The organism is Klebsiella sp. DY2415 (assembly GCF_026314315.1).
In the GTDB taxonomy this organism is placed as follows: domain Bacteria; phylum Pseudomonadota; class Gammaproteobacteria; order Enterobacterales; family Enterobacteriaceae; genus Klebsiella; species Klebsiella ornithinolytica.
Genome location: NZ_CP111115.1, coordinates 570,836 through 627,414, shown reverse-complemented (window position 1 = coordinate 627,414; position 56,579 = coordinate 570,836). Strand labels below are relative to the sequence as shown.

The window sequence follows — 56,579 nt, the reverse complement described above, 5'->3', positions numbered from 1 at the left end:
CGGTATTTATGCCGTCTGTTCCGCCCATCCACTGGTACTTGAGGCCGCCATTCGTTACGCCCGGGCGCAGCAAACCCCGTTACTGATTGAAGCCACATCCAATCAGGTCGATCAGTTCGGCGGTTATACCGGCATGACGCCGGCCGATTTCCGCGGTTTTGTCCACCAGCTCGCCGACTCGCTCGATTTTCCCCAATCACAGCTGATCCTCGGCGGCGATCACCTTGGGCCCAACCGCTGGCAAACCCTGCCTGCCGCCCAGGCGATGGCGAATGCCGATGATTTAATAAAAAGCTACGTCGCCGCCGGTTTTAAGAAGATCCACCTCGATTGCAGTATGTCCTGCGAAGGTGATCCGCTGCCGTTAACCGATGACATCGTCGCTGAACGCGCCGCGCGCCTGGCCGCGGTGGCGGAAGAGACCTGCCGTGAACGTTTCGGTGAATCTGACCTGGTCTACGTCATCGGCACCGAAGTCCCCGTCCCAGGCGGGGCTCATGAAACCCTGACCGAGCTACAGGTTACGACGCCTGATGCCGCGCGTGCGACGCTGGAAGCACATCGACATGCCTTTGAGCTACGCGGGCTGACCCACATCTGGCCACGTATCATCGGATTAGTGGTCCAGCCTGGCGTCGAATTCGATCACACGCATATTATCGACTATCAACCCCAGCAAGCCGAAGCGCTTAGCGCCATGGTTGAAGACTATGACGCGCTGGTCTTTGAAGCCCACTCGACCGATTACCAGACGCCGCAGGCGCTGCGGCAGCTGGTTAAAGATCATTTTGCTATTTTGAAGGTTGGCCCGGCGCTCACCTTCGCCCTGCGTGAAGCGCTGTTCTCACTGGCGGCAATAGAGGAGGAGCTGCTGCCTGCGAAGGCCTGCTCCGGGCTGCGTCAGGTGCTGGAAAACGTGATGCTCGATCGCCCGGAATACTGGCAAAACCACTATCACGGCGATGGTCATGCGCGACGTCTGGCGCGAGGCTATAGCTATTCAGACCGCGTGCGCTACTACTGGCCGGATCGGCAAATCGATGAGGCGTTTGCCCGCCTGGTGCGTAATCTCGCGGACTGGCCGCTCCCGCTGCCGCTCCTCAGTCAGTATATGCCGCTGCAGTACATCAAAGTTCGCGAGGGCGATCTCAAGGCGGAGCCGCGAGAACTCATCCTCGATCACATTCAGGACATACTGCAGCAGTACCACGCCGCCTGTGTGGGCGTTACGTCCCATAACGCATAACAACGAAGAGGAAAACGCGATGCCAAACATTGTCTTAAGCCGTATTGATGAACGTTTGATCCACGGTCAGGTAGGTGTCCAGTGGGTCGGATTTGCGGGAGCAAACCTGGTACTGGTGGCCAATGATGAGGTTGCTGAAGACCCGGTGCAGCAAAACCTGATGGAAATGGTCCTGGCAGAAGGGATCGCCGTACGCTTCTGGTCACTGCAAAAGGTTATCGACAATATCCACCGCGCCGCCGATCGACAAAAGATTCTACTGGTCTGCAAAACGCCAGCAGATTTCTTACGCCTGGTCGAAGGCGGCGTTCCCGTCACACGTATCAACGTAGGCAATATGCACTACGCCAATGGCAAACAACACATTGCCAAAACGGTTTCTGTAGACGCTGACGATATTGCGGCGTTTAACGGCCTGAAGGCCGCCGGGGTGGAATGCTTTGTTCAGGGCGTTCCGACAGAACCCGCTTTGGATCTCTTTAAACGACTCTGAGGGATTCATAATGGAAATCAGTCTGTTGCAGGCATTTGCGTTGGGCATTCTGGCCTTTATTGCGGGCCTGGATATGTTCAATGGTTTGACACATATGCACCGTCCGGTGGTGCTCGGCCCGCTGGTTGGCCTGATTCTGGGCGATATGCATACCGGCATTTTAACCGGCGGTACGCTGGAACTGGTCTGGATGGGGCTGGCCCCGCTGGCCGGCGCTCAGCCGCCAAACGTGATTATCGGTACCATCGTCGGCACCACCTTTGCCATTACTACCGGCGTGAAACCTGACGTTGCCGTCGGTGTCGCCGTGCCCTTCGCCGTCGCAGTACAAATGGGCATCACCTTCCTGTTCTCGGTGATGTCAGGGGTGATGTCTCGCTGCGACCGTATGGCAGCGAATGCTGATACCCGCGGTATTGAACGGGTTAACTATCTGGCGCTGCTGGCGCTGGGGATTTTCTATTTTCTCTGTGCTTTTCTGCCGATCTATTTCGGCGCGGAACATGCGAAAACGGCCATTGATGTTCTGCCTGAGCGCCTGATTGACGGTCTCGGCGTGGCTGGCGGCATTATGCCTGCTATCGGCTTCGCTGTTCTGCTGAAAATCATGATGAAAAACGTCTATATCCCCTATTTTATCATCGGTTTTGTCGCCGCTGCCTGGCTGAAGCTACCGGTGCTGGCCATTGCCGCCGCGGCGCTGGCAATGGCGTTAATAGACCTGCTGCGTAAATCTCCTGAACCGACTGCTTCTGCGGCACAGAAAGAGGAATTCGAAGATGGCATCTAATCAAACCACTCTGCCAGGCGTCTCCGCTCCTGAAGAGACGTTGCTTTCCGGCGTGAATGAAAACGTCTACGAAGACCAGAGTCTCGGTGCGGAGCTGACGAAAAAAGACATTAACCGCGTCGCCTGGCGGTCCATGCTTTTACAGGCCTCCTTCAACTATGAACGTATGCAGGCTTCAGGCTGGCTGTACGGTCTGCTGCCCGCGTTGAAAAAGATCCATACCAACCAACGCGACCTGGCACGAGCCATGAAAGGGCATATGGGGTTCTTCAACACCCATCCTTTTCTGGTGACTTTTGTTATCGGCATCATTCTCGCCATGGAACGTTCCAAGCAGGATGTCAACAGCATTCAGAGCACCAAAATTGCCGTGGGTGCCCCGCTCGGCGGGATTGGCGATGCAATGTTCTGGCTGACGCTACTGCCCATTTGCGGCGGGATTGGGGCCAGCCTCGCGCTACAAGGCTCTATCCTCGGCGCGGTGGTGTTTATTGTGCTGTTTAACGTGGTACATCTCGGATTGCGCTTTGGTCTTGCACACTACGCGTATCGTATGGGCGTGGCGGCGATCCCTTTGATTAAAGCCAATACCAAAAAAGTCGGACACGCGGCGTCTATTGTTGGCATGACGGTCATTGGCGCGCTGGTGGCCACCTATGTCCGTCTCAGCACTACGCTGGAGATCACCGCGGGTGATGCGGTGGTGAAACTGCAAACCGATGTCATCGATAAACTGATGCCGGCGTTTCTTCCACTGGTTTATACCCTGACCATGTTCTGGCTGGTGCGTCGCGGCTGGAGTCCGTTGCGCCTCATCGCGCTCACCGTTGTGCTGGGCGTTGTGGGTAAATTCTGCCACTTCCTGTAAAAACAAAGAGGTATTCGATGTTAGGCATTATTTTGACGGGGCATGGCGGCTTTGCCAGCGGTATGGAAATGGCGATGAAACAAATTCTGGGTGAACAATCGCAGTTTATTGCCATCGACTTTCCAGAAACCTCAACCACGGCCCTGCTGACTGCGCAGCTTGAGCAGGCAGTCAACGCACTGGATGCTCAGGACGATATCGTTTTTCTGACCGATCTCCTGGGGGGAACCCCCTTTCGCGTAGCCTCGACGCTGGCAATGCAAAAAACCGGGCGCGAGGTGATTACCGGCACGAATTTGCAGCTACTGCTTGAAATGGTGCTGGAACGCGAGGGGCTGAACAGCGAGGCGTTTCGCCTGCAGGCGCTGGAATGCGGGCATCGCGGGTTAACCAGCCTGGTCGATGAACTGGCGCGCTGTCGCGAAGAAAAACCGGTTGAGGAAGGAATATGACGCAAATTCTGCGTGCCAGACGCTTGCTAACCGAGCAGGGCTGGCTTGCCGATCATCAGCTTCGGATGGAAGCGGGCGTTATCACCGCCATCGAGCCCGTTCCGGTTGGCGTCACCGCGCGCGATGCCGATCTGCTTTGCCCGGCCTACATCGATACGCATGTCCACGGCGGCGCGGGTATTGATGTGATGGACGAGGCACCGGAAGCACTCGACAGGCTGGCGATGTATAAAACTCGCGAGGGAGTGGGGGCCTGGCTCCCGACTACCGTCACCGCGCCGTTGCAGGCCATCCACGGTGCGCTGGAACGTATCGCCCGACGCACGCTTTCCGGCGGCCCCGGCGCCCTGGTATTGGGGAGCTATCTTGAAGGCCCCTACTTTACGCCAGAGAATAAAGGCGCCCATCCACCCGAGTTGTTCCGTGAACTGGATATCGCCGAGCTGGATACGTTGATTGCTCGCTCCCGGCAAACGCTGCGGGTCGTGGCCCTGGCACCGGAAAAACCGGATGCCATACGGGCTATTCGCCATCTTAAACAGCAGGGTATCCGCGTCATGCTGGGCCATAGCGCTGCCACCTATGCACAGACCCGAGCGGCGTTTACCGCAGGCGCTGACGGGCTGGTGCATTGCTACAACGGCATGAGCGGATTACATCATCGGGAGCCTGGCATGGTCGGTGCCGGGTTAACCACCCGGCATGCATGGCTGGAACTTATCGCCGATGGTCATCATGTCCATCCTGCCGCCATGCAGCTGTGTTGCAGCTGTGCCAGAGAGAGGCTGGTCCTGATCACCGATGCGATGCAGGCAGCCGGCATGCCGGATGGCCACTATTCGTTGTGCGGCGAAGAGGTAGAAATGCGTAAGGGCATCGTACGTACCGCTTCCGGTGGCCTCGCGGGCAGCACGCTCTCTCTTGATGCCGCCGTTCGCAACATGGTTGAACAAGCAGGCGCCACGCCAGAACAGGCCATTCATATGGCATCGCTCCACCCTGCTCGTCTGTTGGGTATCGACGATCGGCTGGGATCGCTGCGGGCGGGAAAATACGCCAACGTTATTGCGCTGGATGACAGCCTGCAGCTGCAAAAAATCTGGATTCAGGGACAGGCTCTCTCCCTTTAATCCTTTCGTTATGTATCACATTGGCCTTCGGCGTTGTACCGAAAGGCCTTTTCCTTTCTTTCTGAAATAACGCCAGTCTGACAATAAAAACACGTAATTTATTGTTTATCAGTCACATAAAAACATCATAACTTCAAAGATCACAGTTTTCGTTTTATTTCTAATTTCTTCCATTGAACTTTCGATTTCTTTCATATAGATTTTATCTAACTGATTACATGAATAAGTGAAACGAAACGAAAGATAGCGACATTTTTGCCAGCGTCTGATGTGGAATTCACACGACTAAGGACTGAGTTATGCCTGAAACCTATACCGCCGCCTTTGCCTCGACTGGCACCTGGACTGAAGCAGAGATTCGTCAACAGCCCTCCTGCTGGCTTCGCTCACTCAACAACATCGACAATAATCGTGCAACGATCGACAGCTTCCTCGCCCCGCTGCTGCGCAAAAACGATCTGCGGATTGTCCTGACTGGTGCTGGCACCTCCGCCTTTATCGGCGAGATCATCGCGCCCTGGCTGTCGCGCCAGAGCGGAAAAAATATCAGCGCGATCCCAACGACGGACCTGGTCACCAACCCCATGGACTATTTTAACGCCGCACATCCGCTGCTGCTGGTCTCCTTTGCCCGCTCCGGCAATAGCCCGGAGAGCGTCGCCGCCGTTGAGCTGGCCAATCAGTTCGTACCGGAATGCTACCACCTGTCGATTACCTGTAATGAAGCCGGCAGCCTGTACCAAAATGCGGTGAACCGCGATAACGCCTTTGCGCTATTGATGCCGGCAGAAACACATGACCGCGGCTTCGCAATGACCAGCAGTATCACCACCATGATGGCAAGCTGCCTTGCGGTATTCGCGCCGGAGACGATCAACAGCAAAACCTTCCGTGACGTAGCGGATCGTTGCCAAACGATCCTCACGTCGCTGGGTGATTTTAGCGATGGGGTGTTTGGTTATGAGCCGTGGAAACGGATCGTCTATCTTGGCAGCGGCGGATTACAGGGCGCGGCTCGTGAATCGGCCCTCAAGGTCCTGGAGCTGACCGCCGGTAAGCTGGCGGCGTTTTATGACTCCCCAGTCGGCTTCCGCCACGGACCTAAATCGCTGGTGGATAATGAAACGCTGGTGGTGGTGATGGTGTCCAGCCATCCCTATACCCGCCAGTACGATCTCGATCTACTGGCCGAGCTGCGTCGCGACAACCAGGCCATGCGCGTGGTAGCAATAGCGGCCGAAAGCGACGCCGCCGTCGAAGCCGGCCCACACATCCTGTTACCGTCTTCTTCCCGCACCTTTAGCGATGTCGAGCAGGCGTTCTGCTTCCTGATGTATGCCCAGACGTTTGCGCTCGCACAATCTATCCGCGTTGGTAATACCCCGGATACCCCTTCCGCCAGCGGTACGGTTAACCGCGTGGTGCAAGGTGTTGTCATTCACCCCTGGAATGCTTGAGAGGAACGCATCATGAGTATTATTTCGACGAAATATCTCCTGCTGGATGCCCAGGCAAAAGGCTATGCGGTACCGGCATTCAACATTCATAACGCCGAGACGATCCAGGCGATCCTTGAAGTCTGCAGTGAAATGCGATCGCCGGTGATCCTCGCAGGAACGCCGGGCACGTTTAAGCACATCGCGCTGGAGGAGATCTATGCGCTATGCAGCGCTTACTCCACTACCTACGACATGCCGCTGGCGCTGCATCTCGATCATCACGAATCGCTGGAAGATATTACCCGTAAAGTAAATGCCGGCGTTCGTAGCGCCATGATCGATGGTAGCCATTTCCCGTTTGCAGAGAATGTCCGGCTGGTGAAATCGGTCGTGGATTTTTGCCATGCCCGTGATTGCAGCGTCGAAGCAGAACTCGGACGCCTGGGCGGCGTGGAAGACGATATGAGCGTTGATGCTGAAAGCGCTTTTCTGACCGATCCGCAGGAGGCAAAGCGTTTTGTTGAATTGACCGGAGTCGACAGTCTTGCGGTAGCAATCGGCACCGCCCACGGGCTCTACAGCAAAACGCCAAAAATTGACTTCCAGCGTCTGGCGGAAATCCGCGAGGTCGTGGACGTACCGCTGGTGCTGCACGGCGCAAGCGACGTACCTGACGATTACGTTCGCCGCACCATCGAACTGGGGGTATGTAAAGTCAACGTCGCCACCGAGCTAAAAATCGCCTTCGCCGCGGCGGTCAAAAAATGGTTCGCCGAAAATCCGCAGGGTAACGATCCTCGCTACTACATGCGCGTCGGTATGGATGCCATGAAAGAGGTGGTCAGACACAAAATCACCGTCTGCGGCTCAGCCAGCCGTCTACTGCTCCCCGCTGAAGCCTGATCGCTTTCGCAGGCGGTCATGATACGCCTCTGTCCCACAGCGTTATTCACGACAGGATAACGCTGATAAAACGAAAACAAAGGACCTCTGCCCCATGAAAAAAGCGCTCAATGTTTCGTTGCTCGCCCTGTTTATTTCACAAAGTGCCTTTGCGGCGAACTATGCACTGAATAACGACAATATGGCTTTCTCATTCGATGATGCCAGTTCGGCTGTGGTGGTTAAAGATACGCATTCCGGCCATCAGCTGTCGCCTCAGGAACCATTCTTTCTGACGCTACCGGATGAGACCGTTATCCATACGGCTGATTTTAAAATCAGCCACGTTGAGAAAAAAGAGAATACGCTGGTGGTGGAGTACGTCCATCCCGATTTCAACGTGACCATGACGCTGAACCTGCTGAAAGGCAAGTACGCCAGTATCGATTACACCATTGCCGCCGTTGGCAAAGCGCAGAATGTCGCGAAAATCACCTTCTTCCCGACCAAAAAACAGGCGCAGGCCCCTTATGTCGATGGCGCAATTAACAGTTCGCCGATTATTGCCGACACGTTTTTCATGTTGCCGAATAAGCCTGTCGTCAATACTTATGCCTATGAAGGCACCACCAATCTCAACGTCGAACTGAAAACGCCCGTCCAGCCGGAAACACCGGTGAGCTATACCACCTGGTTTGGCACCGTGGCGGAAACCAGCCAGCTGCGCCGCAGTGTTAACCAGTTTATCGATGCCGTTCGCCCACGCCCTTATAAACCCTACCTCCACTACAATAGCTGGATGGACATCGGCTTCTTTACCACCTACACCGAGCAGGACGTGCTGGGGCGTATGGATGAATGGAATAAGGCGTTTATTACCGGCCGCGGCGTACCTCTCGATGCTTTCCTGCTGGATGATGGCTGGGACGATCGTACCGGCAGATGGTTATTTGGCCCGGCATTCAGTCAGGGTTTCGGCAAGGTCAGGGAGAAAGCGGACAGCCTGCATAGTTCCGTCGGTTTATGGCTCTCACCGTGGGGCGGCTACAATAAACCGCGCGATATTCGCGTCTCTCATGCCAAAGAGTATGGTTTTGAAACGGTCGACGGTAAATTTGCGCTCTCAGGGCCTCGTTATTTCAAGAACTTCAATGAACAGATCGCCAGCCTGATTAAGAACGAACACATCACCTCCTTCAAACTGGACGGCATGGGCAATGCCAACTCACATATTGAGGGTAGCCCGTTTGCTTCCGATTTTGATGCCTCTATCGCCCTGCTACACAACATGCGTAGCGCAAACCCGAACCTGTTTATCAACCTGACGACCGGCACCGATGCCAGCCCGTCATGGCTGTTCTACGCTGATTCGATCTGGCGTCAGGGCGATGATATCAATCTGTACGGTCCCGGAACGCCGGTACAGCAGTGGATGACCTATCGCGACGCGGAAACCTGGCGCTCAATCGTAAGAAAGGGGCCATTATTCCCACTTAATTCCTTGATGTATCATGGTATTGTCAGTGCAGAGAATGCCTATTATGGACTGGAGAAAGTGCAGAGCGACGGCGATTTTGCCGATCAGGTGTGGAGCTATTTCGCGACGGGGACCCAGCTACAGGAGCTGTACATCACGCCGTCCATGTTGAACAAAGCCAAGTGGGACGTTCTGGCAGAGGCCGCAAAATGGTCGCGTGAAAATGCCCACGTGCTGGTGGATACACACTGGGTCGGCGGCGATCCGACGGCGCTTGAGGTGTATGGCTGGGCCTCCTGGAGCAAAGACAAGGCGATACTGGGACTGCGTAACCCTTCCGATAAACCGCAAAGTTACTACCTGAATCTGAAAAAAGAGTTTGAAATTCCTCAGGGCGAAGCAACCCGGTTTACTCTGACCGCTCGCTACGGCAATAACCCAACGGTTCCGGAGCATTATCAGGACGCCGTGGTTATTACGCTACAGCCGCTACAAACGCTGGTTTTTGAAGCCACGCCGATCAAATAAGATAAATGGCCCGGGGTTCCCGGGCCTGTCTCTTATCCCTGCTGCTCCAGCGCATATTTATACAGCGCATTTTTCTTCACGCCGTGAATTTCCGCGGCCAGCGCAGCGGCTTTTTTCAGCGGTAGCTCCGCCTGCAGCAGAGCCAGCGTACGCAGCGCGTCTGCGGGCAGGGCTTCTTCCTGCGCTTTAAACCCTTCGACGATCAGTACCATCTCGCCTTTACGTCGGTTCTCATCCTCTTTCACCCACGCCAGCAGTTCGCCAATTGGCGCGCCGTGAATGGATTCCCAGGTTTTGGTCAGCTCACGCGCCAGCACCACGTAGCGGGACTCTCCCAGCACCGTGCAGATATCTTCCAGGCTTTCCAGTAAACGGTGAGTTGATTCGTAAAAGATCAGCGTACGCGGCTCTTCTTCCAGCGCCTTCAGCGTATCGCGACGTCCTTTTGATTTTGCCGGCAGGAATCCTTCGTAGCAGAAACGATCGGAAGGCAGTCCTGCCGCGCTGAGCGCAGCAATGGCGGCACAGGGGCCCGGAAGCGGCACCACGCGGATATTGGCCTCGCGACAAGCCCGTACCAGGTGATAGCCCGGATCGTTGATCAGCGGAGTCCCGGCGTCAGACACCAGCGCAATGTTCTGCCCGTCTTTTAATTTCGCCAGAAGTGTTTCAGCTTTTTGCTGTTCATTATGGTCGTGCAGCGCAAATAAACGGGCGTTAATCGCAAAATGCTGGAGCAGCAAACCGGTGTGGCGGGTATCTTCCGCGGCAACTAAATCAACGGCTTGTAATACTTCCAGGGCACGCTGCGTGATATCAGACAGATTTCCGATCGGAGTGGGCACAATATAGAGCTGCCCCTGAGAATTATCTGCTGATTCGTGTTGTTTCATTGTCTCGTCCGTATTGCCGAATTAATATTGAGCATTGAGCCAAAAAAATATCACTGGATACATATGGTACCGTCAACATTTCTTCGTTCTAAACCCGCGCGTTGTCTGCCCGTACTGCTGGCTGCTTTGATCTTCGCTGGCTGCGGCACCCATACCCCGGATCAAAGCACGGCGTTTTTACAGGGTACGGCACAGGCAGATTCCAGTTACTACCTACAGCAAATGCAGCAAAGCTCGAATGATAGCAAGACCAACTGGCAATTACTCGCCATTCGTGCACTGTTACAGGAAGGCAAAAAGCAGCAGGCCATCGACCTGTTCAACCAGCTGCCCTCTAATCTCAACGGTACCCAGGCCCGCGAGCAATCTCTGCTGGCCGTCGAAGTGAAGCTGGCACAGAACGATTTCCAGGGCGCTCAGGCGCTGCTGAGCAAGCTCGATCCGGCAAACTTCGAGACGAATCAGCAGCCGCGATACTGGCAGGCGCAGATTGATGCCAGCCAGGGCCGTCCGTCAATTACGCTGCTACGTGCCCTGATCGCCCAGCAGCCGCTGCTGAGTCAGCCGAAACAACAGCAGCAGAATATCGACGCGACCTGGAAAGCGCTCACCTCAATGACCCAGGATCAGGCTAACGCGCTGATCATCAATGCCGATGAAAACGTCCTGCAGGGATGGCTGGATCTGCAACGCATGTGGTTTGACAACCGTAACGATCCCACCCTGCTCAAAGCCGGCGTGAAAGACTGGCAAACCCGCTATCCGCAGAACCCTGGCGCGAAAATGCTGCCAACGGCGCTGGTGAATATGCAAAATTATAAACCGGCCTCAACCAATAAGATCGCCCTCCTGCTGCCGCTCAACGGCCAGGCCGCCGTCTTCGGTCGTACCATCCAGCAGGGTTTTGAAGCGGCGAAAAATGGCGCGCCGACCGTCACCGGAAACGCCGTTCCTGCCCAGGTTGCGCAGGCCGCCAGTGTCGCCAGCAGCGACGTCGTGAGCCCTTCACAGGCCGAAGTGGGTGACCTGACCTCAACCAATACCGCGCCGGTCCCTGTACAGGCGCCAGAGGCCGATCGGGCGCCGGCTCCGGTCACTGCGCCGACCGCCACTCAGGCTGCCGCGGTGCCGGAGCAGTCAGCCACCAGCGACGCCACCGCCACAACCGCGCAACCTGCGGTCAGCGCACCGCAGACCCAGCCGGTTGCCACCACCCCGGCCAACCCTTCGGCTGAACTGAAAATTTACGACACCACCACGCAACCAATGAGTCAGCTGCTCGCGCAGGTACAGCAGGATGGCGCCACCCTCGTCGTCGGCCCGCTGCTCAAAGATAACGTCGAGGATGTCATCAAGAGCAATACCTCGCTCAACGTACTGGCGCTGAACCAGCCGGAGAAAGTCGAAAATCGCGCCAATATTTGCTATTTCGCCCTCTCCCCGGAAGATGAGGCCCGTGACGCGGCGCGCCATATTCACGATCAGGGCAAACAAACGCCGCTGCTGCTGGCTCCTCGCGGCGCGCTCGGCGATCGCGTGGTGAACGCCTTCGCCAACGAGTGGTTAAAACTGGGTGGCGGAACCGTCCTGCAGCAGCGCTTTGGTTCCGCTTCTGAGCTGAAATCCAGCGTCAACAGCGGTATCTCTCTGAGCGGTACGCCCGTTTCTACGCTGCCGTCAGCGTCTGACAGCAGCCTCGGCAACCCGGAAGATGTCCCGGTCAGCAGTAGCGGTGGCGTCGACGCCGCCTGGATCCTGGCGACGCCGGAACAGATTGCCTATATCAAACCGATGATCGCCCTGCGCAACGGCAGCCAGAGCAATGTCACCCTGTACGCCAGCTCCCGTAGCGCCCAGGGCACTGCCGGTCCGGATTTCCGCCTGGAGATGGAAGGTTTGCAGTATAGTGAGATCCCGATGCTGGCCGGCAGCAACCCGGCGCTGATGCAGCAGGCGCTCTCCGCCGTGCGCAACGATTACTCACTGGCTCGCCTGTATGCAATGGGCGCGGATGCCTGGTCTCTGGCTAACCATTTCGCCCAGATGCGCCAGACGCCGGGCTTCGAGCTGAACGGTAACACCGGCGATCTGACGGCCACGCAGGACTGCGTGATCAACAGGAAATTGTCATGGCTCAAGTACCAACACGGACAGATCGTCGCAGCCAACTAACCAAACAGACCGGAGATGCCTGGGAAAACCAGGCTCGCCGGTGGCTGGAAAGCCGGGGGCTGCATTTTATCGCCGCCAACGCCCGCGAGCGGGGCGGTGAGATTGACCTCATCATGCGCGATGGCGCGGTAACCGTTTTTGTGGAAGTGCGCTATCGGCGCAGCGCAAGCTACGGGGATGCCGCCTCCAGCGTCACGCAAAAAAAACAACAAAGACTCCTCCAGGCTGCTCGCCTGTGGCTCTCCCGGCAGAATGGGAGCTTTGACACTGTGGATTGCCGTTTCGATGTGGTAGCCTTCACCGGAAACGACATCCAATGGCTGAGAAACGCCTTTGGCGAATAGCGTAAATGAATTAAGGGATCCCGTGCTCGATAGAATTAAAGCCTGCTTTACTGAAAGCATTCAAACCCAAATTGCAGCAGCGGAAGCTCTCCCGGATGCCATCTCCCGTGCGGCCTTGACCCTGGTACAGTCGCTGCTCAATGGCAACAAAATCCTCTGTTGTGGCAATGGCACATCTGCCGCCAACGCACAGCATTTTGCTGCCAGCATGATTAATCGTTTTGAAACAGAGCGTCCTGGTTTACCCGCCATTGCACTAAATACCGATAATGTGGTCTTAACCGCAATTGCCAACGATCGCCTGCATGACGAAATCTACGCCAAGCAGGTTCGCGCGTTAGGCCACGCAGGTGATGTTCTGCTGGCCATTTCCACGCGCGGCAATAGTCGGGACATCGTGAAAGCCGTTGAAGCTGCCGTCACCCGCGATATGACCATCGTCGCACTCACCGGCTACGACGGCGGTGAGCTGGCTGGTCTGCTGGGCCAGCAGGATGTCGAAATCCGCATTCCGTCTCATCGCAGCGCGCGAATTCAGGAAATGCATATGCTCACCGTTAACTGCCTGTGCGATTTGATTGATAACACGCTTTTTCCACACCAGGACGATTAAGGAGAACACATGAAGGCTCTCTCGCCCCTCGCCATCATTCTTTCTGCGCTACTGCTACAAGGATGCGTTGCCGCAGCGGTAGTCGGAACGGCAGCTGTCGGCACCAAAGCCGCCACGGACCCGCGTACGGTCGGTACTCAGGTTGATGACAGTACGCTGGAACTGCGCGTCAACAGCGCGCTGTCGAAAGACGAGCAAATTAAGAAACAGGCGCGGATTAACGTTACCGCCTATCAGGGCAAAGTCCTGCTGACCGGTCAGTCTCCGGTGGCGGATCTCTCCGCGCGCGCGAAACAAATCGCCATGGGCGTCGAAGGCACAACGGAAGTCTTTAACGAAGTGCGTCAGGGCCAGCCGATTGGTTTAGGTACCGCCTCTTCCGATACCTGGATTACGACCAAAGTGCGCTCTCAGCTGCTGGGCACCGATCAGGTCAAATCGTCAAACGTTAAAGTAACGACCGAGAATGGCGAAGTGTTCCTGATGGGTCTGGTCACGGAGCGTGAAGGTCGTGCGGCGGCAGATATCGCCAGTCGGGTAAGCGGCGTATCGCGTGTGACCACCGCCTTTACCTATATCAAGTAAGTCCCCCAAATAGTCCCGGCTCGCGCAATGCTGAACCGGGTGACGAACCGGGCAAGGCGTTAGCCGCAGCCCGGGATTTCCTCAGAGTAACGCCAGTCCGCCAACCACCGCGCCGCATAGGGCCACCAGCCCACCGGTCAGCCACAGCGCTTTCGCCGGAAAAGCCTTACGCAACATAATCAACGACGGCACGCTGACCGCAGGCAGCGTGATGAGCAGCGCCAGCGCCGGGGCAAACCCCATTCCCGCCAGCATCATGGTTTGGACGATAGGGATCTCCGCCGCGGTAGGGATGACAAACAGACAGCCGGCTATCGCCATCGCCACCACCCAGAACAGGGTATTCCCCACCACGCCATCGGCATGCGGGAACAGCCAGACACGTGCCGCCCCCAGCACCAGGACCGCCAGAATATAGACCGGGATAGTATTCCAGAACAGGGTCCAGAGTGCGCTCAGCCAGCGGGTGAAAAAAGGCCCCTGTGCGGTACCATCGACAGCCGGAAGAGCTGACGGTTGCGTTGCCGCCTCTTTGACCCATTTTTGCACCAGCGTCGCCACGATCAACACCGTTGCCAGCCCGGCAGCCAGGCGAATCAACGCAAACTGCCAGCCCAGCACAAAGCCCATAAACACCAGCGTTGCCGGATTCAGCAGCGGGTTGCCCATCCAGAACGCCAGCGCGCCGCCCATCGATACCTGCTGCTTACGCATCCCCGCCGCAACCGGTGCGGCGCAGCAAGTACACATCATACCAGGCAGAGAAAACAGCACCCCTGAGAGCGTACCGCGAAATCGCGATTGGCCCAGCGTACGCAGCAGCCAGTCGCGCGGGATCAGCACCTGAATCAGCGAACCGAGCAGGACGCCCAGCACCGCCGCTTTCCACACCGCCAGGAAGTAGACCACCGCGTAGTCCCATGCCGCTTTTAGCGGGTTGGCGTCGGCCTGGGCCAGGATCGATTTACCGATACTGTGCGTTTCTGCGGCCGTAAACGCCTTGCCATAGTAAGGCTGCCATTTGACGAACCACAGGCCAACGATAACAACGAGAAAAAAGAGTGCGGGCTTCCACCATTGAAACGGTGACGCCGCCTGAGATGAAGACTGACCAGCCATAGCATTCCCCAGGAAAGATGTGGTGATATGATGTGAAGCGCAGAATACTACGCTTCGCTGGCCGCAATTTCACGCAGTTTTGCCGATGGCAGAATCGTCACGCCTTCCCGGCCAGGGGTCAGCGCTTCGCTCAGCATCGCTTGCGCCACCTCATGGGCATGGATAGATTTCCAGTTTCCCGGCAGCAATCGGAATAATGGCGCCAGCACCGCTTCATTTGCCCTTTTTTGCTCTCGATCGCCCAGCAGCATCGACGGGCGCAAAATCGTCAGACGCGTCCACGGCTGCGCACGCAGCGCCTCTTCCATTTCGCCTTTAACGCGGTTGTAGAAGAACATCGAATGCGGATTGGCCCCCATCGCGCTGACCACCAGCATGTGCTTCGCGCCCAGCCGGAGCCCGGTGAGCGCCGTATCCACCACCAGCTGGTAGTCAGCCTGAATGAAGGCGGCTTTGCTGCCCGCGTCTCGCAGCGTGGTCCCGAGACAGCAAAACACGATATCAACAGGGTCAACAACCTGCGCCAGCGCATCGCTCAGCTCAGGCGCGTGAGGATTTAGCACTCCCTCTGCGTCCGCCAGCGGGCGGCGGGTCGCTGCGGTTATCGCCGCAATGTCCGGCGCCTCGATCAGCATTCGAAGTAAGTGCCCACCAACTAATCCGGTAGCCCCTGTTATTAGCACCTGACTCATTATGCCCCCTGAAAAATCAGCCCTTCAGCGGCGGATGCCGCGGTAACAAGAGTATGCGGGAAATGTGAGACTCTGCACGCCCGTGCGGGCTTTCACTCGCTATCCGGGTGACGTAGCCAGTGTAACTTGGTGCCAAACCCCAGCGTGTTATCGGTGAATTTGAGCTCATCCGGGCGGATTTCCCAGACCGGCGCACGCAGCATCCTGGCGATCGGAAAGCGGCTGACGTACCGCGCGCGCATCGTCTCTTCCTCGTGACCTGAAAGACGACGAATTTCACCTTTGAACTGGACGCCGCGAATACGGGCAACGGTTTTCGGCTGGCCATTGACGGTGCCGGCGACCTTTGCGCGCAGGCCGGTCATCTGCCCGTGGCGGGTACTGTCATCACTCAGGAGATAGAAGGCGACGTTTTGCGAGTCATACACATAGAACGCATTGGCGCACCACAGCTCTCCGTCGCTGGCAACGCACCAGCTAATCACATGCTGTTTGCCAAGCCAGCGGCTGATAGCAGCAAGCGTATCCATCTTTACTCTCCGGTATGTTATGGTGCAACTACCTTAACATACCGATCTTTCTACCGTGCGCTGGTTTCTCTATCTGATACGTACCGCCGATAATCGCCTTTACACCGGGATCACTACCGATGTTGCACGCCGTTTTTGTCAGCATCAGGATGGCAAGGGAGCAAAAGCATTGCGCGGAAAAGGCGAACTGCAGCTGGCGTTCAGCCAGGAAGTTGGTGAACACTCACTTGCGCTACGACTGGAGTATCGCATCAAGCAGCTAACGAAGCGCCAGAAAGAGCGCCTCGTTGCCGGAGATGGTTCTTTTGAGACTCTGCTGGAGAGCCTCAGAGGCGGTTAAAGCGATCGCAGTACTCTACCAGCCCATGCACCCCTTCCAGCGCGTCATCGGCCAACGGGCGCACCTGGAACGCCTCGCCGGTATCCGGCCAGCGGCAACGCAGATCGAAGCGGGCAGCCGGCTCAAAGCCGAGGCGGCCGTAGAAGGCCGGCTCGCCCAGCGTCACCACTGCGGCATAGCTAAACTCATTCAATGAATCCAGCCCTTCGTAGACCAGCTGGCTGCCGATTCCCTGGCCGCGATAGTTTTCATCTACCGCCAGCGGCGCCAGTCCGACCCACTGCAGCTCTTCGCCTTCAACGGAGACCGGGCTGAAGGCGACATAGCCAATAACCTGCCCTTCATCATCTGTCGCCACCACGCCCAGCGTGATCAGGCCGTCTTCACGTAAATCGTGCACCAGCTGCGCTTCGGCATCGCTGCCAAACGTACGGCGCAGTAACGCGTCGATTCCCGGTGCATCAATCCCAATTTCAACTCGAATCAGCATGCCTCACCTACCGATGTCTGTTCAGGTTTCCGCGGGCCGTTCAGCCCCGCTTCAACAAAGTCAGCCAGCTGCAGCAGCATCACGCGCAGCGCTTTTGGCATCTGCTCCAGCTCAATGGCATCCATCAGGTTTTTTACATACAGCCCCAGCTCAGTATCACCTTCGATGACCAGCCGACGCTGGAAGAACAATGTATCCGGATCCTGTTTACGCGCGGCGATCATCAGCAGATCGCTGGCATCGGCGCTGAAGCTCACATCCGCTTCGGCCGTAGCGCTGACCACCAGACGCCCTTCGCTCACCGAGGTATACCACAGCAAACCGATATCACGCACATTAATACTTAACCAGCGGCCTTCGAGAAAATCCAGTTCGCCCTCTTCCAGAGCCTGACGAAACTGCCAGCTTAATACCTGCTCCAGCACCTGGCGCTTGAGGGCAAAAGGCGCCAGCTTAACCGGCACGCTCATCAAAGACGGGCCAAAGTGGACCAGCCGGGAACGCAATTTATCCAACACAAGCCTTACTCCATGAAAGCAATAGTTCCGCTATTGTGCCATATCAAATAAACGACATAGCGGCGTAAATCAACAAAATCACCACAACGGGTACCAATTATTGGCGCCGCCAATACGCTTTTAACTGCCTCAAATCAAAAATTGTCACCAGAAGGTTAACTAAAATCCCTGCTCATTAACCCTATCAGCGTCCCTACGGGCCGCATTTTTCAGGAAAAATTATGGAGCTGCTCTGCCCAGCCGGCAACCTTCCGGCACTTAAGGCGGCCATCGAAAACGGTGCCGACGCCGTCTATATCGGGCTGAAAGATGACACCAACGCCCGCCACTTTGCCGGCCTTAATTTCACCGAAAAGAAACTGCAGGAGGCCGTTAGCTTTGTGCATCAGCACCGTCGTAAGCTGCATATAGCGATCAACACCTTTGCACATCCTGACGGTTATGCCCGCTGGCAGCGTGCGGTAGACATGGCGGCACAGCTGGGCGCGGATGCCTTAATCCTTGCCGATATCGCCATGCTGGAATACGCCGCAGAGCGTTATCCGCATATTGAACGCCACGTTTCGGTACAGGCGTCGGCAACCAACGAAGAGGCGGTGCGTTTCTATCATCGCAATTTCGATGTCGCCCGCGTTGTGCTACCGCGCGTGCTGTCGATTCATCAGGTAAAACAGCTCGCCCGCACGACGCCGGTTCCGCTGGAGGTCTTCGCCTTCGGCAGCCTGTGCATCATGGCAGAAGGCCGCTGCTACCTCTCTTCTTACCTGACCGGCGAATCGCCGAATACCGTCGGCGCCTGTTCACCTGCGCGCTTTGTCCGCTGGCAACAAACGCCGCAGGGTCTCGAGTCACGCCTCAACGAAGTGCTGATCGATCGCTATCAGGATGGTGAAAATGCGGGTTACCCGACGCTGTGCAAGGGTCGCTATCTGGTAGATGGCGAGCGCTATCATGCGCTGGAAGAGCCAACCAGCCTGAATACGCTGGAGCTCCTGCCGGAACTGATGGCGGCAAATATTGCGTCGGTGAAAATTGAAGGTCGCCAGCGCAGCCCCGCCTACGTCACCCAGGTGGCGAAAGTATGGCGCCAGGCGATCGATCGCTGCAAAGCCGATCCGCAAAACTTTATTCCGCAATCCGCATGGATGGAGACGCTCGGTGCCATGTCCGAAGGGACACAAACCACCCTTGGCGCCTACCACCGTAAATGGCAGTGAGAAAAGTAATGAAATATTCATTAGGGCCGGTGCTTTACTACTGGCCGAAAGAGACGCTGGAAGATTTTTACCAGCAGGCCGCACGATCCAGTGCTGATACGATCTATCTGGGCGAAGCCGTATGCAGCAAACGCCGCGCCACCAAAGTGGGCGACTGGCTGGAGATGGCGAAAGCGCTGGCGGGCAGCGGTAAGCAGGTGGTGCTCTCCACGCTTGCGCTGGTGCAGGCCTCTTCCGAACTCAACGAGCTGAAGCGCTATGTCGATAACGGTGAATTTCTGATCGAAGCCAGCGACCTTGGCGTCGTCAATATGTGCGCAGAGCGCAAACTGCCTTTCGTCGCCGGACATGCGCTCAACTGCTATAACGCCGTCACCCTGCGTCTGCTGCGTAAACAAGGAATGATACGCTGGTGCATGCCGGTTGAGCTGTCTCGCGACTGGCTGGTGAACCTGCTCGCCCAGTGCGAAGAGCTCGGTCTCCGCGACCAGTTCGAAGTGGAAGTCCTGAGCTACGGCCACCTGCCGTTGGCCTATTCCGCTCGCTGCTTTACCGCACGTTCCGAAGATCGCCCGAAAGATGAATGTGAGACCTGCTGCATCAAGTACCCGAACGGGCGCAGCGTGCTGTCCCAGGAAAATCAGCAGGTGTTTGTCCTGAACGGTATTCAGACCATGAGCGGCTATGTCTATAACCTCGGCAACGAACTGGCGTCGATGCAGGGGCTGGTCGATATGGTGCGCCTGTCACCGCTGGGTAACGATACCTTTGCTATGCTCGATGCCTTCCGCGCCAATGAAAACGGCGCCTCGCCGCTGCCGCTGATCGCCAACAGTGACTGCAACGGTTACTGGAAACGACTGGCCGGGCTGGAACTGCAGTCCTGAAAATAGCTCGCTTTGTTAACAACATGCTTCGTCTTTTCATGCAGTATGAAAGCTGCAGCTTTTCTGGCTGGCGCTCGCTGAATGCGCCAGGCTGGAAGAAGACCTTCAATCTGATGACGATGCTGTAACAAAGTGAGCCTTTATGACTGACAAATCTATTCCGTTCTCGGTGCTCGATCTGGCACCGATCCCCGAGGGTTCTTGCGCCAAAACGGCCTTCTCACACTCTCTGGATCTCGCTCGCCTGGCTGAAAAACGCGGCTATCATCGCTATTGGCTGGCGGAACATCACAACATGGTTGGCATTGCCAGCGCCGCAACATCGGTGCTTATCGGCTATCTGGCGGCGAATACCACGACGCTGCATCTGGGATCCGGTGGCGTGATGTTACCCAACCATTCACCGCTGGTGATCGCCGAACAGTTCGGTACGCTCAATACCTTGTATCCAGGACGTATTGACCTGGGGCTTGGCCGTGCGCCGGGCAGCGACCAGCGGACGATGATGGCGCTCCGCCGCCATATGGGCGGGGATGTTGATAACTTCCCGCGCGATGTCGCCGAACTGGTGGACTGGTTTGATGCCCGCGATCCCAATCCGCACGTGCGCCCGGTTCCCGGCTACGGAGAGCAGATCCCGGTGTGGCTGTTAGGCTCCAGTCTGTACAGCGCACAGCTGGCGGCACAGCTTGGGTTGCCCTTTGCCTTCGCGTCGCACTTTGCGCCGGATATGTTATTCCAGGCGCTGCATCTCTACCGCACCCAGTTCAAACCGTCCGAGCGCTTAGCGAAACCGTACGCCATGGTATGTATTAATATCATCGCCGCCGATAGCAACCGTGATGCCGAATTCCTGTTCACCTCGATGCAACAGGCATTCGTGAAGCTGCGTCGCGGCGAAACCGGTCAGCTCCCGCCGCCGGTGGAAAATATGCATCAACTGTGGTCCGCCTCAGAACAGTATGGAGTACAGCAGGCGCTCAGCATGTCGCTGGTAGGGGATAAAGCCAAAATCCGCCACGGGCTGGAGTCCATTTTGCGGGAAACCCAGGCCGATGAGCTGATGGTGAACGGCCAGATCTTCGATCATCAGGCGCGCCTGCATTCGTTTGATTTAGCGATGCAGGTGAAAGAGGAGTTGCTGGGGTAGTTTTTTGCCGGATGGCGACGGCGTCTTATCCGGCCTGCTCGCTTCGGTAGGCCCGGTCAGCGTCGCGCCACCGGGCGTTCTGTTTACTGGTAAACAGGCAACAGATTAAAGCTCGACAGGAAATGCACGATGATGTTACCGGCACCAAACAGCAGAATCAGCACAATCATCGGCGTTCCGCCCCAGACACGAAACTGTGGGCTACCGAAGCGCTTGCGCGATGCGCGGGCCAGCAGCGCCGGGACAATCGCCGCCCAGACGGTTGCGGCCAGACCGGCATAGCCGATGGCATACAGGAAACCATTGGGCTGCAGCAGACCGCCAATGATCGGTGGAACAAAGGTCAGAAGCGCGGTCTTAAAACGGCCGAGAGCAGAATCATCAAACCCAAACAGGTCCGCCAGGTAGTCAAACAGTCCCAGGGTGACCCCAAGGAAAGAGCTGGCAACGGCGAAGTTCGAGAACACCACCAGCAGCAGGTCCAGACTACGGCTGTTGAGCACCCCGCTCAATGCCTGTACCAGCACATCTATGTTACCGCCCTTCTGCGCGATGCCGATAAACTCAGGGCGTGGAATGTTGCCCATCGTCACCAGTAACCAGACGACATACAGCCCGAGGGCCAGCAGCGTACCGTACACCAGGCAGCGGATAATGGTCCGGGGATCTTTGCCATAATACTTCATCAGGCTCGGTACGTTACCGTGATAGCCAAAGGAAGCCAGGCAAAACGGCAGGGTCATCAACAGGTACGGCGTGTAGGATGCATTCTTTTCGGCGACGTTAAACAGTGTCGTCGGCTCAACGTGCCCCAGCAGACTTCCAAAGGTCAGGAAGAAGGTAATAACCTTCGCTCCCAGTACGATTGCCGTCATTCGGCTCACCGCTTTGGTACTCAACCAGACGATAAAAGCCACCAGCAGCGCAAAGCCAAAGCCCGCAGCCCGCGCCGGCACATTCAATGAAAGCTCCGCGAAGGTATGGTGCAGTATGGAGCCGCTGGCCGAGATATAGGCGTAGGTCAGGATATAGAGCACAAAAGCGATCGACAGGCCGTTGACCAGATTCCAGCCTTTACCCAGCAGATCTTTCGTGATGGTGTCGAAGCTGGAGCCAATGCGGTAGTTCAGGTTCGCTTCCAGAATCATCAGTCCGGAATGGAGCATGCAAAACCAGGTAAAGATCAGCGCAGCCAGCGACCAGAAGAACCACGCACCGGACATGACCACCGGCAGCGAAAACATGCCTGCGCCAATGATGGTCCCGCCGATTATCACCACGCCGCCAAACAAGGACGGTCGGGTTGCCGTAGTGGTAAGTGTCGCCATTTGCCGAAATCTCCAGTCATTCATGCTTTTCGTTGTTAACGTGCAGCACTGTACCAGTACACGAGTACAAAAGAAATAAAAAAAGCCCCAATCATTACGATCGGGGCTGTATTATTTACTTTACGCTAGCGGAGTGCGCTAATTACGCATCGCCACCAAAACGACGACGGCCAGCGGAATCATCACGGCGCGGAGCCGCAGCGGCATCATCACGACGCGGAGCACGAGCACCGTCACGACGTTCGCCGCTGAAACGACGACCATCACCACGGCCGCCTTCGCGACGCTCACCACCACCGAAGTTGCGGCCGCCTTCACGACGTTCGCCACCGAATGCGCGACCGCCTTCACGGCGCTCACCACCGCCACGACGTTCGCCGCCACGGTCCGGACGCGGCTGAGCATCGCCCAGCAGCTGCATGTTCATCGGCTTGTTCAGGATGCGAGTACGAGTGAAGTGCTGCAGAACTTCGCCCGGCATGCCTTTCGGCAGTTCGATTGTGGAGTGGGTACCGAACAGCTTGATGTTACCGATGTAACGGCTGCTGATGTCGCCTTCGTTAGCGATAGCGCCAACAATATGACGAACTTCAACGCCATCATCGCGGCCCACTTCAATGCGATACAGTTCCATATCGCCCACGTCACGACGTTCGCGCTTAGGACGATCTTCACCGCTACGCTCCGGACGGTCGCCACGCGGGCCACGGTCGTTGCGGTCGCCACGGCGCTCGAAACGATCGTCACGGTCGCGGAATTCACGCTTAGGACGCATCGGTGCATCCGGCGGCAGAATCAGCGGACGTTCGCCCTGAGCCATTTTCAGCAGAGCTGCGGCCAGAGTTTCGATATCCAGCTCTTCACCTTCAGCAGACGGCTGGATTTTCGCCAGCAGCGCACGGTACTGATCCAGATCGCTGCTTTCCAGCTGCTGCTGAACTTTAGCGGCAAATTTTTCCAGGCGGCGTTTGCCCAGCAGTTCTGCGTTCGGCAGTTCTACTTCCGGAATCGTCAGCTTCATGGTGCGTTCGATGTTACGCAGCAGGCGGCGTTCACGGTTCTCAACGAACAGCAGCGCGCGGCCAGCACGACCCGCACGACCGGTACGGCCGATACGGTGAACGTAAGACTCGGAGTCCATCGGGATATCATAGTTAACAACCAGGCTGATACGCTCAACGTCGAGGCCACGAGCCGCAACGTCGGTCGCAATCAGGATATCCAGACGACCATCTTTCAGACGCTCCAGAGTCTGCTCACGCAGCGCCTGGTTCATGTCGCCGTTCAGCGCGGCGCTGTTGTAGCCGCTACGCTCCAGCGCTTCAGCCACTTCCAGGGTCGCGTTTTTGGTACGAACGAAGATAATCGCCGCATCAAAATCTTCCGCTTCCAGGAAACGCACCAGCGCTTCATTTTTACGCATACCGTAAGCAGTCCAGTAGCTCTGGCTGATGTCCGGGCGAGTCGTGACGCTGGACTGGATGCGCACTTCCTGCGGCTCTTTCATAAAGCGGCGGGTAATGCGACGGATCGCTTCCGGCATGGTGGCAGAGAACAGAGCGGTCTGATGACCTTCCGGGATCTGCGCCATAATCGTTTCTACGTCTTCGATGAAGCCCATACGCAACATTTCGTCAGCTTCATCCAGTACCAGACCGCTCAGTTTAGAGAGATCAAGAGTACCGCGCTTCAGGTGGTCCAGCAGACGACCCGGGGTACCCACAACGATTTGTGGTCCCTGGCGCAGAGCGCGCAGCTGCACGTCATAACGCTGGCCGCCGTAAAGGGCTACCACGTTTACGCCGCGCATATGTTTAGAGAAGTCCGTCATTGCTTCAGCGACCTGTACCGCCAGTTCGCGGGTCGGCGCCAGCACCAGAATTTGCGGTGCTTTCAGCTCAGGATCAAGATTGTTCAGCAGCGGTAAAGAGAACGCTGCGGTTTTACCGCTACCCGTCTGGGCCATACCCAGAACGTCGCGGCCGCCCAGAAGATGCGGAATGCACTCAGCCTGGATCGGAGATGGTTTTTCGTAACCCAGATCGTTAAGCGCTTCAAGGATGGGAGCCTTCAGGCCCAGATCTGCAAAAGTGGTTTCGAATTCAGCCATGTAGTACGTGTGCCTCAAAATTAATGGCGGCCAGTCTACATAACTCAACGTGAAAATTTAGAGTAATTTTCATTGAAAAGTGTGAACCGGCTCAAAGTAGGTGTATTAACGAACAACAACGCCCTCACCCGTTAAGGTGATGGCAAACAAAAAAATGGGCTGATGTGTTCGTCAGCTATTGCTGGTCCGATTCTGCCAGGTCATCTTGCTCCTGGCCCAAGAGCGATAATTCCAACAATGCGTATCGGTGCTCAACGTAGTTGTGAACGTTGTTTGCGACCGCCAGTTTGAACAGTGCCGTAGCGCTGTCCTTGTCCCCCAGACTTAGGTAGTACTTACCTAAATAGAAGTTGGTTTCACTGAGATGCTCAGCGAGCGAGGTGTTATCCGTTGCGTCTGCCTTCAAACGGTCCATCAACGTTTTTTCGTTGATGTCGCTAAGGTAGAACTCGACAATGTTCCATCCCCATTGTTCTTTATCCGATTTGTCGAAGCGCTGTTTCAGTGCTTCAAGCGCCTGCTTCTCGTCGAGTTTACGCTCAGCGAGGTAAAGCCACAGGCTACGGAAAGGATCATTGGGATCGTCTTGATAAAACGCCAGCAGATCATCTTGCGCTAACTTAGCGCGACCGCCGTAATAAAGGGCGATACCGCGATTTAAGTGCGCGTAGTTGTAAGTTGGATCAAGCTCAAGTACAGAATCAAACGCTTCATAGGCAGCATCAAAATTGCCTGCCTGCGTTAAATAAATGCCTAAGTAATTGAATACTTCAGGCATATCAGGTCGGATTGCCAACGCTTGTGAAAAATCATTTCGCGCTAATGCCCTCAGACCGAGACTATCATACAACACTCCGCGCTCATATAAAAGCTGTGCGCGTTCGTCATCGGTTAAAGCCCGACTGGCAAGAATTTGTTCCATGCGCGCCAGAATCACTTCTTGCTGCAAAGTCGGTTGCAATGGCACCGCGAGGACTGCGTCCTTACGCCAGGCAGAGTTGCTGCATCCTGCCAGCGTGAGAGCTGTCGCCACGAAACACCAGCGCAAAAAAGGCTTCATTTCCCACTCCCGAAGACAACGATTGGATGAACGTCCAGTTCCCCGGCTGCAAACAGGGCGTCCTGCCCGTAATACGCCCTCCGCCAACGCGGAGGGCAAACGGCAACCTTACTCGCCTTGCTCAGCAACCGGAGCTTCCGGTGCAGCGGCAGGCTGAGTCTGTTCAGCTGCTTCTTTAATGCTCAGACGAACGCGGCCCTGACGGTCAACTTCCAGAACTTTAACCGGCACTTCCTGACCCATCTGCAGGTAATCGGTCACTTTCTCTACGCGCTTGTCAGCGATCTGAGAGATGTGGACCAGACCTTCTTTACCGCCGCCGATGGCAACAAATGCGCCAAAGTCAACGATACGGGTCACTTTACCATTGTAAACGCGGCCAACTTCGATCTCAGCCGTGATCTCTTCGATACGACGGATAGCGTGCTGCGCTTTATCGCCATCGGTTGCTGCGATCTTCACGGTACCGTCATCTTCGATTTCGATGGTAGTACCGGTCTCTTCAGTCAGCGCACGAATCACAGAGCCGCCTTTACCGATCACGTCTTTGATCTTGTCCGGGCTGATCTTGATGGTGTGGATACGCGGTGCGAATTCAGAGATATCGCCGCGCGGCGCGTTAATCGCCTGCTCCATGACGCCCAGGATGTGCAGACGTGCACCTTTCGCCTGGTTCAGTGCAACCTGCATGATCTCTTTGGTGATGCCTTCAATTTTGATATCCATCTGCAGCGCAGAGATACCGTCGCGGGAACCCGCCACTTTGAAGTCCATATCACCGAGGTGGTCTTCGTCACCCAGAATGTCAGACAGAACGACGTAGTTGTCGCCTTCTTTCACCAGACCCATCGCGATACCCGCAACGGCAGCCTTCACCGGCACACCAGCATCCATCAGCGCCAGAGAAGCACCGCACACGGAAGCCATGGAGGAAGAACCGTTAGATTCGGTGATTTCAGATACCACGCGAACGGTGTACGGGAATTCTTCGGTGGTCGGCATCACGGCCAGTACGCCGCGCTTAGCCAGACGACCGTGACCGATTTCACGACGCTTCGGTGAACCCACCATGCCAGTCTCACCGACAGAGTACGGAGGGAAGTTGTAGTGGAACAGGAAGGAGTCAGTACGCTCGCCCATCAGTTCGTCAATGTTCTGCGCATCACGTGCGGTACCCAGTGTCGCAGTCACCAGCGCCTGAGTTTCGCCACGGGTGAACAGTGCGGAACCGTGAGTACGCGGCAGTACGCCAGTACGAACATCCAGACCACGAATCATATCTTTTTCACGGCCATCGATACGCGGCTCGCCTGCCAGTACGCGGCTACGTACGGCATTTTTCTCGATAGCGTGCAGGATTTCACCCAGTTCGTTAGCGTCCAGGGTTTCGTCTTCAGCAATCAGAGTCGCGATAGTTTCCGCTTTGATCACGTCAATCTGAGCGTAACGCTCTTGTTTATCAGTGATACGGTAAGCATCGCTCAGACGCGCTTCGGCCAGGACAGCAACGCGCGCATTCAGCGCTTCGTTGACGGCTTCAGGCTGCCAGTCCCAGCGCGGTTTACCCGCTTCTTTAACCAGGTCGTTGATGTTCTGAATGACAATCTGCTGCTGCTCGTGGCCAAAGACCACCGCACCCAGCATCTGGTCTTCGCTCAGCAGTTCAGCTTCAGATTCAACCATCAGCACGGCCGCTTCGGTACCGGCAACCACCAGGTCCAGCTTACTTTCTTTCAGCTCATCCTGAGTCGGGTTCAGAACGTACTGGTCGTTGATATAACCAACGCGAGCAGAACCGATAGGACCGTTGAACGGAATACCTGACAGAGACAGCGCTGCGGAAGCACCAATCATCGCCACGATATCCGGGTTAACCTGCGGGTTAACGGAAACAACGGTGGCGATAACCTGAACTTCGTTGACGAAGCCTTCCGGGAACAGCGGACGAACCGGGCGGTCAATCAGACGCGCGATCAGGGTTTCGCCTTCGCTTGGACGGCCTTCACGACGGAAGAAACCACCCGGGATTTTACCTGCTGCGTAAGTACGCTCTTGATAGTTAACAGTCAGCGGGAAGAAGTCCTGACCTGGCTTCGCTTTTTTCTGACCAACAACGGTAACGAATACCGCAGTGTCATCCATGCTAACCATGACAGCAGCAGTGGCCTGACGAGCCATCATGCCGGTTTCCAGCGTTACGGTATGTTGGCCGTACTGGAATTTACGAACGATCGGATTTAGCAAAATTCTATCCTTTATATCAATAGGTGACGCGATATCCACGACATAGCGTCAGTTGACCCGATCTCCTGCATCCTCGCGACTAATGACAACCTTTACCCGCCCCTGCGGATCAAGCCTCTCATTAGCCGCGCGAACCTCTGCACGAAGATCATTAATAGCAACAATACATGAGTTTTTAGTGAATTGCTGCCGCCTGGTCGAAAAAAGGGGCCCTGAGGCCCCTTTTTCTGAAACTCGCAGAATTAGCGACGCAGACCCAGACGCTCGATCAGCGAAGAGTAACGTGCAACATCTTTACGTTTCAGGTAGTCGAGCAGTTTACGACGCTGGGAAACCATGCGCAGCAGACCACGACGGCTGTGGTGATCTTTTTTATGCTCGGAGAAGTGACCCTGCAGATGGTTAATCTGTGCAGTCAGCAGTGCAACCTGAACTTCGGTAGAACCGCTGTCGTTTTCGCCACGACCAAACTCAGAAACGATTTTTGCTTTAGCTTCAACGCTTAGAGACATTTTAAAACTCCAGATTTAAAAGAAAGAAAGGGTGCCGATCTCTAATTCAGCGACCCCTGATGCAACGCCCGAAAATGTTAAAACACTTTTGCGGACGTTAAGCGGCGATATTCTACCCGCAGCCGGCTTTTATCGCAAGAACAGCCCTCAAGCTGGGTATTCGACAACCAGACGACGCGGCGCCACGCGGCCTTCATCGTCAATCTCACCCATACCGAGAAACTTACCCTCTTCACCTTCAGTGACCCGCACCAGGCCCTGTAGCGGGGCGCCTGCAGTACGGACCGGGTTGCCATTCTTAAAGTAAACAGCCGATGTTTCGGGAATATTAACCAGAGGATAGTCCGACGCCGGGCTGTCCATCGGCATCAGCAGCGGATCGAGCAGCTGCGCGGCAGGAATATCCTGCGCCATGGCCTGTTCAACCAGCGCCTGCAGCTGCTCCAGCGTCACCATCCGCTCAACCGGATATTTGCTGACGGCCAGACGACGCAGATAAATAACGTGTGCGCCACAGCCCAGTTTCTCACCCAGATCGTCAATAATCGTCCGGATATAGGTGCCTTTGGAGCAGTGAATTTCCAGCTCCAGCTCATCCCCTTCGTGGCGGATAAACAGCAGCTCATAGACGTTAATCGGCCGGGCTTCACGCGGGACGTCAATCCCCTGACGGGCATATTCGTAGAGCTTTTTCCCCTGGTATTTCAGCGCCGAATACATCGACGGTACCTGTTGGGTTTCGCCGCGGAAACTGTCCAGCGCCGCCGCCAGCTGTTCGTCGCTGAAGGTCAGCGGGCGCTCTTCCACCACCAGGCCATCGGCATCAGAGGTGTCGGTACGCTGTCCGAGCTTCGCAATCACACGATAGCGCTTATCGGAATCCAGCAGATACTGGGAAAACTTCGTGGCTTCCCCGAGACAAATCGGCAGCATGCCGGTTGCCAGCGGATCCAGCGCACCGGTGTGCCCTGCGCGATTCGCGTTATAGATACGTTTGACTTTCTGCAGTACATCGTTGCTGGACGCGCCCTGAGGTTTATCCAGCAACAGCACGCCATGCACATCGCGACCGCGACGACGAGGACGACTCATCAGTCCTCCTTGCTGTCGTCCGGGTTCACACGACGCTCATCGTCATGCTTCACCACGCTGGTCACCAGGTTAGACATACGCATCCCTTCAACCAACGAGTTATCGTAGAAGAAGGTCAGTTCCGGCACGATACGCAGTCGCATCGCTTTCCCCAGCAGGGAACGGATAAAGCCGGATGCTTCCTGCAATGCTTTAATACCGGCTTTCACCGCGGCTTCGTCTTTGTCGTTCAGAAAGGTCACGAAGACTTTGGCATAAGCCAGATCGCGAGACATTTCAACACCAGAAACGGTGGTCATCATGCCCAGACGCGGGTCTTTAATTTCGCGCTGCAGGATGATAGCAATCTCTTTTTGCATCTCCTGAGCCACGCGCTGCGGGCGACCAAATTCTTTCGCCATAATAAATTCTCCAGATAAGGACAAAAAAGGGGCCATAAGCCCCTTTTTAGAATTATTGCCGGGTGGCGCTATGCTAACCCGGCCTACGCTAGTCAATCGTCTAAGGATGTTGGGTGGCAACAAGGCGGCAGGCTCGTGACAAATTCATCGGGGACGAATTTGAACAACCGAAGGCTGGCCTCCGGTGAGAGAGACAGAGGTCTCTCATCAATCCCCGGGAGCATAGATAACGATGCGACCGGGGCGAGCGAGCGCAGCCAACGCGTGGCGGCCCAAAAACCGACGAAGATTAGGCGATGGTACGCTGGATCTCGATGATTTCGAACACTTCGATCATATCGCCAACGCGAACGTCGTTGTAGTTCTTCACGCCGATACCACATTCCATACCGTTACGGACTTCGTTAACGTCATCTTTGAAGCGGCGCAGGGATTCCAGCTCGCCTTCATAGATAACCACGTTGTCGCGCAGAACGCGGATTGGGTTATGACGTTTGATCGTCCCTTCGGTAACCATACAGCCCGCGATAGCGCCAAATTTCGGCGATTTAAAGACATCACGGACTTCAGCCAGACCGATGATCTGCTGTTTCAGTTCCGGAGAGAGCATACCGCTCATCGCCGCTTTCACTTCGTCGATCAGGTTATAGATGACGGAGTAGTAGCGCAGATCCAGGCTTTCCGCTTCGATAACTTTACGTGCAGATGCATCGGCACGTACGTTGAAGCCGACCAGGATGGCGTTGGATGCCGCAGCCAGGGTCGCGTCGGTTTCGGTGATACCACCTACGCCAGAACCGATGATCTTCACTTTGACTTCGTCGGTAGACAGTTTCAGTAAAGAGTCGGAGATCGCTTCGACAGAACCCTGAACGTCCGCCTTCAGTACGACGTTCACTTCGTGAACTTCGCCTTCAGTCATGTTAGCGAACATGTTCTCGAGTTTAGATTTCTGCTGGCGCGCCAGTTTAACTTCACGGAATTTGCCCTGACGATACAGCGCAACTTCACGCGCTTTCTTCTCGTCACGAACAACGGTCACTTCATCACCCGCAGCCGGAACACCGGACAGACCGAGGATTTCCACCGGAATGGACGGACCCGCTTCCAGAACTTCCTGACCCAGTTCGTTACGCATCGCACGCACGCGACCGTATTCGAAGCCGCACAGAACGATGTCGCCCTTGTGCAGAGTACCTTCGCGAACCAGAACGGTTGCTACCGGACCACGACCTTTATCCAGGAAGGATTCGATAACCGCGCCGCTGGCCATACCGTTACGTACAGCTTTCAGCTCCAGAACTTCAGCCTGCAGCAGGATAGCATTCAACAGGTCATCAATACCGGTACCCGCTTTCGCAGAAACAGGGATGAACTGAGATTCGCCGCCCCACTCTTCCGGCATAACGCCGTACTGAGACAGTTCGTTTTTAACGCGATCCATATCCGCTTCAGGTTTGTCGATCTTGTTGACCGCAACCACTACCGGCACCTGAGCCGCTTTTGCGTGCTGGATAGCTTCGATAGTCTGTGGCATCACGCCATCGTCGGCAGCAACAACCAGAACAACGATATCCGTTGCCTGCGCGCCACGAGCACGCATTGAGGTAAACGCAGCGTGACCCGGAGTATCCAGGAAGGTGATCATCCCGTTTTCGGTTTCAACGTGGTATGCACCGATGTGCTGGGTAATACCACCCGCTTCGCCGGATGCCACTTTGGTTGAACGAATGTAGTCCAGCAGAGAGGTTTTACCGTGGTCAACGTGACCCATGATGGTCACAACCGGTGCACGGGCTTCTGCCGCCGCGCCGGTATCACGGTCGCTCATTACCGCTTCTTCCAGCTCGTTCTCACGACGCAGGATAACTTTGTGGCCCATCTCTTCGGCAACCAGCTGTGCGGTTTCCTGGTCGATGACCTGGTTGATGGTTGCCATCGCGCCCAGCTTCATCATCGCTTTGATGACCTGAGAGCCTTTGACCGCCATCTTGTTAGCCAGCTCGCCAACGGTGATGGTTTCACCGATGATAACGTCACGGTTTACAGCCTGCGCAGGCTTCTGGAAGCCCTGTTGCAGAGAAGAACCTTTACGCTTGCCGCCTTTACCGCCACGAACGGCTGCACGGGCTTCTTCACGATCGGCTTTTGATTCGGCGTGCTTGTTGCCTTTCTTCGGACGCGCAGCTTTGCTGTTGCGACCGCGGCCACGGCCGCCTTCTACTTCGCGATCGTTATCATCTTCAGCCTGACGAGCGTGCTGAGACGTCGTCACGTGATAATCGCTGGTTTCTTCTGGAGCTTCTGGCGTTTCGGTCCAGTTCTTTTCGTTTTCTGCAGCCATACGGCGTGCTTCGTCCGCTACGCGGCGCGCTTCTTCTTCAAGCTTGCGACGTGCTTCTTCTTCCGCTTTACGTTTCAGCTCTGCTGCTTCGTTTTCACGGCGGATCTTTTCAGCCTGGGCGCTTTTTGTCATGTCGTCGGTTTGTTGATTGCTCACTTTGTCTTTTTCCGCAGCTTCACGTTTCGCTTTCTCAGCGACTTCACGTTTAGCTTGTTCTGCGGCCTCACGTTCAGCTTTTAATTGCGCCTCTCGCTTGGCAGCTTCTTCTGCCTCGCGATGGGCTTGCTCTTCCGCTTCACGCTGCGCCTGCTCTTCCGCGGCAAGGCGTTCTGCCTCTTGCGGGTCGCGTTTCACAAAGGTGCGCTTCTTGCGGACTTCGATTTGTACCGATTTACTTTTACCACCGGTACCTGGAATATTTAACGTGCTGCGCGTTTTGCGCTGCAGCGTCAGCTTGTCGGGCGCCGAACCGTGTTCACGGTTCAGGTGCGTCAACAAGGTCTGCTTCTCTTGCGCCGTCACAGAATCATCAGCCGATTTGCGAATCCCTGCATCAGCAAATTGCTGTATCAGGCGATCCACAGAGGTCTGAATCTCTGAGGCCAGCGCTTTAATGGTCACATCTGTCATGCTGTTCCTTCCTGCTACAGTTTATTACGCTTCGTCGCCGAACCAACAAATATTACGGGCGGCCATGATGAGCTCTCCGGCTTTTTCGTCGGTCAACCCTTCGATATCAGCCAGATCATCAATGCCCTGCTCGGCGAGATCTTCCAGCGTACAAACACCACGGGCAGCCAGTTTGAAAGCCATCAAACGTTCTAAACCTTCCAGATTTAATAAATCATCGGCAGGTTTAGTATCTCCCAGGCTTTCTTCCTGAGCCAGCGCCAACGTGGTCAGCGCGTTTTTCGCACGCTCGCGAAGTGCTTCAACGGTGGCTTCATCCAGACCGTCGATTTCCAGCAGTTCTTTCACCGGCACATAGGCCAGTTCTTCCAGCGTCGCGAAACCTTCTTCAACCAGCAGCGTGGCGAAATCTTCATCAATATCAAGATATTTCGTGAAGGTATCGATAGCCGCGTGGGCTTCGGCCTGATGCTTCGCCTGCAGGTCGTCAACGGTCATCACGTTGAGTTCCCAGCCGCTCAGCTGTGAGGCCAGACGCACGTTTTGACCGTTACGGCCAATCGCCTGCGCCAGATTGCCCGCTTCAACCGCAATATCCATGGTGTGTTTATCTTCATCCACCACGATAGATGCGACGTCAGCCGGTGCCATCGCGTTAATCACGAATTGCGCCGGGTTATCATCCCACAGGACGATATCGATACGCTCGCCGCCCAGTTCGGTTGAAACCGCCTGAACGCGTGCGCCACGCATACCTACGCAAGCGCCAACCGGGTCGATACGCTTATCGTTGGTTTTCACCGCAATCTTGGCACGGGAGCCCGGATCGCGAGCGGCGGCTTTGATTTCGAGAACTTCTTCGCCGATTTCCGGTACTTCAATACGGAACAGTTCAACCAGCATTTCCGGCTTAGAACGGGTTACGAACAGCTGAGCGCCGCGCGCTTCCGGACGAACCGCATACAGGACACCGCGAATACGGTCACCTGGACGGAAGTTCTCACGCGGCAGCATATCTTCACGCAGGATCACGGCTTCAGCATTGCTGCCCAGATCCAGAGTGATGTTGTCGCGGTTTACTTTCTTCACTACGCCGGTGATGATTTCACCTTCGTGCTCGCGGAACTGATCGACAACCATGGCGCGTTCAGCTTCACGGACTTTCTGTACGATAACCTGTTTCGCGGTCTGCGTAGTGATACGGTCGAAGGTGACGGATTCAATCTGGTCCTCAACGTAGTCACCAGGATTCATGCTCTCGTCTTCGTAGCGCGCCGCTTCAAGCGTAATTTCGCGCGTCGGCTGAGTCACTTCTTCAACGACCAGCCAGCGACGGAAGGTATCAAAATCGCCGCTACGACGATCGATGCTTACACGCACATCGATCTCTTGTTCGTATTTTTTCTTGGTTGCCGTTGCCAGAGCACTTTCCAGCGCTTCGAAAATCTTTTCGCGCGGCAGCGCCTTTTCGTTGGAAACGGCTTCAACAACAGCCAAAATTTCTTTGTTCATCGGGGCCTTTCACCTCAATCCAGACTGTTAAAAGTGGGGAACCAGGTTCGCCTTCTGGATGTTACTCAGCGCGAACACTTCATCTTTGCCTTCGACGGTTACCGTGATCATTTCACCGTCTACCGCTTTGATAATGCCCTGCCATTTGCGACGGTTCTGTACCGCCATACGCAATACCAGCGCGACTTCCTCACCGGAAAAACGCTCATAGTGTTCGGCGGTAAACATCGGGCGATCGAGACCAGGTGAAGACACTTCCAGGTTGTAAGCTACGGTGATTGGATCTTCGACATCCATGACAGCGCTGACCTGGTGGCTCACATCAGCACAATCATCAACATTGATGCCATCATCACTATCAATATAGATGCGCAGTGTGGATGTGCGACCGCGAATGAATTCGATGCCGACCAGCTCAAAGCCAAGCGCTTCAACCGGCGCCGTGAGCATCTCTGTTAATTTTTGCTCTAATGTGGACAAACCCACCCCCAAGACATAAAAAAAGGGCGTATAGCCCAGTTATTCTGAAGTCAGATAACAAAAAACCCCGATAAATCGGGGTTTTAGATAACTGAACCCTGCGATCGCAACTGCGATCTGGAACACCTTCCAGGAGAATTCTTTCAAATTCGGATACGAAGGACCAGGTCCTCACAGTATATTTGAAAAAGTACTCAATGGGAAAGTGGTTGCGGGGGCCGGATTTGAACCGACGACCTTCGGGTTATGAGCCCGACGAGCTACCAGGCTGCTCCACCCCGCGCCTGAAACGTGGCATATTTTACTCTTATTGAGCAAAAGACGCAAATACTGCTGGGATTTGGTACCGAGGACGGGACATAAAATCGTGGTAAAGTTTATTGATAAACTCTATATTTTGTCAACATGTATTTCATCTCTCCCTGTTCGCGTTTGTGCTGCCATCTCGCTCTTTTTTAGCAAAAAAGCAATGAAGCACTTCCTGTCATCCGCAAAAGATGATTAAATGAAAACTCATAATTAATGCATAAAAATGCAATAAGAACTTGTTCCATTTGACGCCATTGCTACCGCCGCTTTGGGTACGGAAGCGCGCAGTCACCAGCGCAGCGTCAATGCTCGTGAAGATTATGCACTTTGTCCGGAGAAAAAACGGCAGGCAGAATAGTCAAATGGGACAGGTTCTACGACTTGATAAACCGAACTCACAACAGTCTATCTAGCAGGGTTTTATTTTATGACGACGATTCTTAAGCATCTCCCGGTTGGTCAACGTATTGGTATCGCTTTCTCTGGTGGTCTGGATACCAGCGCCGCACTGCTGTGGATGCGCAAAAAAGGTGCAGTTCCTTATGCCTATACCGCAAACCTGGGCCAGCCTGACGAAGAAGATTACGATGCAATCCCTCGTCGCGCCAAAGAGTACGGTGCAGAAGGCGCTCGTCTGATCGACTGCCGTAAGCAGCTGGTCGCCGAAGGGATCGCCGCGATTCAGTGCGGTGCTTTCCACAATACCACTGGCGGTCTGACCTACTTTAACACCACCCCGCTGGGCCGCGCGGTAACCGGCACAATGCTGGTTGCCGCGATGAAAGAAGATGGCGTCAATATCTGGGGTGACGGCAGCACTTACAAAGGCAACGATATCGAGCGTTTCTATCGCTATGGTCTGCTGACCAATGCCGAGCTGAAAATTTACAAACCGTGGCTGGATAGCGACTTTATCGATGAGCTGGGCGGTCGCCAGGAAATGTCTGAGTTCATGATTTCCTGCGGCTTTGACTACAAAATGTCCGTTGAAAAAGCCTACTCCACCGACTCCAATATGCTGGGCGCAACGCACGAAGCGAAAGATCTGGAATTCCTCAACTCCAGCGTGAAAATCGTTAACCCGATCATGGGCGTCAAGTTCTGGGACGAAAGCGTCAAAATCCCGGCCGAGGAAGTGACTGTCCGTTTTGAACAGGGTCATCCGGTGGCGTTGAACGGTAAAACCTTCAGCGATGACGTTGAGCTGATGCTGGAAGCGAACCGCATCGGCGGTCGTCACGGTCTGGGCATGAGCGATCAGATCGAGAACCGCATCATCGAAGCGAAGAGCCGCGGTATTTATGAAGCCCCGGGGATGGCACTGCTGCATATTGCTTATGAGCGCCTGCTGACCGGTATCCATAACGAAGATACCATCGAGCAGTACCATGCCCATGGTCGTCAGCTGGGCCGCCTGCTGTATCAGGGCCGTTGGTTCGATTCCCAGGCCCTGATGCTGCGCGATGCGCTGCAGCGTTGGGTGGCCAGCGCCATTACCGGCGAGGTGACGCTGGAGCTGCGTCGCGGAAACGACTACTCCATCCTGAATACCGTCTCCGATAATCTGACCTACAAAGCCGAACGTCTGACGATGGAAAAAGGCGACTCCATGTTCTCGGCGGAAGACCGTATTGGTCAACTGACGATGCGTAATCTGGATATTACCGATACCCGTGACAAGCTGTTTGGTTACGCGCAATCGGGCCTGCTGAGCGCCTCTTCGGCCACCGGCCTGCCGCAGGTAGAAAACCTGGAAAACAGAGACAAATAATCTGTTTTCAACTATGCTCTCAGCCGACGTTAATCCGTCGGCTTTTTTTATCTGATCAACACACGGCATCAGAAAAGTCTTAGTCTGGTAATTTTTACCTGTCGCAATTTTTTATAATTATTGTCTATAATCACCCGAATACATTTATCCTTGACCCCACGAGGATCGCGATGAATATTAATCCCCCGGTCAGGCCAAACCAGGCGATCAACCGTCTGCTGGAAACGCTCGAACCGTATGCTACACCTATGAATGTCGTTGCCAGAAAAAGGCTGACGCCGAACTATAAAGGTAAAGCGCAGCTCTATCTTTTAAAAAAAGGTGAGCTGTCCGTCATTCGTTCATCTGATAAATTATTGATCGTGACCGTCTATGAACCTCATCTGTTTGGCGTCGCCGAGATACTGCAGCCGAGCCATAGCCACGCTCTGCGTGCTGAGGTCGCCTCCGAAGTTCTGCGCATCGACAGCGAGCAAGCCATCAAACTGTTCCGTGAGCATAATCTGTGGGAAGAGGTGACCCGTCTGCTGGCATACCATACTTCCTATCTGGTGTACCGGGACGATCTGGTGCTGCAGCAACGTACCTACTCGGTGATTCGCAATCATCTGCTGGAGATGCTGCTGTTGCCGGAAGAGACGCGACTACGGGTCTCCATCCTCGAATATATTCAGGACCGCACCCATCTTTCACGCAGCAGTATTCTCAATGTCCTGTCGGCGTTAAAAAAAGGAGGATATATTGAGTTCGCCCGCGGTGGTTATTTACAAAGCGTAAGCTCGCTTCCTGAAAAATTCTAATCATCCATCGGCTATTTATCGCTTATCTATTGTTGTCGGCGCCGGGTCGACTGAAGAATTTAAATTTAAACAAACAAATGATAACGACAAGCGATAAATAATTTTATTCTGGGCTCATGTATTTATCACACTGATTGTGTGTTGAAAACTGAACAACAAGCTCAGGAATGAAGATGGTTCTCCTTATACCATTCACAGTCAATCCCTGTACCGTGCGAAGGTTAATATCCTTCTGTCCCGGTGCACGATACGACAACACCGGTTTCTGCAGCTGGCACTATGACGATCTTCTTCGACCGTACCTCATCGACCAGGTGGGCGATGCGTTGGGAAGAGTTGTCTGATGTGAGGATTAACCCTCATCCGGCTGCTGCAGGCATTTATGTCCCTTCAGGCGCGAGGATGGGTCGAGAAATCAGGTGCTTCAGCTGTCCCTGAAAACGCCTGATGGATGGTCCGTCAGCAGATGGCGCACTATCCGGATGTCATACCAGACTGGGCTGGTCGCGCGATCTTTTAGCGCGCCAGCGACGCTGCCAATAATCAGCAAAGCGTAAGTGTCGATACCCCTGGCGCAATCGTGACAAAGGTATCGCGCTTCAGTAAATAACGATTAAACCCAAAAACCCGTTAAATTTTTGCCCGAACGCCCGTATCGGGCATTTTTTTACCTGAAGGAATTCAACAATGAGCATGATCACTCCGAAATCAGTTCTGTTAGTTGCCGCTCTCGGCGCCAGCAGCGCCGCCTGCGCATCGGTAAACTTACACGGAGAGGCGGGGGAAGAATTCACTAACCTTTCCGCCAGCTTCGGTGCCGAAGAACCGGGTATGACCTTTAACGGCAACTGGGCGCACAGCGATAATGACGGCGACGTCGCCGGGTTAGGCATGGGCTATAACTTTAACCTCGGTCCGTTTCTCCTGACTCTGGGTGGCAAAGCGCTCTATCTGAATCCGCAAGACAGCGATGAAGGCTACGCCGTCGCACTGGGCGGCGGTGCACAGCTTCCGCTGGGCCAATACTTTACGCTTTTCGGTGAAACCTATTATTCTCCGGACTCCATGTCCAGCGGCGTCGATGACTACGTGGAAGCCAATGCCGGCGTGCGGATTAACGTGATTAAATCGCTGAATATTGAAGCCGGATATCGCTATATCGATATGGCGGGGAAAGACGCTCATCATGACAACACGTTGGCTGATGGCGCTTATGCAGGTTTCAACTTCCGTTTCTGATGCAAAAAGGGATTGCCGACGGCAATCCCTCATTCGTCTATGCCGCCACAGGAACGGCTTTCAGCAGGCGGTTAATCACCTGCAGTCCGGCAATGTTGTTCTCTTTACGATAAACCTCGTTCATCGCTGACATCTGTTCCAGTTTCGTCAGAGCGCTGTAGACGTGGAACGCCTCGCTGTCTTTATCAAAGATGTCTTTTTTAGAAGCATCCTGCAGGTAGTTATCTTTTAACGACCGGCTCAGGCTGCCGATAATTGCGCTATTATCCTGGAAACAACTGACCACCGCCTGAGCACTCTGCCCTGAAAGCTGCGCGTCACTATGCAATACCGGCACCGTTAAAGTGTTAATAGTGTCCACGGTATCCGCCGACGGCGTAGTACTGCATCCGGACAAACACAGGGCGCCGGCAATGATAAACGACCTGATTTTTTTCATGGCGTCACTTCACCTCTTCTGAATAGATGAGCGCGACTTTAGCGATTGCGGTGGGTTCAAGACCAGTGAAGAGTTATTTATAAATAAATAAGCGCCTGTCGAAGGCAAAAAAAAAAGACGCTTTTCAGCGTCTTTTTTTCGGAATATTGGTACCGAGGACGGGACTTGAACCCGTAAGCCCAATCGGGCACTACCACCTCAAGGTAGCGTGTCTACCAATTCCACCACCTCGGCACGGATATAACTATTAGTGCGGGATATCGCTGCTCGGCTGTGCCGGCGCTGTTGGCTGAGTCTGCTCGGTTTTCGGCGCGCTCAGATTATCCCACTCACTTCCTTTATTGGTCTTGTTGCTGTTGATATTGCCCAGCACCAGACTGATGATGAAGAACAACGCTGCCAGAATACCAGTCATGCGGGTCATGAAGTTACCAGAACCGCTGGATCCAAACAACGTGCCGGAAGCGCCTGCTCCGAAGGAGGCTCCCATATCAGCGCCTTTACCTTGCTGCAGCATAATCAGACCAACGAGGCCAATCGCTACAATAAGGAAAACAACTAAAAGAGCTTCTTGCATAATCAACCTGTTCCTTGCGGATTCGCCGCATACCAATTGCTTCAACCAATAAAGCGGGAGGTTTTAATGTTTCCCACTGAAGCGGGTGTGAATACTAACCAAAGCGAATGACCTTCGCAAGGGCAATTTCGGTGCATTGTATCAACTGCGGAAAAAAACAGCAAAAAACGATTTTTTGGCGAAGAAAAAGGCGGCAAGCGCCGCCTTTTTAAACACTTAGCACCCTGTCAGTCCGCATAATTATTTCACGTTGTCTGGCGCCGACGGCACCACTGCGCAGACGAGAAAATAAATCACCGGCTTAATCAGGCGTTTTTCACCGCATCGGCGATACGATGCGCGAACTCATGCACCTGCTCTTCGTGCTCGCCTTCGACCATGACGCGAATGAGCGGCTCGGTACCCGATTTGCGCAGCAGCACACGACCACGGTTGCCCAATGCCGCTTCCACTTCCGCCATCACCGCTTTCACGTTTTCATGTTCCAGCGGGTTGCCACTGCCTTCGGTGAAACGGACGTTGACCAGGATTTGCGGGAACATTTTCATGCCGCTACACAGGTCATGCAGACTCATGTGGTTACGCACCATCGCCGCCACAACCTGCAGACTCGCGACGATACCGTCACCGGTGGTGGTTTTATCCAGCAGGATAACGTGGCCGGAGTTTTCCGCGCCGATACGCCAGCCTTTCTCCTGCAGCTTCTCGAGGACATAGCGGTCACCCACTTTAGCCCGGACAAACGGAATGCCCAGCTGTTTGAGCGCCAGCTCCAGCCCCATATTACTCATTAACGTTCCCACCGCGCCGCCGCGCAGCTGGCCCTGCCGCAGACCTTCCCGGGCGATGATATACAGAATCTGATCGCCATCGACCTTGTTACCTTCATGGTCGACCATGATGACGCGGTCGCCATCGCCATCATAGGCGATACCCAGATCGGCTTTTTCGGCCAGTACGCGAGCCTGCAGGGCGCGTACGTCGGTTGCTCCGACCTCTTCGTTGATATTGAGCCCGTTCGGCTCACAACCCATCGCGATCACCTGAGCACCCAACTCGCGGAATACATTCGGCGCAATGTGATAGGTCGCGCCATGGGCGCAGTCGACAACCACTTTGAGCGCATTCAGGCTCAGTTCGTTCGGGAAGGTACCTTTGCAGAATTCAATATAACGGCCGGCGGCATCCACGATACGGCTGGCTTTGCCCAATTCGGCCGAATCAACGCAGGTGAGCTCTTTTTCCATTTCCGCTTCAATCGCCTCTTCTACGTTATCCGGCAGCTTTGTGCCTTCAATAGAGAAGAATTTGATCCCGTTGTCATAGAACGGGTTATGCGAAGCTGAAATGACAATCCCGGCTTCTGCACGGAAGGCTCGCGTCAGGTAAGCCACCGCCGGAGTAGGCATTGGACCGGTGAAAGAAGCGGAGAGCCCCGCCGCAGCCAGCCCTGCCTCCAGCGCCGATTCCAGCATATAGCCAGAGATACGGGTATCTTTACCAATAATGATTTTGCGTGAACCGTGGCGCGCCAGCACCTTGCCCGCAGCCCAGCCCAGCTTGAGCACGAATTCCGGGGTAATTGGCGCATCACCCACGCGGCCACGGATACCATCGGTGCCAAAATATTTGCGGTTACTCATAACGTTTATTTTCCTTTGTGCTCAGGGTGGCTTCCACCACGCGTAGCGCTTCTACCGTTTCTTTGACGTCATGGACGCGAATAATCTGCGCGCCCTGCATCGCTGCAATCACTGCACACGCCAGGCTGCCGCTGAGGCGTTCCGTCGGCCCGACGTTAAGCAGTTGGCCGACCATCGACTTGCGCGACATGCCAACCAGCAGCGGGAGACCGAACTGATGGAACTCGCCGAGTCGGGCAAGTAGCTCATAATTATGGGCAAGATTTTTACCGAAACCGAATCCCGGGTCGAGCAACAATTTCTCTTTTGCGATACCCGCCTGTTCACAGCGCACGATATGCTCGGTGAAGAAGCGGGCGACATCGGCAAAGACATCATCGTACTTCGGTGCTTCCTGCATCGTTTTTGGCTGCCCCTGCATATGCATCAGACACACCGGTAGCCCGGTTTGTGCCGCGGCTTCCAGCGCCCCAGGCTCGGTCAGCGAACGGATATCGTTAATAATATGCGCGCCTGCCCGAGCGGACTCACGGATCACTTCTGGCTTCGACGTGTCTACCGAGATCCAGACTTCAAAACGCTGAGCAACGGCTTCTACCACCGGGATCACGCGCGCCAGCTCCTCTTCGACGCTCACATCCAACGCTCCCGGACGGGTCGATTCGCCGCCGATATCAATGATAGTCGCTCCCGCATTTATCATCAGATTGGCATGCTTAACCGCCTCCACGAGCGAGTTATGTGTGCCGCCATCGGAGAATGAATCTGGCGTCACGTTAAGGATACCCATTACGTGAGGATGGGAGAGATCGAGGGTTGAGCCCTGGGCTACGAGTTTCATCGCGAAATCCATGAATCCGGAAGGTTAATAAAAAGAAAAACCCCGGAGCGGCAGGCGCCCCGGGGTTTCGATAGACATAACAACATCAATAGCGGCTAACTTATTTGTCGCCCAGTTGCTCTGACATGGTGTTACCCGGGTTTGGCGTACGCGGTTCATCGACCGGACGCGGCGCACTCGGGGTGCCATTGTTGCCAGAGTTATTGGTGCCGTTCGGATCTTCCCAGCCCGCAGGTGGGCGAACTTCGCGGCGAGCCATCAGGTCATCAATCTGCGGTGCGTCGATGGTCTCATATTTCATGAGCGCATCTTTCATCGAATGCAGGATGTCCATGTTGTCATTCAGAATCTGACGAGCACGGTTGTAGTTGCGTTCAACCAGCGATTTCACTTCCTGGTCGATGATACGTGCAGTCTCATCGGACATATGTTTCGCTTTCGCAACGCTACGCCCCAGGAAAACTTCGCCCTCTTCTTCCGCATACAGCAGCGGACCGAGTTTGTCGGAGAAGCCCCACTGCGTCACCATGTTACGTGCCAGGTTCGTCGCGACTTTAATGTCGTTCGACGCACCGGTAGAAACATGTTCCACACCGTAGATAATCTCTTCCGCCAGACGACCGCCGTACAGGGTCGAAATCTGGCTTTCCAGCTTCTGACGGCTGGCGCTGATAGCATCGCCTTCCGGCAGGAAGAAGGTCACACCCAGCGCACGACCGCGCGGAATAATCGTCACTTTGTGCACCGGATCGTGTTCCGGTACCAGGCGGCCGATAATCGCATGGCCCGCTTCGTGGTATGCGGTGGATTCTTTCTGCGCTTCCGTCATCACCATGGAGCGACGTTCCGCACCCATCATGATTTTGTCTTTCGCTTTTTCGAACTCGACCATCGATACCACGCGTTTGTTGCCACGGGCAGCAAACAGAGCGGCTTCGTTGACCAGGTTCGCCAGGTCAGCACCCGAGAAGCCCGGGGTACCGCGCGCAATGATTGCCGCGTCGATATCAGGCGACAACGGTACGCGACGCATGTGAACTTTCAGAATCTGTTCACGACCGCGGACATCCGGCAGCCCTACAACAACCTGACGGTCAAAACGGCCTGGACGCAGCAGCGCCGGGTCAAGTACGTCAGGACGGTTGGTCGCCGCGATAACGATAATGCCTTCGTTACCTTCGAAGCCATCCATCTCAACCAGCATCTGGTTAAGCGTCTGTTCACGTTCATCGTGACCACCGCCAAGACCAGCGCCACGCTGGCGACCGACTGCGTCGATTTCATCGATGAAGATAATGCACGGTGCCGCTTTTTTGGCCTGTTCGAACATGTCACGCACACGCGATGCGCCCACACCGACGAACATTTCAACGAAGTCAGAACCAGAAATGGTGAAGAATGGTACTTTCGCCTCACCGGCGATAGCTTTCGCCAGCAGCGTTTTACCGGTACCCGGAGGGCCGACCATCAGGACGCCTTTCGGGATTTTACCGCCCAGTTTCTGGAAGCGGCTCGGTTCACGCAGGTATTCAACCAGTTCACCGACTTCCTCTTTCGCTTCGTCGCAACCGGCGACATCGGCAAAAGTGGTTTTGATCTGGTCTTCCGTCAGCATACGGGCTTTGCTTTTGCCGAAGGACATCGCGCCCTTTCCGCCGCCGCCCTGCATTTGCCGCATGAAGAAGATCCAGACGCCGATCAGCAACAGCATCGGGAACCAGGAAATAAAGATGGAAGCCAACAGGCTCGGTTCTTCCGGCGGTTCGCCAACCACTTTGACGTTTTTCGTCAACAGGTTATCGAGCAGCTTCGGATCGTTGACCGGAATGTAAGTCGTGTAACGGTTACTATCTTTCTTGGTAACGTTGATCTCACGTCCGTTGATACGCGCTTCGCGAACCTGGTCCTGGTTGACCTCTTGCAGGAAGGTTGAATAATCCACCTTACGGCCATTAGACTCGCTGGGCCCAAAGCTCTGGAATACTGACATCAGCACAACGGCAATGACCAGCCAGAGTATTAGGTTTTTCGCCATGTCACTCAAGGGATTAACCTCTTATTACAACTGTGTTAAAAACAGCGTCAGGATACTCTATATCCAGCGTCTTTCAAACTTTCGTTTGAAATCTACCGGTTATGGTTTACGCCCGGTCGCTACAATGTACACTTCACGCGAACGTGCGCGAGAAGAGTCCGGCTTACGAACTTTGACCTTCGTAAACAGGGAGCGAATTTCTCTTAGATACTCATCGAAACCTTCGCCCTGGAACACCTTCACTACAAAACTACCACCCGGCGCTAATACATCACGAGCCATTCCAAGCGCCAGCTCCACCAAATACATGGCCCGGGGAATATCCACCGCCGGTGTTCCACACATGTTTGGTGCCATATCGGACATGACAACCTGCACTTTACTGTCACCTACGCGTTCAAGTAACGCTTTCAGAACTAATTCATCACGAAAGTCGCCCTGAAGGAAGTCCACACCAACGATTGGATCCATAGGTAAAAGATCGCAAGCGATGATGCGGCCGCTGTTTCCGATCTGCGTAACCGCATATTGCGACCAGCCACCGGGTGCAGCGCCGAGGTCAACAATGGTCATCCCCGGTTTAAAAATCTTGTCACTTTGCTGTATTTCATCAAGTTTAAACCAGGCACGGGAACGTAACCCCTTTTTCTGTGCCTGTTGAACATATTTATCGCTAAAGTGTTCCTGAAGCCAGCGGCTTGAGCTGGCAGAACGCTTTTTACCTGTCATTTAACATTCCCGTTTCGGGTTCATCATACTTTGCGACGTAAAAATCGACACGGTAGTTTGGCGATATATGGGAGATGGCGGTAGAATGAACCGTTTTCAATCCCAACGTAAGCAAAAAAATACGATGAATCTGAGTACTAAACAAAAACAGCACCTGAAAGGTCTGGCACATCCGCTCAAGCCGGTAGTTATGCTTGGCAACAATGGTTTGACCGAAGGGGTACTGGCCGAGATCGAACAAGCGTTAGAGCACCATGAGCTCATCAAGGTGAAAATCGCATCGGAAGACCGCGAAACTAAAACCTTGATCGTGGAAGCTATCGTGCGCGAAACCGGCGCCTGTAACGTACAGGTCATCGGTAAAACGCTGGTCCTGTATCGCCCAACTAAAGAGCGTAAAATCTCGCTGCCACGCTAAGAATATCCTGAATCTCGACACAACTTTGTGTAAAACGAGGGATTTCTACGGGTAGACGAGCAAAATGCCATGCTCCGGACGTTGATAAAAGGCCGCTATGCGGCCTTTTTCCTTTCTTTACAATCCATCAACATGGTAGCGGGAAATACGGATTAAAGGTACTCGACCTTGATAATTTCGTATTCTACTTCGCCGCCTGGTGTGCGGATTGTCACTACATCGTCCTGTTCTTTACCGATCAAACCACGGGCAATCGGTGAATTCACAGAGATCAGATTTTGCTTAAAATCAGCTTCATCATCACCCACGATGCGGTAAGTCTGTTCTTCATCGGTATCGAGGTTCAGGACCTTTACCGTTGCACCAAAAATCACCCGCCCGTTGTTCGGCATTTTGGTGATATCGATAACCTGTGCATTGGACAGCTTAGCTTCAATATCCTTAATACGGCCTTCGCAGAAACCTTGCTGCTCGCGGGCTGCGTGGTACTCAGCGTTCTCTTTCAGATCGCCATGTTCGCGCGCATCGGCAATAGCAGCGATGATTTCAGGACGACGAACGGACTTCAGAAAATCCAGTTCTTCGCGAAGTTTTTCAGCACCACGTAAGGTCATCGGAATAGCTTGCATTTGTTATACCTCTTTATCATTCCTTCATAGAACGGACGCCGCCGTTCCGCCACCAGTCAGGCCTTCAGCAGGACAGGAGCAAAAAGAAAACCAACCCGGAAAACATTCCCCAGGTCAGCAGCAATTTTCAATTTGATACGTATTTTACCCTGAAGTTCACTATGGGTCATCGTTTACTTTACAGGGTGTTGCACCGTAGTATGACGGCCTGGTTTCAGGTTGTTAGCGCGAGATTATGCGATTTCCCAGATTTATCATCGGATTGACCGCCGGTATAGCGTTTAGCGCTCAGGCGGCGAACATTGACGAATATATCACCCAGCTGCCTGCGGGTGCTAACCTCGCCTTCATGGCGCAGAAGGTTGGCTCCCCGACGCCGGAGATAGATTTCCACAGTCAGCAGATGGCGCTCCCCGCCAGTACCCAGAAGGTGATCACTGCGCTGGCTGCTCTGCTGCAGCTCGGGCCGAACTTTCGTTTTACCACCACGCTGGAAACCAAAGGCAGCCTTGATGGCGGCGTGCTAAAAGGCGACCTGATTGCCCGTTTTGGCGGCGATCCCACGCTGAAACGTCAGGATATTCGCAATATGGTGGCGACGCTAAAAAAAGCGGGCGTCCAGCGGATCGAGGGGAACGTGTTGATTGATACCTCGGTCTTCGCCAGTCATGACAAGGCCCCAGGCTGGCCGTGGAACGACATGACGCAATGCTTTAGCGCCCCGCCGGCGGCTGCTATCGTCGATCGTAACTGTTTTTCTATCTCACTTTATAGCGCGCAGAAACCTGGCGACCTGGCCTTTATTCGCGTCGCATCGTACTACCCGGTGACGATGTTTAGCCAGGTAAGAACGCTGGCCCGCGGCTCCGCGGAGGCCCAGTATTGCGAACTCGACGTGGTGACCGGCGACCTGAACCGCTACACCCTGACGGGTTGCCTGCCACAGCGTAGTGAGCCCTTACCGCTGGCTTTCGCCATTCAGGACGGCGCAAGCTATGCGGGGGTTATCCTGAAGTCCGAACTGACCCAGGCAGGGATTACCTATAGCGGGACGCTGCTGCGCCAGACTCTGGCGAACGATCCGGGAACCGTGCTGGCTACGACGCAATCAGCTCCGCTGCACGATCTCCTGCGAATCATGTTAAAAAAATCAGACAACATGATTGCGGACACCGTCTTTCGCACCATTGGTCACGCTCGTCTTGGCGTTCCAGGGACCTGGCGTGCCGGTTCGGATGCGGTGCGCCAGATCCTGCGTCAACAGGCCGGCATTGATCTAGGAAATACGATTATTGCCGACGGTTCCGGTCTGTCGCGGCATAACCTGATTGCTCCGGCGACCATGATGCAGGTGCTGCAATATATCGCCCAGCACGATAATGAACTCAACTTCATCTCCATGCTGCCGCTGGCTGGCCACGATGGCTCGCTGCAGTATCGTGCAGGCCTGAATCAGGCTGGGGTCGATGGAAAAGTGTCGGCCAAAACCGGTTCTCTGCAGGGCGTTTACAACCTCGCAGGTTTCATCACTGCCGCCAGCGGGCAAAAAATCGCCTTCGTACAATACTTATCAGGCTATGCGGTACCGCCTGCAGATCAGCGCAACCGCCGGATCCCGCTGGTACGCTTCGAGAGTCGCTTGTATAAGGATTTGTACCAGAACAACTAATACGAAAGGGCCGCATCAAATGCGGCCCTTTTTAGTGCGCTCTGAACCGCTTCCCGGCATATCCCGGGCAGCAGTCCTGCCGTCGCCCCGATCGGCAATGTACCGGGGCACTCCAGCAGCTTAACGCTTATAGATGAACTCAACGCCTTCTTCGTCGTCTTCGTCCCAGTCGTCATCCCAGTCTTCGTCGTCTTCGACTTCAACTTCGGCTTCTTCAAGCTGCTGACGGTGGTAGTCGTCCCACATAAACTCGACTTTTTCAGGCGCTTTCTCTTCCTGTGCATGAACGATTGGGTTTTCGATGATAAAGGTCATCACGTCCCAGCACAGATCTTTCACGCCCTGCTGACTTGCCGCGGAGATCAGGTAGAACTTCTCTTCCCAGCCCAGCGCATCGGCAATGGCTTTCGCCTTCGCTTCAGCTTCCGCTTTATCCATCAGGTCAATCTTATTGAAGACCAACCAGCGTGGTTTTTCAGCCAGCTTCTCGCTGTATTTTTCCAGCTCACCGATGATAATGCGCGCGTTCTCAACCGGATCGGAACCATCGATCGGTTCGATATCGATGAGGTGTAGCAGCACGCGACAGCGTTCAAGGTGTTTCAGGAAGCGAATACCGAGGCCTGCGCCTTCCGCTGCGCCTTCGATAAGCCCAGGAATATCCGCAACAACGAAGCTCTTCTCGTTATCCATACGCACAACGCCAAGGCTCGGCACCAGCGTGGTAAACGGATAATCAGCCACTTTCGGCTTCGCCGCAGAAACGGCGCGAATGAAGGTAGATTTACCGGCATTCGGCATACCCAGCATCCCGACGTCTGCCAGCAGCATCAGCTCCAGCTGCAGATCGCGCTTATCACCCGGCGTCCCCATCGTTTTCTGACGCGGGGTACGGTTGACGGACGATTTGAAACGGGTGTTGCCCAGACCGTGCCAGCCGCCTTTAGCGACCATCAGACGCTGACCATGCTTAGTCATATCGCCCATGACTTCGCCGGTGCCTTGATCGATAACACGGGTCCCTACAGGCACTTTGATCGACACGTCTTTACCACGTTTACCGGTACAGTCGCGACTCTGGCCATTCTGTCCACGCTCAGCGCGGAAGGATTTTTCAAAACGGTAATCGATCAGGGTGTTCAGGTTTTCGTCCGCTTCCAGCCAGACATCACCACCATCACCACCGTCGCCGCCGTCCGGGCCGCCTCTCGGGATATATTTTTCACGGCGGAAGCTAACGCAACCATTGCCGCCATCACCTGCTACGACCAGGATTGTTGCTTCATCAACAAACTTCATTTTACTCTCCGAAAATCATTCGCCTGAGCGGGGCAGCGGTACAACCGCTTCACGCTTACGTAAGCCACCCCAAAGACGGTGGCCTATGGCGGAATACATCGCGCCCGCAACCACGACAAACGCACCGAGATAACCTAACAGGTTTAACATCGGTCTGGCGAAAACATCGGGCCAGGCCAGTGATAATAAATCTGAAAAAAGCAGCGTAAACAATGGCGTTAAGGTAATCAACGCGCTCACCTGAGCTGCCTGCCAGCGCGCCATGGCTTCCGCCAGCGCACCGTAGCCTACCAGGGTATTTAACCCGCAGAAAATCAGGCACGCCAGTTGCCAGTTGCTTAACGCCAGAACTTGTGAGAGCGTCGCCAACGGCAGCAACGCTATCGTACATAAAGTGTACAGCAAAAAGAGGATCTGCTGTGACGCCAGGCGGCGTAATAACACCTTTTGCGCGACGCCGTAGCTGACCCAAACCGCAGCCGCTGCAACGCCAAAAATTACCCCCCACGTGTAATCCGTCAGGCGGGTAAAAATCTCAATCAGGCTGGTGTTAAAGAACATCACCAGCCCGCAAATCAACATCAGCGCCCCCACAACCTGGGTACCGCGCATTTTCTCCTTAAGGATGAATACGCTGGCCACCATCATGCCGACCGGAGATAGCTGTCCGATCACCTGAGAAGCCGTGGGGCTAAGATATTGCAGGGAAGAGCTGAACAGAATGAAGTTACCAAACAGGCCGCCCGTCGCAATGGCCAGTAGTACCAGCCAGCGCGGTTTGCGAAAGAGGCGCAGCGGCGGCAGTTTACCTCTGATAGCGAGGATTGTGCCAAGGCCGATACTTGCCATCAAAAAGCGATAAAACACCACCGTCGGCGGCGCCATCACTTCAAGAACCTGCTTCATTGCAATTGGCAACGCACCCCAGCACATCGCGGTGGTGAGGGCCAAAAGAATGCCAATGCCGGCCTGCTGCTTCATACCCGTTTTCCCTGCAGAAAAATATCCGGGATTCTAATGTAAAAAGCCCCGCAACACGTTGCGGGGCTTTAATCCGTTACCGGACCACGAAAAACTTACTCAGCAACGATGCTGATGTATTTACGGTTATTCGGGCCTTTAACTTCAAATTTCACTTTACCGTCTGCTTTAGCAAACAGAGTGTGGTCACGACCGCAACCTACGTTGGTGCCTGCGTGGAATTTGGTGCCACGCTGACGAACGATGATGCTACCCGCCAGAACGGATTCGCCACCGAAACGCTTAACGCCCAGGCGTTTAGCTTCTGAGTCGCGACCGTTACGAGTTGAGCCGCCAGCCTTTTTATGTGCCATTTAAATCTCTCCTCAGGTCTTAGGCGCTGATGCCAGTAATTTTCACATCAGTGAACCACTGACGATGGCCCTGCTGCTTACGGTAGTGTTTACGACGACGAAACTTAACGATTTTAACTTTCTCGCCACGACCGTGAGCAACAACTTCAGCTTTGATTACGCCGCCCTCAACGAAAGGAACGCCGATCTTGATTTCTTCACCGTTTGCGATCATCAGCACTTCAGCGAACTCAACAGCTTCGCCAGTTGCGATGTCCAGCTTTTCCAGGCGAATGGTCTGACCTTCGCTTACTCGGTGTTGTTTACCACCACTTTGGAAAACCGCGTACATATAAAACTCCGCTTCCGCGCACCTCTTTGTGTGATTCAGAGTGCGCTATAAATATTCACAATAGGGCGCGAATATTACGCAAAACGCGAGCCTTTGACAAGAGCGATTAGCGATCAACGCAGAAAAAAAACACAACTTTCACGCTAACGTTTATCTATGGCAATTTTTCAGTACAATCATAGCTTCGTTTAATTCTATCTTAATCCTTCTGTGAACCCACCTGGATTCGCGGTAACAGGACATGTGGCCCGGCTTTTGCGATGAATTTAGAAAAAATCAATGAGTTAACCGCGCAGGATATGGCGGGTGTCAATGCGACAATCCTTGAGCAACTTGACTCAGATGTTCAGCTTATCAATCAATTAGGCTATTACATCGTTAGCGGAGGCGGTAAACGTATTCGTCCGATGATTGCGGTTCTTGCCGCCCGGGCAGTGGGTTACCAGGGCGACGCGCACGTCACTATTGCCGCACTGATCGAATTTATTCATACCGCCACCTTGCTGCATGATGATGTCGTTGATGAATCCGATATGCGCCGCGGCAAGGCGACGGCAAACGCCGCTTTTGGCAACGCAGCCAGCGTGCTGGTTGGTGATTTTATCTATACCCGCTCTTTCCAGATGATGACCAGCCTCGGCTCGTTAAAAGTGCTGGAAGTGATGTCTAAAGCCGTTAACGTCATTGCCGAAGGCGAAGTGCTGCAGCTGATGAACGTCAACGACCCGGATATCACTGAAGAAAACTATATGCGGGTCATCTACAGCAAAACAGCCCGTCTGTTTGAAGCCGCCGCACAGTGCTCAGGCATCCTGGCCGGTTGTACCGCCGAACAGGAGCAAGCGCTTCAGGACTATGGTCGTTATCTCGGCACGGCATTCCAGCTGATCGACGATTTACTGGACTACAGCTCTGATGGCGAACGTCTCGGCAAAAACGTGGGTGATGACCTGAACGAAGGCAAACCGACTTTACCGTTATTGCATGCCATGCGTCATGGCACTCCAGAGCAGTCAGCGATGATTCGCGGAGCGATTGAACAAGGCAACGGGCGTCACCTTCTCGACGCGGTTCTCGAGACGATGGCGGCCTGCGGCTCACTGGAATGGACCCGTAAACGCGCGGAAGAAGAAGCGGACAAAGCCATTGCCGTGCTTCAGGTCTTACCGGATTCCCCGTGGCGTGAAGCGCTTATCGGTCTTGCCCATATTGCGGTTCAACGCGACCACTGATCTCCCCCTGCCCCGTTCCCGCGCCTGTCGCGGGAACGCCCCACAAAGTTCCAGTAAAATCCATATATCGCCTTGCATCCTGGTATATTCCGAATATAAAGACACCTTACAAGAACTTGTTAGAACTTAATTAAACCTGGGAGTATAGTCATTCCGTTGCTCATATATCAGGCAATTGGGATCATCACCACCAGGAGAATTTATGGAAAAGTTCATCGACTGGCATCCGGCAGATATCATTGCTGGATTGCGCAAAAAAGGGACGTCGCTGGCAGCGGAGTCGCGGCGTAACGGCTTGAGTTCTTCAACGCTGGCGAATGCATTGACCCGGCCGTGGCCAAAAGGTGAGCTGATTATTGCTCATGCTCTGGATACCAAACCGTGGATTATCTGGCCCTCACGCTATCATGACCCGGTGACGCATCAGTTTATCGACAGAACGCAAATGATACGTCAGAAGAAAGAGAGCCAATGAAAGCGGTTCGCTGAGTCAACAGAACGGAATAAAAAAACAGCCCCCTGACACACGTCAAGGGGCTGTTATCACGACAGAGTTACTCGCCTTTCACGCGTTCGATATTCGCGCCCAGCGCCTGCAGTTTATCTTCGATGCGCTCGTATCCACGATCGATGTGGTAGATGCGATCGACAATCGTGGTGCCTTCCGCGATACAGCCGGCCAGGACCAGGCTTGCTGACGCACGCAGGTCGGTTGCCATCACCTGCGCACCGGAGAGCTGCGCCACGCCGTGGCATATCGCCGTATTGCTTTCGATCTCCGCGTGTGCACCCATACGGATCAGTTCCGGAATATGCATGAAACGGTTTTCAAAGATCGTTTCGGTAATCACGCCGGTCCCTTCCGCAACCAGGTTCAACAGCGTGAACTGCGCCTGCATGTCGGTCGGGAAACCCGGGTGTGGCGCGGTACGCACATTGACGGCTTTCGGACGGTTGCCGTGCATATCCAGGCTAATCCAGTCTTCGCCGGTTTCGATATCGGCGCCCGCATCGCGCAGCTTGGCCAGTACGGCATCCAGGGTATCAGGCTGTGCGTTGCGGCAAACAATTTTACCGCCGGAGATTGCAGCAGCGACCAGGAAAGTACCGGTTTCGATACGGTCAGGCAGAACGCGATATACGCCGCCACCCAGACGCTCTACGCCTTCGATGGTGATGCGGTCAGTCCCCTGACCTTTAATTTTTGCGCCCAGCGCGTTGAGGAAGTTCGCCGTATCGACGATTTCCGGCTCGCGAGCGGCGTTTTCAATCACGGTGGTGCCTTCCGCCAGCGTCGCGGCACTCATAATGGTCACGGTCGCGCCGACGCTGACCTTATCCATCACAATATGCGCGCCTTTAAGACGTCCGTTAACCGACGCCTTCACATAGCCTTCTTCCAGTTTGATCTCTGCGCCCAGCTGCTCAAGGCCAATAATATGCAGATCGACCGGACGCGCACCGATAGCACAACCGCCCGGCAGTGAAACCTGTCCCTGACCAAAGCGCGCCACCAGCGGGCCCAGCGCCCAGATAGAAGCACGCATCGTTTTGACCAGATCGTACGGCGCGCAGAAGACGTCGACCGGACCCGCATCGATCCAGACTGACCCATTGCGCTTCACTTTGGCGCCGAGCTGGCTCAGCAGTTTCATCGTGGTATCGATGTCTTTCAGTTTTGGTACGTTCTGGATCTCAATCGGCTCATCTGCCAGCAGGGCGGCAAAGAGGATCGGCAGGGCGGCATTTTTCGCACCGGAGATGGTGACTTCCCCCTGGAGGCGTGTCGGCCCCTGAACACGGAATTTATCCATTGATTCTGTTCTCTGTTAAGAATTCACATACACTGCGGGGAACATCCCTGCAGCTTAAAAGCCGTTGAGTTTGCGGTCCCGGGCCCATTCTTGCGGGGTAAATGCTTTGATCGACAGAGCATGAATGCGGTTGTCGGCAATGTATTCCATCAGCGGAGCGTAGACAGCCTGCTGTTTCTTTACCCGGCTCATGCCGTCAAACATCTCACCCACAGCAATAACCTGAAAGTGACTGCCATCGCCAGAGACGTGGACTTCCTGAAGGGAGAGTGCGTTCATCAGCACGGTCTGAATTTCATGATTTTCCATGGGTTCAAATTTTATCTGGTAGTGAAAATAGCCCAACATCTTAGAGGAAAGTGGCGCGGTCTTAAATAAGCAAAAAGCCCCATCGAAGATATTGATGGGGCTTTCAGGATAACCTCAGCAGTAACGCACTGAAAAACTATGGGATCATATCGGCGGGAAGGTTGTAAAGACTGGCTAAAGTTTGCAGGTTGTCGCTCTTACCAATCAGTTTCGCCTCCCGGCCCTGGTGGCGAATTAACGCCACAAAGTGCATCAGCAGCGCCAGGCCGGCGGTATCCACCCGGGTTAGTGCGCTCAGGTCGATAGTCGACACGCCATCGGTCGCCTGCGCACGGGCTTCCCAGAGCGGGACCAGCAGATCCTGGTCCAGCTCCCCGTGCAGCGCCAGTCGCTCGCCGTCGCGAGTCCAGCTCAGCTGCCCGGTCATTATTTTTTCTGTTCCAGAGTGATCGGCTGCGCGGAGATCGCCTTCAGTTGCGCGGTCAGACCATCAACGCCTTTGGTGCGCAGCAGATCGCTCCACTCGTTTTGTTTGGTGGTGATCATGCTCACCCCTTCGGCAATCATATCGTAAGCCTGCCAGTTACCGGTCTGGGTGTTTTTACGCCACTGGAAATCCAGGCGTACCGGAGGGCGGCCATTGGGATCGACGATCGTCACGCGAATAGGGACGATCGTTGCATCGCCCAGCGGTTGTTCCGGAGCAATCTGGTAAGTTTGACCATGGTACATAGCCAGCGCCTGGCCGTAGGCCTGCTTCAGGTATTCACGGAAGGCGACAAAGTAGGCTTCGCGCTGCGCCGGGGTCGCATCTTTATAATACCGGCCCAGAACCAGCGCGCCGGCATACTTCACCTGGACATACGGCATCAGCTCCTGGTCAACGATATCACGCAGATAGTTCGGGTTAGCCTGAATCTTCGGCTGTTCATTTTTCAGACGATCGAAGGTCTTCTGCGCCGCTTCGTTCATCAGCTTATAGGGGTTGGACTGATCCGCCGCCGTAGCAGCCGTCAAGGGAGCAATCACCAGCATGGCGATCATCAATAAACGTTTAAACATAGGGTGTCTCTCCTGAAATTAATGCGTCGTGGCGGCCGGTGGCGTGGCGTCAGTATGACTCTCTGTCGCTGCCGAATCATCGCCAGAATTCTTATTGTCACTGCCCTTACTGCTATAAAGGAACTGACCAATCAGGTCTTCCAGAACCATGGCTGACTTGGTGTCCTGAATAGTGCTGCCATCTTTAAGGATAGACGTCCCCAGTTCCGGATCGTCGAAACCGATATTCAGCGCCAGGTACTGTTCTCCCAGCAGGCCTGAGGTACGAATAGCCAGCGAGCTGGAATCAGGAATATGGTTGTAGCTCTCATCAATATCGAGCGCTACGCGCGGCAGGTAGGTTTTCGGGTCAAGCGTAATATCCGCAACCCGGCCCACGACCACACCGCCAATGCGAACCGGAGAACGCGCCTTCAGCCCACCAATATTGTCAAAGGTCGCATAGATACGGTACGTCGGTTCGGTACGTAAAGAGGTCACGTTGGCGGCTTTGAGACAGACAAACAGCGCAGCCAGCAACGCAACCAGTAAGAACACACCTACCCAGATTTCACTTTTTTTCGTTTGCATGAACTCAATTCCCAAACATCAGCGCAGTCAGCACAAAATCCAGCCCCAGAACCGCCAGCGACGAATGCACCACGGTACGCGTCGTTGCCCGGCTAATCCCGGCGGAAGTGGGGATAGCGTCATAACCATTAAATAACGCAACCCATGTCACCGTAATGGCAAACACCAGACTCTTAATCAGGCAGTTAACCAGGTCCATTCGCCAGTCAACGGCATTTTGCATCGCAGACCAGAAGAAGCCACTGTCGATCCCCTTCCAGCTTACGCCCACCAGCGAGCCGCCCCAGATGCCCACGGCGACAAAAATAATGGTCAACAGCGGCAGCGAGATAACCCCTGCCCAGAAGCGAGGGGAAATCACGCGCCGCAGCGGATCGACCGCCATCATTTCCATGCTGGAGAGCTGTTCGGTCGCACGCATCAGGCCAATTTCCGCGGTCAGCGCGGAACCCGCACGCCCGGCAAACAGCAGCGCAGCAACCACCGGCCCCAGTTCGCGCAGCAGGGATAACGCCACCAGCATGCCTAAACTGGTTTCCGCACTATAGGTGGTGAGCACCAGATAGCCCTGCAGCCCCAGCACCATGCCGATAAACAGCCCCGACACGATGATAATCAGCATCGATAGCACGCCAACGTTGTAGAGCTGACGGACCAACAGCGGCGCATGCTTACGAAATTCCGGCTTGCCCACTACCGCATTGAAAAGCATTAATCCGGCACGCCCGAAAGCCGCGGTCGTTTTAATTCCCCGGTGTCCGAGTGATGCCAGCACATTTAGCAGCATCAGTTGCTCGCTCCCTTGCCTAATAAATCATGCTGATAGTCCCCGGCCGGATAGCGGAACGGTACCGGACCATCGGCAATACCATCAATGAACTGGCGAACCCGCGGGTCGCCGTTTTCACGCAGCGACTGCGCGCTGCCGTGAGCCACGATTTTTTTGTCCGCCACGATATAC

59 protein-coding genes and 2 tRNA genes (2 of these 61 running past the window's edge) are annotated in these 56,579 nt (G+C 54.8%); 24 read left to right on the top strand and 37 right to left on the bottom strand.

What is annotated here, in order from left to right:
- The 9 genes from kbaZ to OQV00_RS02975 all read left to right on the top strand — a co-directional run.
- On the top strand, positions 1-1,246 hold the 3' portion of the coding sequence (gene kbaZ / locus OQV00_RS03015) for a tagatose-bisphosphate aldolase subunit KbaZ (RefSeq protein WP_071984184.1). The gene continues 62 nt to the left of window position 1, outside the view; the window shows 1,246 of its 1,308 coding nt (coding positions 63-1,308); its start codon lies beyond the left edge, outside the window; it ends in the stop codon at positions 1,244-1,246.
- Between the two features lie 19 nt (positions 1,247-1,265).
- On the top strand, positions 1,266-1,739 hold the full coding sequence (agaV, locus tag OQV00_RS03010) for a PTS N-acetylgalactosamine transporter subunit IIB (RefSeq protein WP_266279813.1): 474 nt from the start codon (positions 1,266-1,268) through the stop codon (positions 1,737-1,739).
- Positions 1,740-1,749: 10 nt separating this feature from the next.
- Complete coding sequence (gene agaW, locus OQV00_RS03005) at positions 1,750-2,529, top strand: PTS N-acetylgalactosamine transporter subunit IIC (RefSeq protein WP_266279811.1); 780 nt, start codon at positions 1,750-1,752, stop codon at positions 2,527-2,529.
- Positions 2,519-3,397: a PTS N-acetylgalactosamine transporter subunit IID gene (gene agaE, locus OQV00_RS03000; protein WP_015585675.1), complete on the top strand. Its 879-nt coding sequence runs from the start codon at positions 2,519-2,521 to the stop codon at positions 3,395-3,397. Before agaW ends, agaE begins: the two co-directional genes overlap by 11 nt.
- A gap of 17 nt (positions 3,398-3,414) precedes the next feature.
- The gene (agaF, locus tag OQV00_RS02995) at positions 3,415-3,849 is read left to right on the top strand and encodes a PTS galactosamine/N-acetylgalactosamine transporter subunit IIA (RefSeq protein WP_015585674.1); all 435 of its coding nucleotides are present in this window, start codon (positions 3,415-3,417) and stop codon (positions 3,847-3,849) included.
- On the top strand, positions 3,846-4,979 hold the full coding sequence (gene nagA / locus OQV00_RS02990) for an N-acetylglucosamine-6-phosphate deacetylase (protein ID WP_015585673.1): 1,134 nt from the start codon (positions 3,846-3,848) through the stop codon (positions 4,977-4,979). The genes agaF and nagA overlap by 4 nt, the downstream gene beginning before the upstream one ends.
- Before the next feature lie 299 nt (positions 4,980-5,278).
- A complete protein-coding gene (locus OQV00_RS02985) occupies positions 5,279-6,436 on the top strand; it encodes an AgaS family sugar isomerase (protein WP_048023316.1) in 1,158 nt (385 codons plus the stop codon).
- A 12-nt stretch (positions 6,437-6,448) separates the two neighbouring features.
- The gene (gene kbaY, locus OQV00_RS02980; RefSeq protein WP_048023314.1) at positions 6,449-7,321 is read left to right on the top strand and encodes a tagatose-bisphosphate aldolase subunit KbaY; all 873 of its coding nucleotides are present in this window, start codon (positions 6,449-6,451) and stop codon (positions 7,319-7,321) included.
- A gap of 94 nt (positions 7,322-7,415) precedes the next feature.
- Positions 7,416-9,305: an alpha-galactosidase gene (locus OQV00_RS02975; RefSeq protein ID WP_015585670.1), complete on the top strand. Its 1,890-nt coding sequence runs from the start codon at positions 7,416-7,418 to the stop codon at positions 9,303-9,305.
- A 32-nt stretch (positions 9,306-9,337) separates the two neighbouring features.
- Here the strand turns inward: OQV00_RS02975 and rsmI are convergent, their stop codons facing one another.
- The gene (rsmI, locus tag OQV00_RS02970) at positions 9,338-10,198 is read right to left on the bottom strand and encodes a 16S rRNA (cytidine(1402)-2'-O)-methyltransferase (RefSeq protein ID WP_015585669.1); all 861 of its coding nucleotides are present in this window, start codon (positions 10,196-10,198) and stop codon (positions 9,338-9,340) included.
- 63 nt (positions 10,199-10,261) lie between these two features.
- On the opposite strand from rsmI, the gene OQV00_RS02965 reads away from it, so the two are divergent.
- Genes OQV00_RS02965 through dolP form a run of 4 tightly spaced genes read left to right on the top strand, consistent with a single transcriptional unit; the run spans position 10,262 to position 13,912 of the window.
- Positions 10,262-12,370 carry a penicillin-binding protein activator gene (locus OQV00_RS02965; RefSeq protein ID WP_004868017.1) on the top strand — a complete coding sequence of 703 codons (2,109 nt, stop codon included), beginning with the start codon at positions 10,262-10,264 and terminating at the stop codon, positions 12,368-12,370.
- On the top strand, positions 12,328-12,714 hold the full coding sequence (locus OQV00_RS02960; protein ID WP_004868021.1) for a YraN family protein: 387 nt from the start codon (positions 12,328-12,330) through the stop codon (positions 12,712-12,714). The genes OQV00_RS02965 and OQV00_RS02960 overlap by 43 nt, the downstream gene beginning before the upstream one ends.
- Positions 12,715-12,736: 22 nt before the next feature.
- A complete protein-coding gene (diaA, locus tag OQV00_RS02955) occupies positions 12,737-13,327 on the top strand; it encodes a DnaA initiator-associating protein DiaA (RefSeq protein WP_004868024.1) in 591 nt (196 codons plus the stop codon).
- A gap of 9 nt (positions 13,328-13,336) precedes the next feature.
- Positions 13,337-13,912 carry a division/outer membrane stress-associated lipid-binding lipoprotein gene (gene dolP, locus OQV00_RS02950; protein ID WP_004868028.1) on the top strand — a complete coding sequence of 192 codons (576 nt, stop codon included), beginning with the start codon at positions 13,337-13,339 and terminating at the stop codon, positions 13,910-13,912.
- An 81-nt stretch (positions 13,913-13,993) separates the two neighbouring features.
- Here the strand turns inward: dolP and OQV00_RS02945 are convergent, their stop codons facing one another.
- The 3 genes from OQV00_RS02945 to OQV00_RS02935 form a co-directional block, all read right to left on the bottom strand.
- Positions 13,994-15,031, bottom strand: coding sequence for a permease (locus OQV00_RS02945; protein WP_266279808.1), 1,038 nt, complete (start codon positions 15,029-15,031; stop codon positions 13,994-13,996).
- Positions 15,032-15,078: 47 nt separating this feature from the next.
- On the bottom strand, positions 15,079-15,723 hold the full coding sequence (locus tag OQV00_RS02940) for an NAD(P)H-binding protein (protein ID WP_015585665.1): 645 nt from the start codon (positions 15,721-15,723) through the stop codon (positions 15,079-15,081).
- Positions 15,724-15,815: 92 nt separating this feature from the next.
- Positions 15,816-16,253, bottom strand: coding sequence for a YhbP family protein (locus tag OQV00_RS02935; protein ID WP_004868037.1), 438 nt, complete (start codon positions 16,251-16,253; stop codon positions 15,816-15,818).
- 55 nt (positions 16,254-16,308) lie between these two features.
- On the opposite strand from OQV00_RS02935, the gene OQV00_RS02930 reads away from it, so the two are divergent.
- Complete coding sequence (locus OQV00_RS02930; protein WP_004868040.1) at positions 16,309-16,593, top strand: GIY-YIG nuclease family protein; 285 nt, start codon at positions 16,309-16,311, stop codon at positions 16,591-16,593.
- On the opposite strand, the gene OQV00_RS02925 is transcribed toward OQV00_RS02930, so the two are convergent.
- Together OQV00_RS02925 and ubiT are read right to left on the bottom strand one after the other, a co-directional pair.
- On the bottom strand, positions 16,580-17,083 hold the full coding sequence (locus tag OQV00_RS02925) for a GNAT family N-acetyltransferase (protein ID WP_004868043.1): 504 nt from the start codon (positions 17,081-17,083) through the stop codon (positions 16,580-16,582). The two genes, OQV00_RS02930 and OQV00_RS02925, sit on opposite strands and share 14 nt — an antisense overlap.
- On the bottom strand, positions 17,077-17,601 hold the full coding sequence (ubiT, locus tag OQV00_RS02920) for a ubiquinone anaerobic biosynthesis accessory factor UbiT (protein WP_004868045.1): 525 nt from the start codon (positions 17,599-17,601) through the stop codon (positions 17,077-17,079). The genes OQV00_RS02925 and ubiT overlap by 7 nt, the downstream gene beginning before the upstream one ends.
- A 221-nt stretch (positions 17,602-17,822) precedes the next feature.
- Between ubiT and ubiU the strand changes: the two genes are divergently transcribed.
- From ubiU to OQV00_RS02905, 3 genes are all read left to right on the top strand, one after another.
- Complete coding sequence (gene ubiU, locus OQV00_RS02915) at positions 17,823-18,818, top strand: ubiquinone anaerobic biosynthesis protein UbiU (RefSeq protein WP_004868047.1); 996 nt, start codon at positions 17,823-17,825, stop codon at positions 18,816-18,818.
- 8 nt (positions 18,819-18,826) lie between these two features.
- Complete coding sequence (locus OQV00_RS02910) at positions 18,827-19,705, top strand: U32 family peptidase (protein WP_004868048.1); 879 nt, start codon at positions 18,827-18,829, stop codon at positions 19,703-19,705.
- Between the two features lie 142 nt (positions 19,706-19,847).
- On the top strand, positions 19,848-20,855 hold the full coding sequence (locus tag OQV00_RS02905) for a luciferase-like monooxygenase (RefSeq protein WP_004868051.1): 1,008 nt from the start codon (positions 19,848-19,850) through the stop codon (positions 20,853-20,855).
- Positions 20,856-20,938: 83 nt separating this feature from the next.
- On the opposite strand, the gene mtr is transcribed toward OQV00_RS02905, so the two are convergent.
- The 12 genes from mtr to OQV00_RS02845 form a co-directional block, all read right to left on the bottom strand.
- On the bottom strand, positions 20,939-22,183 hold the full coding sequence (mtr, locus tag OQV00_RS02900; RefSeq protein WP_004868052.1) for a tryptophan permease: 1,245 nt from the start codon (positions 22,181-22,183) through the stop codon (positions 20,939-20,941).
- A gap of 142 nt (positions 22,184-22,325) precedes the next feature.
- Complete coding sequence (locus tag OQV00_RS02895; protein ID WP_004868054.1) at positions 22,326-24,293, bottom strand: DEAD/DEAH family ATP-dependent RNA helicase; 1,968 nt, start codon at positions 24,291-24,293, stop codon at positions 22,326-22,328.
- Entirely contained in the window at positions 24,286-24,366 is an 81-nt protein-coding gene (gene yrbN / locus OQV00_RS02890) for a protein YrbN (RefSeq protein WP_099001532.1), read from the bottom strand. The genes OQV00_RS02895 and yrbN overlap by 8 nt, the downstream gene beginning before the upstream one ends.
- Before the next feature lie 102 nt (positions 24,367-24,468).
- The gene (gene nlpI / locus OQV00_RS02885; RefSeq protein WP_004868058.1) at positions 24,469-25,353 is read right to left on the bottom strand and encodes a lipoprotein NlpI; all 885 of its coding nucleotides are present in this window, start codon (positions 25,351-25,353) and stop codon (positions 24,469-24,471) included.
- A 108-nt stretch (positions 25,354-25,461) separates the two neighbouring features.
- The gene (pnp, locus tag OQV00_RS02880) at positions 25,462-27,597 is read right to left on the bottom strand and encodes a polyribonucleotide nucleotidyltransferase (RefSeq protein ID WP_075808190.1); all 2,136 of its coding nucleotides are present in this window, start codon (positions 27,595-27,597) and stop codon (positions 25,462-25,464) included.
- A gap of 242 nt (positions 27,598-27,839) precedes the next feature.
- On the bottom strand, positions 27,840-28,109 hold the full coding sequence (rpsO, locus tag OQV00_RS02875; protein ID WP_004868066.1) for a 30S ribosomal protein S15: 270 nt from the start codon (positions 28,107-28,109) through the stop codon (positions 27,840-27,842).
- A gap of 147 nt (positions 28,110-28,256) precedes the next feature.
- The gene (gene truB, locus OQV00_RS02870; RefSeq protein WP_004868069.1) at positions 28,257-29,201 is read right to left on the bottom strand and encodes a tRNA pseudouridine(55) synthase TruB; all 945 of its coding nucleotides are present in this window, start codon (positions 29,199-29,201) and stop codon (positions 28,257-28,259) included.
- Positions 29,201-29,602: a 30S ribosome-binding factor RbfA gene (rbfA, locus tag OQV00_RS02865; RefSeq protein ID WP_004106092.1), complete on the bottom strand. Its 402-nt coding sequence runs from the start codon at positions 29,600-29,602 to the stop codon at positions 29,201-29,203. Before rbfA ends, truB begins: the two co-directional genes overlap by 1 nt.
- Before the next feature lie 289 nt (positions 29,603-29,891).
- Positions 29,892-32,576: a translation initiation factor IF-2 gene (gene infB, locus OQV00_RS02860; RefSeq protein WP_004868071.1), complete on the bottom strand. Its 2,685-nt coding sequence runs from the start codon at positions 32,574-32,576 to the stop codon at positions 29,892-29,894.
- 24 nt (positions 32,577-32,600) lie between these two features.
- Complete coding sequence (gene nusA, locus OQV00_RS02855) at positions 32,601-34,088, bottom strand: transcription termination factor NusA (protein ID WP_004868073.1); 1,488 nt, start codon at positions 34,086-34,088, stop codon at positions 32,601-32,603.
- 27 nt (positions 34,089-34,115) lie between these two features.
- On the bottom strand, positions 34,116-34,568 hold the full coding sequence (gene rimP / locus OQV00_RS02850) for a ribosome maturation factor RimP (RefSeq protein WP_004868075.1): 453 nt from the start codon (positions 34,566-34,568) through the stop codon (positions 34,116-34,118).
- Positions 34,569-34,774: 206 nt separating this feature from the next.
- Positions 34,775-34,851 (bottom strand) — tRNA-Met (locus OQV00_RS02845).
- Between the two features lie 453 nt (positions 34,852-35,304).
- Here OQV00_RS02845 and argG point away from each other — a divergent pair.
- The 3 genes from argG (at position 35,305) to OQV00_RS02830 (ending at position 38,687) form a co-directional block, all read left to right on the top strand.
- Entirely contained in the window at positions 35,305-36,648 is a 1,344-nt protein-coding gene (argG, locus tag OQV00_RS02840; RefSeq protein WP_004868077.1) for an argininosuccinate synthase, read from the top strand.
- A 170-nt stretch (positions 36,649-36,818) separates the two neighbouring features.
- Positions 36,819-37,448, top strand: a complete 630-nt coding sequence (locus OQV00_RS02835) for a helix-turn-helix domain-containing protein (protein ID WP_004868081.1) — start codon at positions 36,819-36,821, stop codon at positions 37,446-37,448.
- Positions 37,449-38,135: 687 nt separating this feature from the next.
- Positions 38,136-38,687 (top strand): YfaZ family outer membrane protein, encoded by a 552-nt coding sequence (locus OQV00_RS02830; RefSeq protein WP_004868084.1) that lies wholly within the window; start codon positions 38,136-38,138, stop codon positions 38,685-38,687.
- 37 nt (positions 38,688-38,724) lie between these two features.
- Here the strand turns inward: OQV00_RS02830 and OQV00_RS02825 are convergent, their stop codons facing one another.
- The 7 genes from OQV00_RS02825 to rlmE all read right to left on the bottom strand — a co-directional run bounded on the left by OQV00_RS02825 (position 38,725) and on the right by rlmE (position 44,951).
- Positions 38,725-39,126, bottom strand: a complete 402-nt coding sequence (locus OQV00_RS02825) for a hypothetical protein (RefSeq protein ID WP_004868088.1) — start codon at positions 39,124-39,126, stop codon at positions 38,725-38,727.
- A gap of 147 nt (positions 39,127-39,273) precedes the next feature.
- Positions 39,274-39,360 (bottom strand) — tRNA-Leu (locus OQV00_RS02820).
- A 13-nt stretch (positions 39,361-39,373) separates the two neighbouring features.
- Positions 39,374-39,703, bottom strand: a complete 330-nt coding sequence (gene secG / locus OQV00_RS02815; protein WP_004868090.1) for a preprotein translocase subunit SecG — start codon at positions 39,701-39,703, stop codon at positions 39,374-39,376.
- 305 nt (positions 39,704-40,008) lie between these two features.
- Complete coding sequence (gene glmM, locus OQV00_RS02810; RefSeq protein WP_015585662.1) at positions 40,009-41,346, bottom strand: phosphoglucosamine mutase; 1,338 nt, start codon at positions 41,344-41,346, stop codon at positions 40,009-40,011.
- Positions 41,339-42,187 carry a dihydropteroate synthase gene (gene folP / locus OQV00_RS02805; RefSeq protein WP_004868096.1) on the bottom strand — a complete coding sequence of 283 codons (849 nt, stop codon included), beginning with the start codon at positions 42,185-42,187 and terminating at the stop codon, positions 41,339-41,341. Before folP ends, glmM begins: the two co-directional genes overlap by 8 nt.
- A gap of 100 nt (positions 42,188-42,287) precedes the next feature.
- Positions 42,288-44,222: an ATP-dependent zinc metalloprotease FtsH gene (gene ftsH / locus OQV00_RS02800; RefSeq protein ID WP_015585660.1), complete on the bottom strand. Its 1,935-nt coding sequence runs from the start codon at positions 44,220-44,222 to the stop codon at positions 42,288-42,290.
- A gap of 99 nt (positions 44,223-44,321) precedes the next feature.
- Positions 44,322-44,951: a 23S rRNA (uridine(2552)-2'-O)-methyltransferase RlmE gene (gene rlmE / locus OQV00_RS02795; protein ID WP_004106110.1), complete on the bottom strand. Its 630-nt coding sequence runs from the start codon at positions 44,949-44,951 to the stop codon at positions 44,322-44,324.
- Between the two features lie 124 nt (positions 44,952-45,075).
- On the opposite strand from rlmE, the gene yhbY reads away from it, so the two are divergent.
- Positions 45,076-45,369, top strand: a complete 294-nt coding sequence (gene yhbY / locus OQV00_RS02790; protein ID WP_004139797.1) for a ribosome assembly RNA-binding protein YhbY — start codon at positions 45,076-45,078, stop codon at positions 45,367-45,369.
- Between the two features lie 152 nt (positions 45,370-45,521).
- Here yhbY and greA read toward each other — a convergent pair whose 3' ends face one another.
- Positions 45,522-45,998: a transcription elongation factor GreA gene (gene greA, locus OQV00_RS02785; RefSeq protein ID WP_004868107.1), complete on the bottom strand. Its 477-nt coding sequence runs from the start codon at positions 45,996-45,998 to the stop codon at positions 45,522-45,524.
- Positions 45,999-46,233: 235 nt separating this feature from the next.
- On the opposite strand from greA, the gene dacB reads away from it, so the two are divergent.
- The gene (gene dacB, locus OQV00_RS02780) at positions 46,234-47,667 is read left to right on the top strand and encodes a serine-type D-Ala-D-Ala carboxypeptidase (RefSeq protein ID WP_004868111.1); all 1,434 of its coding nucleotides are present in this window, start codon (positions 46,234-46,236) and stop codon (positions 47,665-47,667) included.
- Between the two features lie 120 nt (positions 47,668-47,787).
- Here the strand turns inward: dacB and cgtA are convergent, their stop codons facing one another.
- The 4 genes from cgtA to rplU form a co-directional block, all read right to left on the bottom strand.
- Positions 47,788-48,966, bottom strand: coding sequence for an Obg family GTPase CgtA (gene cgtA / locus OQV00_RS02775; protein ID WP_004868113.1), 1,179 nt, complete (start codon positions 48,964-48,966; stop codon positions 47,788-47,790).
- 15 nt (positions 48,967-48,981) lie between these two features.
- Positions 48,982-49,947: a DMT family transporter gene (locus OQV00_RS02770; protein ID WP_015585658.1), complete on the bottom strand. Its 966-nt coding sequence runs from the start codon at positions 49,945-49,947 to the stop codon at positions 48,982-48,984.
- Positions 49,948-50,042: 95 nt separating this feature from the next.
- Entirely contained in the window at positions 50,043-50,300 is a 258-nt protein-coding gene (rpmA, locus tag OQV00_RS02765) for a 50S ribosomal protein L27 (RefSeq protein WP_003861831.1), read from the bottom strand.
- A 19-nt stretch (positions 50,301-50,319) separates the two neighbouring features.
- Positions 50,320-50,631: a 50S ribosomal protein L21 gene (gene rplU, locus OQV00_RS02760; protein ID WP_004106123.1), complete on the bottom strand. Its 312-nt coding sequence runs from the start codon at positions 50,629-50,631 to the stop codon at positions 50,320-50,322.
- Positions 50,632-50,891: 260 nt separating this feature from the next.
- On the opposite strand from rplU, the gene ispB reads away from it, so the two are divergent.
- Together ispB and sfsB are read left to right on the top strand one after the other, a co-directional pair.
- Entirely contained in the window at positions 50,892-51,863 is a 972-nt protein-coding gene (gene ispB, locus OQV00_RS02755; RefSeq protein WP_004868118.1) for an octaprenyl diphosphate synthase, read from the top strand.
- A 202-nt stretch (positions 51,864-52,065) separates the two neighbouring features.
- Positions 52,066-52,338 carry a DNA-binding transcriptional regulator SfsB gene (sfsB, locus tag OQV00_RS02750; protein WP_004868119.1) on the top strand — a complete coding sequence of 91 codons (273 nt, stop codon included), beginning with the start codon at positions 52,066-52,068 and terminating at the stop codon, positions 52,336-52,338.
- A gap of 79 nt (positions 52,339-52,417) precedes the next feature.
- Here the strand turns inward: sfsB and murA are convergent, their stop codons facing one another.
- The 7 genes from murA to mlaF form a co-directional block, all read right to left on the bottom strand.
- On the bottom strand, positions 52,418-53,677 hold the full coding sequence (gene murA / locus OQV00_RS02745; RefSeq protein ID WP_004868122.1) for a UDP-N-acetylglucosamine 1-carboxyvinyltransferase: 1,260 nt from the start codon (positions 53,675-53,677) through the stop codon (positions 52,418-52,420).
- A gap of 54 nt (positions 53,678-53,731) precedes the next feature.
- The gene (gene ibaG, locus OQV00_RS02740) at positions 53,732-53,986 is read right to left on the bottom strand and encodes a BolA family iron metabolism protein IbaG (protein ID WP_015585657.1); all 255 of its coding nucleotides are present in this window, start codon (positions 53,984-53,986) and stop codon (positions 53,732-53,734) included.
- Positions 53,987-54,122: 136 nt separating this feature from the next.
- Entirely contained in the window at positions 54,123-54,413 is a 291-nt protein-coding gene (gene mlaB, locus OQV00_RS02735) for a lipid asymmetry maintenance protein MlaB (protein ID WP_004868129.1), read from the bottom strand.
- Entirely contained in the window at positions 54,413-55,048 is a 636-nt protein-coding gene (gene mlaC / locus OQV00_RS02730; RefSeq protein WP_044346932.1) for a phospholipid-binding protein MlaC, read from the bottom strand. Before mlaC ends, mlaB begins: the two co-directional genes overlap by 1 nt.
- Positions 55,049-55,066: 18 nt before the next feature.
- Positions 55,067-55,618: an outer membrane lipid asymmetry maintenance protein MlaD gene (gene mlaD, locus OQV00_RS02725; RefSeq protein WP_004868136.1), complete on the bottom strand. Its 552-nt coding sequence runs from the start codon at positions 55,616-55,618 to the stop codon at positions 55,067-55,069.
- 4 nt (positions 55,619-55,622) lie between these two features.
- Positions 55,623-56,405 (bottom strand): lipid asymmetry maintenance ABC transporter permease subunit MlaE, encoded by a 783-nt coding sequence (mlaE, locus tag OQV00_RS02720; protein WP_004868139.1) that lies wholly within the window; start codon positions 56,403-56,405, stop codon positions 55,623-55,625.
- Positions 56,405-56,579, bottom strand: partial view of a phospholipid ABC transporter ATP-binding protein MlaF gene (gene mlaF, locus OQV00_RS02715; RefSeq protein ID WP_004868142.1) — the 3' portion only. The gene runs 644 nt beyond the window's last position; 175 of the gene's 819 nt are visible here — the last part of the coding sequence; the start codon falls outside the window, past its right edge — the gene reads right to left on this strand; the stop codon is at positions 56,405-56,407. The genes mlaE and mlaF overlap by 1 nt, the downstream gene beginning before the upstream one ends.

Bases quoted from the DNA above. Each gene is read 5' to 3' on its own strand.
- agaV (WP_266279813.1), top strand. From the start codon at position 1,266: ATGCCAAACATTGTCTTAAGCCGTATTGATGAACGTTTGATCCACGGT.
- agaW (WP_266279811.1), top strand. From the start codon at position 1,750: ATGGAAATCAGTCTGTTGCAGGCATTTGCGTTGGGCATTCTGGCCTTT.
- agaE (WP_015585675.1), top strand. From the start codon at position 2,519: ATGGCATCTAATCAAACCACTCTGCCAGGCGTCTCCGCTCCTGAAGAG.
- agaF (WP_015585674.1), top strand. From the start codon at position 3,415: ATGTTAGGCATTATTTTGACGGGGCATGGCGGCTTTGCCAGCGGTATG.
- nagA (WP_015585673.1), top strand. From the start codon at position 3,846: ATGACGCAAATTCTGCGTGCCAGACGCTTGCTAACCGAGCAGGGCTGG.
- OQV00_RS02985 (WP_048023316.1), top strand. From the start codon at position 5,279: ATGCCTGAAACCTATACCGCCGCCTTTGCCTCGACTGGCACCTGGACT.
- kbaY (WP_048023314.1), top strand. From the start codon at position 6,449: ATGAGTATTATTTCGACGAAATATCTCCTGCTGGATGCCCAGGCAAAA.
- OQV00_RS02975 (WP_015585670.1), top strand. From the start codon at position 7,416: ATGAAAAAAGCGCTCAATGTTTCGTTGCTCGCCCTGTTTATTTCACAA.
- rsmI (WP_015585669.1), bottom strand. From the start codon at position 10,198: ATGAAACAACACGAATCAGCAGATAATTCTCAGGGGCAGCTCTATATT.
- OQV00_RS02965 (WP_004868017.1), top strand. From the start codon at position 10,262: ATGGTACCGTCAACATTTCTTCGTTCTAAACCCGCGCGTTGTCTGCCC.
- OQV00_RS02960 (WP_004868021.1), top strand. From the start codon at position 12,328: ATGGCTCAAGTACCAACACGGACAGATCGTCGCAGCCAACTAACCAAA.
- dolP (WP_004868028.1), top strand. From the start codon at position 13,337: ATGAAGGCTCTCTCGCCCCTCGCCATCATTCTTTCTGCGCTACTGCTA.
- OQV00_RS02945 (WP_266279808.1), bottom strand. From the start codon at position 15,031: ATGGCTGGTCAGTCTTCATCTCAGGCGGCGTCACCGTTTCAATGGTGG.
- OQV00_RS02940 (WP_015585665.1), bottom strand. From the start codon at position 15,723: ATGAGTCAGGTGCTAATAACAGGGGCTACCGGATTAGTTGGTGGGCAC.
- OQV00_RS02935 (WP_004868037.1), bottom strand. From the start codon at position 16,253: ATGGATACGCTTGCTGCTATCAGCCGCTGGCTTGGCAAACAGCATGTG.
- OQV00_RS02925 (WP_004868043.1), bottom strand. From the start codon at position 17,083: ATGCTGATTCGAGTTGAAATTGGGATTGATGCACCGGGAATCGACGCG.
- ubiU (WP_004868047.1), top strand. From the start codon at position 17,823: ATGGAGCTGCTCTGCCCAGCCGGCAACCTTCCGGCACTTAAGGCGGCC.
- OQV00_RS02910 (WP_004868048.1), top strand. From the start codon at position 18,827: ATGAAATATTCATTAGGGCCGGTGCTTTACTACTGGCCGAAAGAGACG.
- OQV00_RS02905 (WP_004868051.1), top strand. From the start codon at position 19,848: ATGACTGACAAATCTATTCCGTTCTCGGTGCTCGATCTGGCACCGATC.
- mtr (WP_004868052.1), bottom strand. From the start codon at position 22,183: ATGGCGACACTTACCACTACGGCAACCCGACCGTCCTTGTTTGGCGGC.
- OQV00_RS02895 (WP_004868054.1), bottom strand. From the start codon at position 24,293: ATGGCTGAATTCGAAACCACTTTTGCAGATCTGGGCCTGAAGGCTCCC.
- yrbN (WP_099001532.1), bottom strand. From the start codon at position 24,366: ATGAAAATTACTCTAAATTTTCACGTTGAGTTATGTAGACTGGCCGCC.
- nlpI (WP_004868058.1), bottom strand. From the start codon at position 25,353: ATGAAGCCTTTTTTGCGCTGGTGTTTCGTGGCGACAGCTCTCACGCTG.
- rpsO (WP_004868066.1), bottom strand. From the start codon at position 28,109: ATGTCTCTAAGCGTTGAAGCTAAAGCAAAAATCGTTTCTGAGTTTGGT.
- truB (WP_004868069.1), bottom strand. From the start codon at position 29,201: ATGAGTCGTCCTCGTCGTCGCGGTCGCGATGTGCATGGCGTGCTGTTG.
- rbfA (WP_004106092.1), bottom strand. From the start codon at position 29,602: ATGGCGAAAGAATTTGGTCGCCCGCAGCGCGTGGCTCAGGAGATGCAA.
- infB (WP_004868071.1), bottom strand. From the start codon at position 32,576: ATGACAGATGTGACCATTAAAGCGCTGGCCTCAGAGATTCAGACCTCT.
- nusA (WP_004868073.1), bottom strand. From the start codon at position 34,088: ATGAACAAAGAAATTTTGGCTGTTGTTGAAGCCGTTTCCAACGAAAAG.
- argG (WP_004868077.1), top strand. From the start codon at position 35,305: ATGACGACGATTCTTAAGCATCTCCCGGTTGGTCAACGTATTGGTATC.
- OQV00_RS02835 (WP_004868081.1), top strand. From the start codon at position 36,819: ATGAATATTAATCCCCCGGTCAGGCCAAACCAGGCGATCAACCGTCTG.
- OQV00_RS02830 (WP_004868084.1), top strand. From the start codon at position 38,136: ATGAGCATGATCACTCCGAAATCAGTTCTGTTAGTTGCCGCTCTCGGC.
- OQV00_RS02825 (WP_004868088.1), bottom strand. From the start codon at position 39,126: ATGAAAAAAATCAGGTCGTTTATCATTGCCGGCGCCCTGTGTTTGTCC.
- secG (WP_004868090.1), bottom strand. From the start codon at position 39,703: ATGCAAGAAGCTCTTTTAGTTGTTTTCCTTATTGTAGCGATTGGCCTC.
- glmM (WP_015585662.1), bottom strand. From the start codon at position 41,346: ATGAGTAACCGCAAATATTTTGGCACCGATGGTATCCGTGGCCGCGTG.
- folP (WP_004868096.1), bottom strand. From the start codon at position 42,187: ATGAAACTCGTAGCCCAGGGCTCAACCCTCGATCTCTCCCATCCTCAC.
- ftsH (WP_015585660.1), bottom strand. From the start codon at position 44,222: ATGGCGAAAAACCTAATACTCTGGCTGGTCATTGCCGTTGTGCTGATG.
- rlmE (WP_004106110.1), bottom strand. From the start codon at position 44,951: ATGACAGGTAAAAAGCGTTCTGCCAGCTCAAGCCGCTGGCTTCAGGAA.
- yhbY (WP_004139797.1), top strand. From the start codon at position 45,076: ATGAATCTGAGTACTAAACAAAAACAGCACCTGAAAGGTCTGGCACAT.
- greA (WP_004868107.1), bottom strand. From the start codon at position 45,998: ATGCAAGCTATTCCGATGACCTTACGTGGTGCTGAAAAACTTCGCGAA.
- dacB (WP_004868111.1), top strand. From the start codon at position 46,234: ATGCGATTTCCCAGATTTATCATCGGATTGACCGCCGGTATAGCGTTT.
- cgtA (WP_004868113.1), bottom strand. From the start codon at position 48,966: ATGAAGTTTGTTGATGAAGCAACAATCCTGGTCGTAGCAGGTGATGGC.
- OQV00_RS02770 (WP_015585658.1), bottom strand. From the start codon at position 49,947: ATGAAGCAGCAGGCCGGCATTGGCATTCTTTTGGCCCTCACCACCGCG.
- rpmA (WP_003861831.1), bottom strand. From the start codon at position 50,300: ATGGCACATAAAAAGGCTGGCGGCTCAACTCGTAACGGTCGCGACTCA.
- rplU (WP_004106123.1), bottom strand. From the start codon at position 50,631: ATGTACGCGGTTTTCCAAAGTGGTGGTAAACAACACCGAGTAAGCGAA.
- ispB (WP_004868118.1), top strand. From the start codon at position 50,892: ATGAATTTAGAAAAAATCAATGAGTTAACCGCGCAGGATATGGCGGGT.
- sfsB (WP_004868119.1), top strand. From the start codon at position 52,066: ATGGAAAAGTTCATCGACTGGCATCCGGCAGATATCATTGCTGGATTG.
- murA (WP_004868122.1), bottom strand. From the start codon at position 53,677: ATGGATAAATTCCGTGTTCAGGGGCCGACACGCCTCCAGGGGGAAGTC.
- ibaG (WP_015585657.1), bottom strand. From the start codon at position 53,986: ATGGAAAATCATGAAATTCAGACCGTGCTGATGAACGCACTCTCCCTT.
- mlaB (WP_004868129.1), bottom strand. From the start codon at position 54,413: ATGACCGGGCAGCTGAGCTGGACTCGCGACGGCGAGCGACTGGCGCTG.
- mlaC (WP_044346932.1), bottom strand. From the start codon at position 55,048: ATGTTTAAACGTTTATTGATGATCGCCATGCTGGTGATTGCTCCCTTG.
- mlaD (WP_004868136.1), bottom strand. From the start codon at position 55,618: ATGCAAACGAAAAAAAGTGAAATCTGGGTAGGTGTGTTCTTACTGGTT.
- mlaE (WP_004868139.1), bottom strand. From the start codon at position 56,405: ATGCTGCTAAATGTGCTGGCATCACTCGGACACCGGGGAATTAAAACG.